This window comes from Kocuria dechangensis, assembly GCF_014636775.1.
GTDB classification, from domain to species: domain Bacteria; phylum Actinomycetota; class Actinomycetes; order Actinomycetales; family Micrococcaceae; genus Kocuria; species Kocuria dechangensis.
This window is the reverse complement of record NZ_BMEQ01000013.1, coordinates 56,314-113,984: the sequence shown is the minus strand read 5'-3', so window position 1 is coordinate 113,984 and position 57,671 is coordinate 56,314. Positions and strand designations below refer to the sequence as shown.

Below are 57,671 nucleotides of genomic sequence, written 5' to 3'. Positions count from 1 at the left end.
GCGCACGTAGTTGTGCGTGCCCCACTTCCAGGAGTCGCCGGTGAGCAGGTCGTCGACCCAGAAGCTGCCGTCCTCGTTGAAGTCGGCGTCGTCCAGGTCCAGCGACGCGAGGTCCAGCCAGACGGTGCCCTCCCGGACCGCGTGCGTGTCCACGTTGACGACCACGATGACCGTGTCCTTGCGGGTCCCGTCCCCGTCGCGGACCGTCTTCGTCTTCGAGTACGCGACGAGCGCGTCGTCGGACGTGGACTGCACCGTGAGGTTCTGCAGGTCGCCCAGGGCCGCGTGGGTGCGGCGGATCTCGTTGAGCCGCGTCAGGTACGGGGCCAGGGACGCGCCGCGGGCCTCGGCCCCGGCGAAGTCGCGCGGGCGGTACTCGTACTTCTCGTTGTCGAGGTACTCCTCGGCGCCGGGCCGCGCCACGTGCTCGTAGAGCTCGTAGCCCGCGTAGACGCCCCACAGCGGGGAGCCGGTCGCCGCGAGCACGGCGCGCACCTTGAACGCCGCCGGTCCCCCGAACTGGAGGTACTCGGTGAGGATGTCCGGGGTGTTGACGAAGAAGTTCGGCCGGTAGACTGCGCTGGTCTCGTGGCTGACCTCGTGCAGGTACTCCTCGATCTCCAGCTTGGTGTTGCGCCAGGTGAAGTAGGAGTAGGACTGCTGGAAGCCCACGCGGGCGAGGCCCTGCATCATGGCGGGGCGGGTGAACGCCTCGGCGAGGAACACGACCTCGGGGTGCTTGGCGTTGACCGTCCCGATCAGCCACTCCCAGAACCACAGGGGCTTGGTGTGCGGGTTGTCCACGCGGAAGATCTTGACCCCGTGGGAGATCCACAGCTCGACGATCCGCAGCACCTCCAGGGACAGGCCCTCGGGGTCGTTGTCGAAGTTGAGCGGGTAGATGTCCTGGTACTTCTTCGGGGGGTTCTCCGCGTACGCGATGGAGCCGTCGGCGCGGGTGGTGAACCACTCGGGGTGCGCGGTGACCCAGGGGTGGTCCGGGGACGCCTGCAGCGCGAGGTCCAGGGCCACCTCGAGCCCGAGGCCCTGCGCCCGGGCCACGAACGCGTCGAAGTCCTCGAACGAGCCCAGGTCCGGGTGGATGGCGTCGTGCCCGCCCTCGGGGGCGCCGATGGCCCACGGGGAGCCGGGGTCATGCGGACCGGCCACGAGGGTGTTGTTGGGCCCCTTGCGGTGGGCCCGGCCGATCGGGTGGATCGGCGGCAGGTAGATGACGTCGAAGCCCATGGCGGCGACGCCCTCGAGGCGCTCGGCGGCGGTCCGGAAGGTGCCGGAGGTCCAGGTCCCGGTCTCGGCGTCGCGGACGGCGCCCTCGGAGCGCGGGAAGAACTCGTACCAGGACCCGCGGCCGGCGGCGGCGCGCTCGACCTTCAGCGGGTAGCGGCGGCTCTCGCTCACGAGGTCGCGCACCGGGCGCTCGGCCACGGCGGCCAGGACCTCGGCGGAGACCCCGGCCTCGAGCCGGTGGTCGGCGGGCAGGTCGCGGTTGCCGAGGGTGCGGGAGACGCTGCGGAACAGCTCGACGTCGGACTCCGGGCGCCCCTCCTCGGCGGCGGCCCGGTCGAAGAGCAGCACGCCCTCGTCCATCATCAGCTCGACGTCCTGGCCCACGCCGACCTTGATCTCGGCGGCGTGCCGCCAGGTCTCGTAGAGGTCTCCCCAGCCCTCGACGGCGAACGTCCAGGCGCCCTCCGAGGTCGGGGTCAGCCACGCCTCGTACCGGTCCGTGCCGGGCGTGAGCAGCCGCATGGGGACGCGCTCGGCCTCGGCGCCCTGCGGGTCGTAGAGCACCGCGGTCACGCCCAGGGCGTCGTGGCCCTCGCGGAACACGGTGGCGCCCGCGCGGATCGACTCGCCCGGGAGGGCCTTGGCGGGGAAGCGCCCGTCCTCGACGACCGGGCTCACGTCCACGATCGGGATCCGGCCGTAGACCAGCCCCTCGCGGGAGAACGCGGCGCCGGTCTTCTTGCGGGCGGGGGCCCTGCGCGTCCCGGTGGTCTTCCGGGCGGTGCTCGCCGCCGGGGAGGCCTTCGGGGCGGCTGCCTTCGCGGTCGAGGTCCTCGTGGTGGTCTTCGGGGCGGGCGTGGAGGCGGTCTTCGTGGTGGCGGCCGAGGCCCGGCGCGTCGTGGCCCGCTTGGCGGGGGCCTTCCCGGCGGGGGCCGCGCCGGCGTCCGCCGCGCCTGCGTCCGCCGCGGCGGCGAGGGCGCTCTCGGCGGCCGTGCCGGTCTCGGCGGCCACGGCCTCGGCGGCGGTCTTCCGCGTGCTGGAGGACCTGCGCCGGGCGGGTGCCTTGGGCGCGGGCTGCCCGGCGGGAGCCGCGGCGGCCTCGGCCTCCGGGCCGGGCACGACAGGCTCGGCGGTGGGCTTCGTCGAACGGGTACGGGACGGCGGTCCGGCCGGGCTCGAGGCCGGGTCGGTCGGGGGCGTGGTGTTGGCTTGGCTCACCTGCCCCACGTTAGCGACAAACACCCGGATCGTTAAGCCGACTGTCCAACCGTGTTCCACGGATTCCGCGGGCGCGTCGACCCCCTTCCCACCGCCGCCCGCACCGGTAGTCTGACGGCGTGAAGGCAATCCGTAGATTCACCGTGCGCACCGTGCTGCCGGAGTCCATCGCCCCTCTGAGCCGGCTGGCGAAGAACCTCCGCTGGTCCTGGCACCGACCCACCGAACAGCTGTTCGCCGATCTCAACCCGCAGGCCTGGGAGACGGTCCACGGGGACCCGGTGAAGCTGCTCGGCTCCCTCACCCGCGAGGAGATCCAGCAGATCGCCGACGACCCGGACATGGTCCGGCGCATCGAGGAGCTCGACGCGGACCTCGACCACTACCTCGGCGACGCCCTGTGGTACCAGCAGACGCAGTCCCCGGACGGGCCGCGGAGCATCGCCTACTTCTCCGCCGAGTACGGCATCACCTCGGTCCTGCCCCAGTACTCCGGCGGTCTCGGCATCCTCGCCGGGGACCACCTGAAGAGCGCCTCGGACCTGGGCGTGCCCGTGGTCGGCGTCGGCCTGTTCTACCAGCACGGGTACTTCAAGCAGTCCCTCTCCCGCGACGCGTGGCAGCAGGAGACCTACCCGGTCCTCGACCCGGACGGGATGCCGCTGACCCTCCTGCGGGAGGAGGACGGCACCCCGGCCCGGGTGACCCTGCCCCTGCCCAACGGCCGGTCCCTGTCCGCGCAGATCTGGCGGGCCGACGTCGGGCGCGTCCCCCTCCTGCTCCTCGACTCGGACATCGCGGACAACGACGACCACGCCCGCAACGTCACCGACCGGCTCTACGGCGGCGGCGGGGACCACCGGCTCCAGCAGGAGCTGCTGCTCGGGATGGGCGGGGTCCGCGCGCTGCGCGTGTTCTCCCGGCTGACCGGCACGCCCGACCCCGAGGTCTTCCACTGCAACGAGGGCCACGCCGGTTTCCTGGGCATCGAGCGGATCGCCGAGCTCATGGAGCCGGTCGACGGCACGGAGCCCATGACGTGGGAGGAGGCCCTCACCGCCGTGCGCTCCGCGACGGTGTTCACGACCCACACCCCGGTGCCGGCCGGCATCGACCGCTTCGAGCGCTCCCAGATCGAGCACTTCTTCAACGCCGGGCTCGCCCCGTCCGTGCCGACGGCCAACATCCTGGCCCTGGGAACGGAGGACTACGACGGCGGCGACCGCGCGAAGTTCAACATGGCGGTCATGGGCCTGCGCCTCGCCCAGCGCGCCAACGGGGTGGCCAAGCTGCACGGCAAGGTCTCCCGTGACATGTTCCAGGGCCTGTGGTGCGGTTTCGACAACGACGAGGTGCCGATCGGGTCCATCACCAACGGCGTGCACGTCATGACCTGGATCGATCCCCTCGTCGCCGAGCTGGCCCTCGACCCGCAGGGCAGCGACCTGAACCGGGCCGCGCGCTGGCGGAAGGTCTACGACGCCGACGACGCCCAGCTCTGGGCGGTGCGCCGCGAGCTGCGCGCCCGGCTGGTCCGGGACGTCCGCGCCCGCCTGCGCGCGTCCTGGAAGAAGCGCGGGGCGGCCGACGCCGAGCTCGGCTGGACGGACACCGTCCTCGACCCGGACGTGCTCACGATCGGCTTCGCCCGCCGCGTGCCCACCTACAAGCGCCTGACCCTCATGCTGCGCGACCCGCAGCGGCTCAAGAAGATCCTGCTGGACCCCGAGCGGCCCGTGCAGCTCGTGGTGGCGGGCAAGTCCCACCCCGCCGACGAGCAGGGCAAGCGGATGATCCAGGACCTCGTCCGTTTCACGGACGACCCGGAGGTCCGCCACCGGATCGTCTTCCTGCCCAACTACGACATCGCCATGGCCCGGACCCTGTTCCCCGGCTGCGACGTCTGGCTCAACAACCCGCTGCGTCCCCTCGAGGCCTGCGGGACCTCGGGCATGAAGGCGGCGCTCAACGGCGGGCTGAACCTGTCGGTGCTCGACGGCTGGTGGGACGAGATGTACGACGGCCAGAACGGCTGGGCGATCCCCACCGCGGACGAGGGCGCGCACCCGGACGAGCGCGACGACATCGAGGCCTCCGCGCTCTACGAGCTGATCGAGAACCACGTCGCCCCCCGCTTCTACGGCGAGGCCGCGGACGGCTCCGATCCGAGCACGGACGGGATCCCCCACCAGTGGCTGGCCATGGTCAAGCACACCCTGGCCACCCTGGGACCGCGCGTCTCGGCCAAGCGCATGGTCGAGGACTACGTGCGGGCGCTCTACGTCCCCGCCGCCGTCTCCGGGCGCCGGGCAGCCCGGGACGGCTACACCGGGGCCCGCACCAAGTCCCGCTGGGTGGGGCGCGTCCGCCAGGGGTGGGGGCAGGTGGCCGTGGAGCACGTCGACGCCGAGGGCGTGGAGCAGGAGCCGCAGATCGGCGACGAGATCACCGTGTGCGCCTACGTCTCCCTGGGCTCGCTGACGCCCGAGGACGTCGAGGCGCAGGTCGGCTACGGCCGGGTGTCCGAGACCGACCACATCCACGAGCGCAAGTACGCGGGGCTGACCGCCACCGAGGACCTGGGCGGAGGCCGCTACAAGTTCTGCGGCGCGATCACGATCGACCGCTCCGGCCCCTTCGGCTACACGGTCCGCGTGCTCCCGCACCACCCGCTGCTCGCGGACAAGGCCGAGCTGGGACTCGTGGTCAACGCCTGAGCCCCGGACGGCGCAGGAGGGGCCGCACCCGTCGACACGGGTGCGGCCCCTCCTGCGCTGCGCGCCGGCCCCGGGAGGGCCCGGCGCGCCAGGTGTCAGAACGCCCGGTGTCGGAGCACCCGGGATCAGAGCACCCGGTGTCAGAGCACCCGGAAGAGGCTCACCGAGTTGGCCGGGACGCCCTGCGCCTGGCCGGAGCGGAACCGGGCGCCGTAGCGGCCGTGCAGCACCGACGCGGTGCTGTGCACCAGGGAGAAGATCCCGCCCACCTTCTCGAGGACGTGGCCGTCCTCGTCCGGGGGGACCAGCCCGGTGAGGGACGGGAAGGTGATCGCCATGTCCCCGCTCGCCCCGTTGACGACCATCAGCCCGGCGATCCGCCCGCCGCGGGAGCCGAGCAGCACCTGGATGGTGCGGGACCCGGCGGCCTGCCAGTCGGCGGCCGTCATGGGCGTCCCCCCGGGGCCGAACCAGTGCATGAGCACCTCGTCCGGGCGGGTCGGGAAGTGCGAGGGCTGCCCGGCGAGGAACTCCCGGCGCACGCCGATCAGCTCCTGCGTGGCGGAGAGCATGGCCCGGGCGGCCGGGGCGAGGTGCCAGTCCACCCAGGACAGCTCGTTGTCCTGGCAGTAGGCGTTGTTGTTGCCCTGCTGGGTGCGGCCGATCTCGTCGCCGGCCGTGATCATGGGCACGCCCTGGGAGAAGAGCAGCGTGGCCATGAGGTTGCGGGCCGTCTGCGCCCGGTCGGCGCGGATCCGGGCGTCCCGCGCCCGGCCCTCGAGACCGTGGTTCCAGGAGTGGTTGTCGCTGGTGCCGTCCCGGTTCCGCTCCCGGTTCGCCTGGTTGTGCTTGTTGTCGTAGGACACGAGGTCGGCCAGGGTGAAGCCGTCGTGGGCGGTCACGAAGTTCACGGACGCGAGCGCAGTGCGCCCCGAGTGCGCGAACATGTCCGCGGAGCCGGCGAGCGCCCCGGCGATGCGGGACGCGTTGCCGCCGTCCCCGCCCAGGCTCATGCTGCGGGGGCCCGTGAGCCAGAAGTCGCGCACCGTGTCCCGGAAGCGGTCGTTCCAGTCGGCCCAGCCCTCGGGGAAGTGCCCGGTCTGCCACCCGCCCATGCCCACGTCCCAGGGCTCGGCGATGAGCTTCACGCCGAAGAGGTCCCGGTCCGCGTTGGCGGCCACGAGGAAGGGGTGGTTGCGGGTGAAGCGGTGGCGCTCGTCCCGGGCCAGCTCGGGGGCGAGGTCGAAGCGGAAGCCGTCCACGTGGCAGCGCTCGACCCAGTAGCGCAGGGAGTCGAGGGCCATCTGCACCACGCGGGGGTTGCCGAAGTTCACGGAGTTGCCGCACCCGGTGACGTCGACGTAGCGGCCGTCGTCCCCGTGCCGGTAGTACGCCTCGTCCCCGAGGCCGCGCCAGCAGTAGGCGGGCTCGTCCTTGCCGCCCTCGGCCGTGTGGTTGTAGACGACGTCGAGGTAGACCTCGAGCCCGGCCCGGTGCAGCTCCCGCACCATCGTCCTGAACTCGTCCAGGACGGCCTGGGGGCCCTTGGTCCGGGCGGCGGCGGTCGCGTACCCGGTGTGCGGGGCGAAGAAGCCCAGGGTGTTGTAGCCCCAGTAGTTGGTCAGGCCCTTCTCGGTGAGGTGGCGCTCGTCCAGGTGGGCGTGGACGGGGAGCAGCTCGACGGCGGTGACGCCCAGGGACGTGAGGTAGCCGAGCATCACCGGGTGGGCCAGGCCGGCGTAGGTGCCGCGCAGCTCGTGCGGGATGTCCGGGTGCTGGATCGTGAGCCCCTTGACGTGGGCCTCGTAGATGACGGTGTCCCGCCAGGGCGTGGCCGGCGGCCGGTCGTCGTCCCAGTCGAAGTCCTGCTGGACGACGACGGAGACGTAGCGGCCCCCGTAGGCGTCCGGGCCGGGGTCCACGACGTCGTCGGGCGGGGCCACGCGGCGCAGGCCCTTGCCGTAGGGGTCCAGCAGGATCTGCCGGTCGGTGGGGTCCGGGGAGCGCCGGCGCGCCGCCACGGACGAGTCGGCCGGCACGAACCCGTACTCGGTGCCCACGGGCAGCGCGGGGGCCTCGTCCCGGTGGAGCAGGTACCGGTAGCCGGTCTCCGAGAGCAGCTGCTGCTCGGCCGGGGGGATCGTCCCGTGGTGGACGCCGCCGGTGCGCCCGGTCAGCCGGCGGCGCTGCCACGTCCCCCCGGGCCGGCGGAAGACGATGTCCAGGTCCGGCACGCCGGGAGCGTAGACCGCCACGTTCGCGCTGCCGTCCCGCTCCGTCGAGGGGTGCACGCCGAGCGGGTACGGGTTGGACACGTACGGACGGCCGGTGTCCTGGCGCCGGGGCTCAGGAACCAGCACGGCGTCGGGAGACCTCGTACAGCGTGATGCCGACCGCCATGGAGGCGTTGAGGGACTCCATGGTGGAGTCGATGGGGATGGAGACGATCTGGTCGCAGTTCTCCATGACGAGGCGGGACAGGCCCTTGCCCTCAGAGCCCACCACGATCACGAGCGGCTCGGTGGCGAGCTCGAGGCCGGGGAGGCTGACCTCCCCGCCGCCGTCGAGGCCCACCACGAAGTACCCCATGCCCTTGAGCTCCTCGAGCGTGCGGTTGAGGTTCGCGGCCTTCGTCACGGGCACGCGGGCGGCCGCGCCGGCGCTGGTCTTCCAGGCGGAGGCCGTCACGCCCACGGAGCGGCGCTCGGGGACGATCACGGCGTTGCCGCTGAACGCGGAGACGCTGCGGATGATGGCGCCGAGGTTGCGCGGGTCGGTGATCCCGTCGAGGGCGACCAGCAGGGGCGGGCGGGTGATGTGCCGCTTCTCCCACTGGACCATGAGCTTGCGGGCGGTGTCGACGGAGTCCCGGTACTCGTAGGGCGGGACCTGCAAGGCCACGCCCTGGTGCACGGCGTCGCTCGTGAGCCGGTCCAGCTCGCCCTTCGAGGCCTCCAGGACCGTGATCCCCTGCTGGGCGCACAGCTGCAGGATCTCCCGCACGCGGTCGTCGACGTCGATCCGGCTGGCGGCGTAGAGCGCCTTCGCGGGGATCTCCGAGCGCAGGGCCTCGAGCACGGAGTTGCGCCCGGTCACGAGGTCCTCGTGCACCCGGCTGTGGCCGCGGGAGCGCCCGCTCTGGGTGGTCTGCCGGCGCTCGGCGGCCTTCTTCATCTTGTGCGCCTTGTGGTACGGGCGGTCCTCGGCCTTCGGCGTGGGGCCCTTGCCCTCGAGCGCCTTGCGGCCGTGCCCGCCGGTGCCGACGAGGGGGCCCTTCTTGTTCTTGCGGATCGCGCCGGGACGCTTGGGGGCTGCCATGGGAACCTCTGTTCGGTGGTGGTGGATGTCGTTCGGGGGTGCCGGGCTCAGGCGACGGACCAGGCGGAGCCGTCCGCGCCGTCCCGGACCACGACGCCGGCGGCCGCCAGCTCGTCGCGGAGGGCGTCGGCCCGGGCCCAGTTCTTGGCCGCGCGCGCCTGCTCGCGCTGGGCCAGCAGGGAGCGCACGAGCGCGTCGAGGGCCGCGTGCTCCGCGGCGTTGCCGCTCGCGCCGCCCAGGTCCATCAGCCCGGCCAGGCCCAGCACCTCGGTCATGGCCCGCACGGCGCGGGCGGGGGCGGAGGCGTCCTCGCCGGCCGCGAGCGCGGTGTTGCCGGCGCGGACGGTCTCGTGCAGGACAGCCAGCGCCTGGGGCACGTTGAGGTCGTCGTCCATGGCGTCCTGGAAGCCCTGCGGCACGTCCCCGGCGGTCCAGACGAGGTCGAGGCCGGACTCCGCCGCGGCGCGGAGGAAGGACTCGACCCGCTCGACGGCCGCGGTGGCCTCGGCCAGGGACGTGGGCCGGTAGTCCAGGACCGAGCGGTAGTGGGCCTGGCCCAGGTAGTAGCGCACGGCGAGCGGGCGGGCCTGCTCGAGCATCTGCGCCGGGGAGACGGTGTTGCCCACGGACTTGGACATCTTCTCGCCCTCGTAGGTGACCAGCCCGTTGTGCAGCCAGAAGCCGGCGAACCCCTGCCCGGCCGCCGCGGACTGCGCGAGCTCGTTCTCGTGGTGCGGGAACCGCAGGTCCAGTCCGCCGCCGTGGATGTCGAAGCGGTCCCCGAGGTACTTCCCGGCCATCGCCGAGCACTCGAGGTGCCAGCCCGGGCGGCCGGCGCCCCACGGCGACTCCCAGCGGGCGGTCTCGGGCTCCCCCTCCTTGTGGCCCTTCCAGAGGGCGAAGTCCCGGGGGTCGCGCTTGCCGCGCGGGTCGGCGTCGGGGGCGGCCTGCATGTCCTCGACCGCCTGGTGGGTGAGCTCGCCGTAGCGCTCCCAGGAGCGGACGTCGAAGTAGACGTCCCCCGACCCGTCGAGGGCGGGGTAGGCGTGGCCGGCGTCGACCAGGGTGCGGATGAGGGCGTGCATCTCGGGCACGTGGCCCGTGGCGCGCGGCTCGTAGGTGGGGCGGTCGATGCCGATGGCGTCGTAGGCGGCGTTGAAGGCCTGCTCGAACCGGTAGGCGAGCGCCCACCACTCCTCCCGCGGGTGGTCCCCGCGGTAGTCGGGGGCGAAGGAGTCCGCGGAGTTGGCGAGGATCTTGTCGTCGATGTCGGTGACGTTGCGCACCGTGGTGACCCTGAGGCCCCGGAAGGCCAGCCACCGCGAGAGCTGGTCGAAGACGAGGGCCGAGCGCACGTGCCCGATGTGGGGCATCCCCTGGACGGTGGCGCCGCAGTAGTACAGCCGGGCCTCACCGGGGTGGACGGGTTCGAAGTCCCGGACGGAGGCGGTCGCGGTGTCGTAGAAGCGCAGAGTCACACGTCCCATCATAGGGGCGGGCCGTGCCCGCCCCCGGGGCGCGCGGCTCAGGCCCGGGGCACCACCAGGGCGGTGGCGACCGCCGCGAGGCCCTCGCCGCGGCCGGGGAAGCCCAGGTGGTCGGTGGTGGTGGCGCTGACCGTCACGGGGGCCCCGGCCGCGGCGGTGAGCACGGCCTCGGCCTCCGCCCGGCGCGGCGCGAAGCGCGGGCGCTGCCCGATCAGCTGGACCGCGACGTTGCCGATCTCGAAGCCGGCCTCCCGCACGATCCGGGCCGCCTCGGCGAGGATCCGCACCCCGGAGGCGCCGGCCATCTCGGGCCGGTCGACGCCGAAGTTGGAGCCGAGGTCGCCGGTGCCGGCGGCGGAGAACAGGGCGTCGGCGGCGGCGTGGGCCACGACGTCCCCGTCGGAGTGCCCGGCGAGGCCGGTCTCCCCCGGCCACTCCAGCCCGGCCACCCACAGGGGTGTGCCCTCGGGCCCGAAGGCGTGGACATCCACGGCGATGCCGGTGCGGGGCAGGATCACGGGTGCGGCGCTCCTCGGGGGTCGGGGGCAGGGCGGTCGGGGTCGGGACCTGCGGTGGCAGGAGTTCCGGCGGCGCGCTCGCGCAGCACCGCCTCGGCGAGGACGAGGTCGAGGGGACGGGTGACCTTGAACGCGTGCTCGTGGCCGGGGACCGTGAGCACGGCGACCTCCGGGGCGTGGGCCTCCACGAGCGAGGCGTCGTCGGTGACCGTCTCCGGGTCGGTGCCGGCGGCCTGCGCGGCGGCGTCCACGGCACGGAGCAGAGCGAGGTCGAAGCCCTGCGGGGTCTGCACCGCACGCAGCGCGGTGCGGTCGACGGTCCCGAGCGAGCGCCCGGCGTCGTCGACCCGGCGGACGGTGTCCACCACGGGCAGCACGGGCACGACGGCGCGGGCGCCGCCGCGGACGTGCTCGGCCACGGTGCGGAAGACCGCGGGCGGGGTGAGGCAGCGCGCGGCGTCGTGGACGAGCACCCCGGCGGGGGCGGGACCGTCGTCCCCCAGGGCTGCCAGCGCCCGGCGCACGGACTCCGCGCGGGAGGCGCCGCCCACGACGGGCCGGGCGCCGTGGGCGCGGGCGATCGCGGCCAGCGCCGTGTCCCCGGCGGGGACGGTGACGAGGACGAGGTCGGCGACGCCGGAGTCCCCGATGCCCCGCAGCGCGTGCTCGAGCAGCGGGCGCCCGGCGAGCGGGACGAGAGCCTTGGGGATCCCGTGCCCCAGCCGCGTGCCGGACCCCGCGGCCACGACGACGACGGCGAACCCACCCCTGGGGGGTGGGTTCGCCGTCGTGGTGGACCGTCGTCCGCTGCGGGTCACCGGAGCGTCAGGACGCCAGGATGTCGTCGAGGCGCTTCTCGGCCTCTTCCTCGTCGATCTTCTTGGCGAGCGCGAGCTCGGAGGTGAGGATCTGGCGGGCCTTGGTGAGCATCCGCTTCTCCCCCGCCGAGAGCCCGCGGTCCCGGTCGCGGCGCCAGAGGTCGCGCACGACCTCCGCGACCTTCAGGACGTCGCCCGAGGCGAGCTTCTCCAGGTTGGCCTTGTAGCGCCGGGACCAGTTGCTGGCCTCCTCGGTGTCCTTCGCCTGCAGGACCGAGATGACCTTCTTGAGTCCGTCCTCGTCGACGACGTCGCGCACGCCCACGAGATCGACGTTCTCAGCGGGGACCTCGATCACCAGATCGCCCTGGGTCACCTTGAGCTTGAGATACATCTTCTCCTCGCCCTTGATGGTGCGGGTCTTGATCTCCTCGATGGTCGCCGCGCCGTGGTGCGGGTAGACAACCGTCTCGCCAACCTCAAAAACCATATGGAAATACCCCTTTCAGAACTCCCATTCTAACATGGTGTAGGGTTCGCCCGGCCGCGCCCACGGGACCCCCGGCCCGTCGATGCGGACGATCCGTCGGCAAACGGATAAGCTGGCCGGGACATCACCCTGAGCTCCCGAGGAGTACGCGCCGTGAAGAATGCCGCCCGCACCAAGCTGAAGCGCGCAGGCCTGACTGCCGCCGCCGTGGCCGCCCTGTTGTCCGCCACCGGCTGCGGGTACATCAACGACCAGGCCACGACCACGGCCTACTCGCCGGCGGACGGCATCGTGGAGCAGCTCGGCGACGTGGACCTGCGCAACGTGCTCATCGTGGCCACCGGCGCCGAGGAGCAGGGCCGCGTGCTCGGCACCGTCGTCAACAACGGCGACCAGGAGGTCACGGTGACCGTGGACGCCGACGGCGCGACCGCCGAGGTGCAGGTCCCCGCCAACGGCTCCGTGGAGCTGGAGGAGGCCGAGCCCGTGGTCCTGGACCGCGCCGGCGCCGAGCCGGGCCTGATGGTCGAGACCGAGTTCACCGCCGCGGGCGAGTCCGTGCGCTCCTCGGTGCCCGTGATGGACCACACCTACCCGCGCTACGCCGAGTTCGTGCCCGGCGGCGCCCCCACGACCCCGGCCAACCCGTCCAACACCCCCAAGCCCGTCGAGGAGCACGTGGGGCAGGAGAGCGGCCACTGACCGCCGGACCGAACGCGGGCCGGGCCCGGAACCCCTCGGGGTTCCGGGCCCGGCCCGTCTCCGGGACACCGTCGGCTCAGGGCTCGAACTTGTAGCCCAGCCCCCGCACCGTCACCAGGTGGCGCGGGGAGGAGGGGTCCGGCTCGATCTTGGAGCGCAGGCGCTTGACGTGGACGTCGAGGGTCTTCGTGTCCCCCACGTAGTCCGAGCCCCACACCCGGTCGATGAGCTGGCCGCGGGTCAGCACGCGCCCGGCGTTGCGCAGGAGCATCTCGAGGAGCTCGAACTCCTTCAGGGGCATGGCCACCTGCTCGCCGTTGACGCTCACCACGTGGCGCTCGATGTCCATCCGCACCGGCCCGGCCTGCACGGTGGCCGAGACGAGCTCCTCGGGCTCTCCCTGCCGGCGCAGCACCGCGCGGATGCGGGCCACCAGCTCGCGGGAGGAGTAGGGCTTGGTGACGTAGTCGTCCGCGCCGAGCTCGAGGCCGACGACCTTGTCGATCTCCGCGTCCTTGGCGGTGAGCATGATGATCGGCACGGAGGATCGCTGCCGCACCTGCCGGCACACCTCCGTGCCGGACTGGCCGGGCAGCATGAGGTCCAGCAGCAGCAGGTCGGCCCCCGTCCGGTCGAACTCCGTCACCGCGTCGAGACCGTTGTCCACGACGTCGACCTCGAAACCCTCCTTCCCGAGCAGATAGGCCAGGGGGTCGCTGAGGGACTCCTCGTCCTCGACGATCAGGATGCGGGTCACTGTGGGTCCTCCGTGGTCCGGGCCCGCGCCGCGAGGGCGGGCCGTGGGGTCGTGGTCTGCTCCGCGGAGGCCGGCTCCGCGGGGGTCGTGGACGCCGGGCCGGGCAGGCCGGGGGTCCGCGAGGTCCCCTCGGCACCGGGCTCGGCGACGTCGTCGGGGTCCTCGAGCTGGGGGATGCTGAGGGTGAAGGTGGAGCCGCGGCCCGGCTGGGACCAGACGGAGACCTCGCCGCCGTGCTGGGACATGACGTGCTTGACGATGCTCAGGCCCAGGCCGGTGCCGCCCGTCTGCCGGGAGCGGGCGGTGTCCACCCGGTAGAAGCGCTCGAAGATCCGGTCCTGCTCGTCCTCGGGGATGCCCGGGCCCTGGTCGGTGACCGAGATCTGGGCCATGCCGTCCCGCTCCCGGACGCCGACGCCCACGCGGGTGCCCTCCGGGGAGTAGCGCACGGCGTTGTCGACCAGGTTGCGCAGCGCGGTGATCAGCAGGTCGGCGTCGCCGAAGACGGGGCGGGTGACGCGCCCGCCCACCACGATGTCGATGCCCTTGCTCTCCGCGGGGAAGCGGTTGCGGTCCACCGCGTCGCTGATCACCCGGTTCAGGTCCACGGCCCGGCCCTCGGTCACGACGTCGGCGCCCTGGAGCCGGGAGAGCTCGATGATGTCCTGGACCAGCGCCGTCAGCCGGGCGGACTCCTTGTGCAGGCGGGCCGCGAAGTGGCGCACCGCGTCCTCGTCCTCCGCGGCGCCCTCGATGGCCTCGGCGAGCAGGCCGATCGCGCCCACGGGGGTCTTGAGCTCGTGCGAGACGTTGGCCACGAAGTCGTTGCGGATCGACTGGGCCCGCACGATCTCCGTCTGGTCGTCGGCGAGCAGCAGGATGTACTCCTCGGCGATGGGTGCCACCCGGACGTCGAGCACCACGGTGCCCGTCTGGAACGGGCCGCGGCTCAGCTCCACCCGCCGCTCCTCGATCACGCCGCTGCGGCGGGCCCGGTGGATCATCTCCAGCATCTGCTCGTGCGCCACGGTGTGCCCCCGGACCAGGCCGAACGCGTAGGCCGCGGGAGAGGCGCGGACCACGCCGTCGACGCCGTCGACCACCACGTAGGCGCGCCCGATCACGGAGAGCACGTCGGCGGCGCCGTCGGGCAGGGTGGGCTCCTCGATGTCGGCGCGGGCGCTGCGCCGGCGCCCGCTGAGCCCCAGGGCGAACAGTCCGCTCAGGCCCAGGGCGAAGCCGATCAGACCCGCGATGACCGCGATGGCAGTTGCACTCACGGACCAAGCTTAGGCACACCGCGGGGCGCCGGGACCCGCACGGGGCGTCACGGTCTACGGGTTCGGCCAACGTTCACCCTAGGATGATCGAAAGTTCATCCCCGGCTGTGACGGTGGTGGCAGGCGCCCCCGCGTCCGTCCCTCTCGTCACCCGTCCCCCTCCGTGGGCCGCCCGGGCCGCGGGCGCCGAGGACGTCGCCGCATCTCGAAAGGACCCATCCGTGCGCAAGGTATTCCAGGCAGAGCTCCACCAGGTCGGCGAGGAGCTCATCCAGATCGCGACCCTCGTGCGCGAGGCCCTCGAGAAGTCGAAGGACGCCCTGTTCAACGCCGACATCCAGCTCGCCGAGGAGGTCATCTCCAACGACGCCCGGATCGACTTCCTGCAGAACGACCTCGACGAACGCTCCATCGACATCCTGGCCCTGCAGAGCCCGGTGGCCTCGGACCTGCGCATGATCGTGGGCGCCCTGCGGATGAGCGCCTCGCTCGAGCGCATGGGCGACCTGGCGCGCCACCTGGCCCAGCTGGTCCGGCTGCGCTACCCGGAGCCGGTCATCCCCGAGCCCCTCGTGGAGACCTTCACCCGGATGATCGACCTGGACCTGCAGATCGTGGAGCGGGTCATCCAGGTCCTCGCGACCCGGGACCTGTCCCTGGCCGAGGACATCTACGCGCTCAAGAGCGAGATCAACACCCTGCACCAGTCGGTCTTCGACGCCCTCGCCGCCCCCGACTGGAGCTCCTCGGTGCCCACAGCCGTGGACGTCACCCTGTGCTCCCGCTACCTGGAGCGGATCGGCGACCACGGCGTCTCCGTGACCCGCAAGGTCTCCTACCTGGTGACCGGGGACTGGGTCGCCGCGAGCAGCGACCACCCGACCGGCCACGGGCACATCGGCACCGACGCCTGAGCGTCCCGGGACTCTCCCGGGACCTCCCCGGCAGCGACGACGGCGGGCCGGCACCTCCTCGGTGCCGGCCCGCCGTCGTCCGTGTCGCGGGGTGCGGGCTACTTCTTGCCCTGGTTGGCGACGGCCCGGATGGAGCTGGCCGCGGCCTCGGGGTCGAGGTAGGTGCCGCCCTCGACCACGGGGCGGAAGTTCCGGTCCAGCTCGTAGTAGAGCGGGATGCCGGTGGGGATGTTGAGGGCGGCGATGTCGTCGTCCGAGATCCGGTCCAGGTGCTTCACGAGCGCGCGCAGCGAGTTGCCGTGCGCCGCGATCAGCACGGTCTTCCCGGCCCGCAGGTCGGGCAGGATCTCGTACTCCCAGTAGGGCATGAACCGCTCGAGCACGTCCTTGAGGCACTCCGTGCGCGGGGGGTGCTGCACGTCCGCGTAGCGGGGGTCGCCGGCCTGCGAGAACTCGGACGAGTCCTCCAGCGCGGGCGGCGGGACGTCGTAGGAGCGCCGCCACACCATGAACTGGTCGTCCCCGTACTCGTCGCGGACCTGGGTCTTGTCCTTGCCCTGCAGCGCGCCGTAGTGGCGCTCGTTGAGCCGCCACGACCGCTTCACGGGGATCCAGTGCCGGTCCGCCCGGTCGAGGGCCAGGTGCGCGGTGGTGATCGCCCGGCGCAGCAGGGAGGTGTGCAGGACGTCCGGGGCGATCCCCTTCTCCACGAGCAGCTCGCCGCCGCGGACGGCCTCCTCCCGGCCCTTCTCGGTGAGGTCGACGTCCACCCACCCGGTGAACAGGTTCTTCTCGTTCCAGTCGGACTGCCCGTGGCGGAGCAGGACGAGCTTGTACGGTGCTTCTTCGGTAGCCATGGGGCCATTCTTCCATCCGGCCGCGGGGCCGGGGGCAGCGGCGCGCACCGGACGGGCACGTGTCGCGGCCGTTTCGGTACAGTGGTGCCCCGTGCCCAGCCTGCTCCTGACCCGCCCCGCCCGCCCCGTGGGCGTCGTCACCCGCGGCACCACCAACCCGAACCGGCTGCGCCGGGTGGACCGCTACCTCACCGGCCCGCTGGGCCCGCTCCTGCGCGGGGCCGACGACCCGTTCGTCGTGGACCTCGGCTTCGGGGCCTCCCCCACCACCGCGGTCGAGCTGCGGGACCGGCTGCGCGCCGTGCGCCCGGACGTCCGCGTGCTGGGCATCGAGATCGACCCGCAGCGGGTCGCCGCCGCCCGCCCCCTGGCGGGTCCGGGGCTGGACTTCCGGGTGGGCGGCTTCGAGCTGCCGACGGGCGGGCGCGCCCCCGTGCTCGTGCGCGCGTTCAACGTGCTGCGCCAGTACCCGGCGGAGGAGGTCGTGGGCGTGTGGGACATGGTGCGGCCCCGCCTGGCGCCGGGCGGCGCGCTCGTGGACGGGACGTGCGACGAGATCGGGCGCCGGGCGACCTGGGTGGACGTGGGCCGGGACGGCCCGCGCACCCTCACGATCTCCCTCCGCCTGGGCGCGTTCGAGCGCCCCTCGGACGTGGCGGAGCGGCTGCCCAAGGTGCTGATCCACCGCAACGTGCGGGGGGAGCGGGTGCACGCGTGGCTGGCGGCGCTCGACGCCGCCTGGCTGGCCGCCGCGCCCCTGGCCTCCTTCGGTCACCGCCAGCGCTGGATCGCGGCGTGCCGGGCGGTGCGGGAGCAGGGCTGGCCGGTGCTGCACGGGCCCGCCCGGTGGCGGCTCGGGGAGGTCACGGTGCGGTGGGAGGCCGTGGCCCCCTGACCGCCCGGGTCACCAGCTGCTGGACCCCTTGGACTCCAGGCCCACGGCCGGCCGGACGTCCGCGAGGTAGACCCCCACGGCGGTGCCCGCCACGAGCAGGATGATCAGGCTGGGGCTGCCCAGCAGCAGGGTGAGGGCCGTGACCACGAGCGAACCCCCCGTCAGGGCGAGCCAGAAGCCCTTCGTGCGCTTGAAGGCGCGCTGGAACTGGACCGGCGCCTTGGTCAGGCAGTCGACGAAGGCCCATGCCGCGAGGCCCGTGACGACCAGGGCCAGCGCGAGGTCGATCCAGTACACGAGGTAGAACACCAGGGGAGGATTCACGGTGCCAGCCTACCGGTCGATCCCGGACAGGGCGCGGTCCAGGTCCGCCCACAGGTCCTCGACGTTCTCGATCCCCACCGACAGCCGCAGCAGCGTCTCGGGGACGGTGCGCGGCTCCTCGTGGTGGCGGCGCCGCCGCTCCACGAGCGACTCCACGCCGCCCAGGGAGGTCGCCGGCGTCCACAGCCGCAGGGCGTCCACCGCGGCCTCCACCGCGGCGACGTCCCCGGACGGGACGACCGCGACGATGGAGCCGAACCCGTCCATCTGCGCGGCGGCCCGCGCGTGGCCGGGGTCCCCGGGCAGACCCGGGTAGCGGACCTCCCGCACGGCCGGGTGCTCCTGCAGGCGGCGGGCGAGCTCCGCGGCCGAGGCCATGGAGCGCTCGACCCGCAGCGCCAGCGTGCGCATCCCGCGCAGCGCCAGCCACGCCTCGAAGGGCCCGGGGACCGCCCCGTGCAGGGAGCGGTGCTGCTGGAGCCGGCCCCGCAGGGCGGCGTCCGAGGTCACGGCCGCGCCCAGCACGACGTCGGAGTGGCCCGCCAGGTACTTGGTCACGGAGTGCACGACGACGTCCGCGCCGAGCTCGAGCGGGCGCTGGACGAGCGGGGTCGCGAACGTGTTGTCCACGCAGGCGAGCACGCCGCGCTCACGGGCCGCGGCCAGGAGGACGGGCAGGTCCGCGACCTCGAGCATGGGGTTGGTCGGGCTCTCCAGCCACAGGACGTCCGCCGCGTCGAGGGCCGCGACGACCTCGTCGGTGTCGGCGACGTCCACTGTGACCACGCTGATCAGGCCCCGCGCCTCGAGGTCGGCGGCCAGCTGCAGGGAGCCCTGGTAGCTGTGCCGGGGCATCACCAGCCGCCCGCCGGCCGGGACGAGGGAGAGGACGGAGGCGATCGCCGCGAGCCCCGACGCGTAGAGCAGCGCGGGCAGCCGGGCGCACTCCAGCCGCGCCAGGACGCCCTCGACGTCCTCCCAGGTGGGGTTGCTGAAGCGGCCGTAGGCGCGGTCCGAGTCGCGCGGCTCGCCGGAGCCCCGGTAGGTGGAGGTCAGCACGATCGAGGGCCCGACCGGGGCGTCGTGCTCGGGGGCGGGCCGCCCGCCGGCCACCACCACGGTGTCCGGGCGCAGCCCGTCGGAGCCGTGGGCCGGGGCGTGGGCGGAGAGGTCCTCGGATCGCGCAGTCATGGCCCCAGGGTAGCGGCCCGCGGGCGGGTCGCCGGTGCTCCCCGCGTCCGCCCGGGTCGATAGTCTGGTGGGGTGACTCCCCCAGCGGACCCCGCACGCACTCCCGGCGCCGCCGCGCCGCCCTCCCCCGCCCCCTCCGGGCGCGGGGTCTTCGTGGTCTTCGAGGGCGGGGACGGCGCCGGGAAGTCCACCCAGGTGCGGGCCCTCGTCGACGCGCTGCGCGCCGAGGGCCACGACGTCGTGCGCACCCGCGAGCCGGGCGGGACCCCTCTGGGCGAGACGCTGCGCGCCCTCGTCCTGGACCCCGCCCACGGGCCCGTGGACGCCCGCACCGAGGCCCTGCTGTTCGCCGCCGCCCGCGCCGCCCACGTGGAGCAGCTCATCCGCCCCGCGCTCGCCGCCGGGCAGGTCGTCGTCTCGGACCGGTTCGCCGACTCCTCCGCCGCCTACCAGGGCGCCGGGCGGGGGCTGGGCGTGGACCGGGTCGCCGAGCTCAACGCGTGGGCAACGGACCGGCTCGTCCCCGACCTCACGGTCCTGCTCGACGTCCCCGCCACGACCGGCCGCACCCGCCGCGAGGCCCGCGACGGCGCTCCCGGGGACCGGCTGGAGACCGAGCCGGACGCCTTCCATGACGCGAACCGGGAGGCCTTCCTCGCCCTCGCCCGCCGGGATCCCGGGCGCTACCTCGTGCTCGACGCCGCCCGGCCCGCGGGGGAGATCGCCGCCGCCGTGCGCGCCCGCCTGGCGGCGCTCCCGCTGCTCGCACCTGCCGCGGAGGTGGGCGCGTGAGCGTGTGGGACCAGCTGCTGGGCCAGGACGCCGTGGTGCGGCAGCTGCGCCGCGCGGCCCGGGAGGACCGACCCACCCACGCGTGGCTCTTCACCGGCCCGCCGGGCTCGGGCCGCTCCAACGCGGCGCTCGCCTTCGCCGCGGCCCTGCTGTGCGAGCAGGCGGACCCCGCCGAGCGCGGCTGCGGGCACTGCCACGCCTGCCGCACGGTGCTCGCCAGCTCCCACGCGGACCTGACGCACTTCGTCACCGAGAACCCGCAGATCACCATCGAGGAGGCCCGCGAGCTCGTCGTGCGCGCGCAGGACAAGCCCTCGGTGGGCCGCTGGCGGGTCATGGTGGTCGAGGACGCCGACCGCATGGTGGAGCGCACCTCCAACGTGATGCTCAAGGCCATCGAGGAGCCGCCCCCGAACACCATCTGGCTGCTGTGCGCCCCGAGCCCCATGGACGTGCTCGTGACCATCCGCTCCCGCTGCCGCCCCGCGACCCTGAAGGTCCCCGCCGTCGAGGACGTCGCCGAGCTGCTGATCCGCCGGCACGGGGTGCCCCGGGCCCGGGCGGAGGAGAGCGCGCGGCTGGCCCAGTCCCACGTGGGGATCGCCAAGCGCCTGGCCCTCTACGACGACGCCCGCACGCGCCGCCAGGAGGTCGTGTCCATGCCCCTGAAGCTCTCCGGCGTCCCCGACGCCGTGCGCGCCGCGGACCGGCTGCACAAGATCGCCGTCGAGGAGTCCCAGGCGGACGCCGAGGCCCGCAACGAGTCGGAGAAGAAGCAGCTCCTCGTGGCCCTCGGCGCCCCGGACACCGGGCGGGTCCCCCCGGCGATCCGCGGTGCGCTGAACCGGCTCGAGGCGGACCAGAAGCGCCGGTCGCGGCGGATCCAGACGGACACGCTGGACCGCTTCCTCATCGACCTCACCACGTTCTACCGCGACGTCCTGACCCTCCAGCTGCGCACCGGGTCCGGCCTGGTCAACGAGCACCTGGCCCAGCAGCTGCAGGACCACGCCTCCAACTCCACGCCCGAGCAGACCCTGCACCGCATCGACGTGATCAGCCGGACCCGGGACCGGATCCGCACCAACGTCAGCGCGCAGCTGGCCTTCGAGGCGATGGCCGTCTCCCTCCTCTGACCCCCGCCCCCTCCCCCAAGGAGCCCCCATGAGCCGCTGCCCCGCTCGCCTCCGCCATGCCCCCTCCCGCGCCGCGGCCCTGCTGGCGGCGGCCGCGCTGCTCCTGACGGGCTGCTCGTCGCCGGGCTCCGGGGCCACGGCGGAGGCCCCCTCCGGAGGCGCGAGCGGCGCCGTCGTCGACGGGGTCCCCGCGGAGCTGGAGGGCTACTACACGCAGACCGTGGCGTGGGAGGACTGCGAGTTCGAGCGGGCGGCCGCCGGCGCGGACGAGGACCTGCAGTGCGCCGAGGTGGAGGTGCCCCTGGACTACGACGACCCGGCCGGGGAGTCCACCACCGTGGTGATGGCGCGGCTGCCCGCGGGCGGCGAGTCCCGCGGGAGCCTGCTGCTGAACCCGGGAGGTCCCGGCGCCTCCGGCGTGGACGCGATGCTCGACGCCGAGTACATGGTCACCGGCGACGTGCGAGACGCCTACGACGTCGTGGGCTTCGACCCCCGCGGCGTCGGCCGCTCCGCCGGGATCGAGTGCCTCGACGACGCCGAGCTGGACGCCTGGCGCGCGGAGCCCGCGTTCGACCCGGACGCCCAGCCCGTCGACGACGTGCGGGAGCAGTACCAGGAGATCGGCGAGCGCTGCGTGCAGAACTCCGGCGGGATCGTGGCCGAGATGGACACCGCGAGCGCCGCCCGGGACATGGACGTGCTGCGCGCGGTGCTGGGCGAGGAGAAGACCCACTACCTCGGCTTCTCCTACGGCACCCACCTCGGCGCCGCGTACGCGGAGCTGTTCCCGCAGCGCGCGGGGCGGCTCGTGCTCGACGGCGGCGTGGACCCGACCCTGAGCAACATGGACGCCACCACGGACCAGGCGGCGGGCTTCGAGGACAACCTGCGGCACTGGGTGGAGGTCTGCCAGCGGGAGTACCGCGACTGCGCGGTCGGCGACGGGACCGTGGACCAGGGCGTGGCCCGGGTCCAGGAGCTCATCGGCTCCGTGGAGGAGCAGGACGTGACCGGCCCGGACGGCCGCCCGGTGACCGCGACCAACGTGGTGGAGGGGATCCTCTCCCCGCTGTACTCGACCTCGACCTACCCGGCGCTCGACGAGGCGCTGAAGAAAGCCGGCGAGGGCGACTACTCCATGCTGATGTCCCTGTCCGACGCCACCCACGGGCGCGGCCCGGGCGGGGAGTACGCGAACAACACCACCCTGGCGTTCACCGCCGTCACCTGCCTCGACCGCAGCGCCGAGGGCGTCACCGACGAGCAGATGGACCGGCACCAGGAGGAGCTCGAGGAGGTCGCCCCGACCTTCGGCCCCTACCTGGGCTACGGCGAGGCCGCCTGCCAGGGCTGGCCCGTGGACCCGCCCGCGGAGCAGGCCCCGATCGACGCCGAGGGCTCCGACCCCCTCCTCGTCATCGGCACGACCCACGACCCGGCGACGCCCTACGAGTGGTCGCGGGCGCTCGTCGACCAGCTCGACAGCGCGGCCCTGCTCACCCACGACAGCTACGGCCACACCGCCTACACCTCGGGCAACCGGTGCGTGCAGGACGCCGTGGAGGCCTACCTGCTCGACGGCGAGCTGCCCGCCGAGGGCACCACGTGCTCGTGACCGGTCCCCCGACCGACCGATCCCCCGACCGATCCCCCGCCAGGAGGCTCCCATGACCGGCTCACCGGCGTCCCCCGCTCCCGCGGTGCTGCGGGCCGCCGACCTGCGCGCCACCCCATGGGGTGGCGGCACCGTCCGCGAGATCGCCACCGGCGGCGGGGACCCCGGGGGTGGCGCCGGCTGGCGGCTGGGCCTGGCCGACGTCGAGGGCCCCGGCGAGCTGTCTCCTGTCCCCGGGACGGAGCGCGTCCTGACGGTGGTCGACGGCGAGCTGCTCGTGCTCGACGTCGACGGCCGGGAGCAGGGCCTGGAGCGGCACCGGCCCTTCCGCCTCCCCGGGGACGTCCCCGTGGCCGCCGCCCTGCCGACCGGACCGGTCCGGGTGCTCGACGTCGTCGCCCGCCGCGAGGCCGTGCGCGCGCACGTCGTGGTCCTGGAGCTGTCGAAGAAGCGGCCGCACCCCGTCTTCGCCGGCCAGTTCGCCGTCCTGCTCGCCGGTCGCGCCGTGGTGACCGCGGACGGGGCGGAGACCGGGCTGGCCGTCTACGACACCGTCCGCGGCGCCGAGCCGGAGAGCCCGGAGATCACGGGCCGGGGCTTCCTGGCGGTCGTGTCCCTGGACCCCGTCACGCCGTCCTGACGCCGCCCTCCCGGCGCACGGCGCCGAGCAGGGCCGGGACGTCCCGGATCGAGTCGACCACCACGTGCGCACCGGCCTCGCGCAGTGACCCCGCGTCGTGCGCGCCGGTGCGCACGCCGACGACGGCCGCGGAGCCGGCGCGCAGGCCCGCCTGCACGTCCGCGGCGGTGTCGCCGACGACCATGACCTCCCGCACGTCGCCCAGGTCCAGGGCGAGCACCGCCGTGAGGATCATGTCCGGCCAGGGCCGGCCCCGGCCGGCGTCCGAGGGGCACAGGCTCAGGTCCGCCAGGCCCATCCAGCCCAGCTTCTCGAGGATGGTGTTCTGGCTGTGCCGGTTGTACCCGGTGGCCAGGCAGACCATCAGGCCCGCCTCGCGCAGCTCCGTGACGGCCTGCTCCGCGCCCTCGACGGGACGGACGCCCTCCGTGGCGAGCAGCTCGTCGAGGTGCTGCTCGAAGGCGCGCACCGCCTGCGCCACCCGGTCGGGCTCCCCCGCGAACAGCTGCTCGAGCACCCCCGCCTTGGACTGGCCCAGGGTGTCCCGGACGTACCCGAGCATCTGCTGGAAGCGCTCCGAGGCAGGGTCGACGCCGAGCCCCGCCACGGTCCGCTCGAAGGCCCGCTCCATGATCCCGTTGTCGTGGAACGTGGTCCCGGACATGTCGATGAAGGCCAGGCGCAGCCCCCGCGCGGTCTCGGCCGGAATGCTCACTTGAGGTCCTCTCGTCCGGGGGCGCCCGGGCGGCGGACCCCATCGTCGTGTCCGTCCATCCTGCGCCCCGGGCGGGACGGCGGCCAGGCTCGCGGACTGAAGGTCCGGTGAACAGGCGGCGAACTCCGCCGCGAGGGCGCGCCGATCTCCGATTACGGGCGGCGCGGCCGCCTCTGCTACAGTTTCACGTGCACTGATCCCGTCCCGGACGGCACGGTGCAGGCCTCCTTAGCTCAGTCGGTAGAGCGTTTCACTCGTAATGAAAAGGTCGTCGGTTCGATTCCGACAGGAGGCTCCGCGAGCCCGAAGGCCCCGACCGCACGGTCGGGGCCTTCGTCGTTCCCGCGGTGTTCCGCCGCTCAGGCGTCCTGCCGCGCGCGGCCGGCCCCGTCCGCGAGGTCCCCCGCCCGGGCGTCGGCCGGCAGGAGCACGGTGAAGACCGTCCCCTCCCCGAGCTCGCTGTCGCACCGGATGCTCCCGCCGTGCAGCCGCACGATCTCGCGCGCGACCGCCAGCCCGAGGCCCAGCCCCGGGATCGCGGACATCCTGGCGTTCTGGCTGCGGAAGAACCGGCTGAACACCTTGTCGGCGTCCTGCGGGCGCATCCCCATGCCGCGGTCCGCCACCTGCACCTGCACGGCGTCCCCCGCGGGGGCCACGCGCACGGTCACGGGCCCGCCGGCGGGCGAGTACTTGATGGCGTTGGAGAGCAGGTTGTCGAGGACCTGCCCGATGCGCACCGAGTCGCAGACGAGAGGCAGCCGGGGCGGGGCCTCGACGCGCAGCTCGACGCCGGACTCCGCGGCCCGCAGCTCGGCCGCCGCGACGGACTGCTGGACGACCTGGACGACGTCCGCGCGCTGCAGCTGCAGCTCCAGCGCGGAGCCGGCCGTGCCCAGCAGGTCCTCGACCAGCACCAGCAGCTGGTCCGCGTTGCGCTCGATCACCTCGAGCCCGGCGTGGGCGCGCCCGGGCAGCTGGTCGTCCATGGCCAGCAGCTCGGTGTAGCCGCGGATCGAGGTCAGGGGCGTGCGCAGCTCGTGGGAGACCCCGGCCAGGAAGTCGTCCTTCGCCTGCAGCGCGGCCACGAGGTCGGTGACGTCGGTGAAGGTCAGCACGGAGCCCTCGCTGCGCCCCTCCTGGTCCCGCATGGTCCGCGCCGAGACGGAGTAGACCCGCTGCCGGGGAGGCACCCCGATGTGGATCAGCCGGTCCGAGAAGGACTCCCCCGCGACCGCCCGCGCCGCCGGGCGGTCCGCCGGCGGGACGGGGGTCACGCCGTCGTCGTCGAAGACCAGCAGCTCCGCCTCCGCCGCGTCCGCGGCCCCTGCGGGGACGCCGACGCGGTGCATCGTCCGCTGCTTCTGGTTGCCCAGGACGTCGTGGCCGTCGGCGTCGATCGCCAGCACGCCCACGTCGACGGTGTCCAGGATGGTGTCGAGCAGCCGCTCCCGGCGCGCCGTGGCAGTCAGGAGCCGGCGCAGCTCGGCGTCCTTGGCCTCCAGCTCGGCCTTCTGCCGGTCCATGCTGTTCGAGAGCACCTGCACGGTGAACCCGATCCCCAGCAGCACGAACGGGATCAGCAGCGGGGCGGCGAGCTCCGTGGCCGTCGGCCGGCCCGGGCGGACCAGGAGCGGGACCCAGACCATGGCGAGGGTCAGCAGGAAGCCCAGCGGCGCCGCGGCCCGCGGGAGCCGGCCCGAGGCGGCGAACCAGATCATGGGGAAGGCCGCCATGATGCCGATGCCGGTGACGTAGCTGCTCGAGGCCTCCCGGAGGAGGGCCAGCGGCACGAAGTCCAGCACCGGGACCACGAGGAACCATCCGTCGGGCAGCCGGTCCCAGGGCACGACGACGCACAGGATCGTCAGGGCCACGGTGAGCGCCAGGACGGTCCGGAGCTGCGGGTCCTGGCGCAGGGGCTCGTGCACGACCCACAGCCCGGCGAGGAGGACCACCGTGGTGACGAAGAACGGCAGCTGGGTCAGGAGCACCCGCACGCGCATCGACAGCTCGTGGAAGCGGATCCGGTTGAGGGAGAGCAGGCTGAGAACGCGGTCCACGGGCACTCTTCCGTCGCAAGCTTCGTCATCCCCGGGGGGTCGGGATGACATCTGCAAAGATTACCGGCTTAATTGGGTCATGACCCCCTCCCCCCAGGGTCGCCGTGCCGTCGTCATCGAGGATCACGACGACATCCGCAACCTCCTCGCCCAGACCATCGGCATGCGCGGTTTCACGGTGACGACCGCCGCGACCGGCCTCGACGGGCTCGAGGCGGTGCGCCGCGACGGCGCCGACCTCATCACGCTCGACCTCAACCTCCCGGACCTCGACGGCATGGAGATCTGCCGCCGGGTCCGCGAGTTCTCGGACGCCTACCTGCTCATGGTCACGGCCCGGCCGGGCGAGATCGACCGGCTCAGGGGCCTCGAGCTCGGGGCGGACGACTACATCAGCAAGCCCTTCAGCCCCCGCGAGCTCCAGGCCCGGATCGAGGCCATGTTCCGCCGGCCGCGCGCCCGGGCCGAGCAGGCCGACGCCGAGGAGCTGCGCCGCGCCGCCGAGGTGCAGCGCAGCCTGCTGCCCGCCACCGCACCGGCCGTCCCCGGCTACGACGTCGGGGGCCTGTGCCGGCCCTCGCGCAGCGTCGGCGGGGACTTCTTCGACTGGTACGCGACCGGGGACGGGCTCCAGGTCTCGCTGGCGGATGCCATGGGCAAGGGGATGGGGGCGGCGCTGATCGCCGCCACCGTCCGCGCCGTGCTGCGCTCCGCGGCCGGGCAGCCGGACATGGCGCAGGCCTTCCGGGACACCTGCCGGCACCTCGAGAACGACCTGGTCCACTCCGGGTCCTTCGTGACGCTCTTCCACGCCCGGCTGGACACCGCCCGGGGGACTGTCGACTACGTCGACGCCGGCCACGGCCTGGGCCTGCACGTCCACGCCGGCGGCGCCGACCGCCTCCCCTCCGGGGGTCCGCCCGTGGGCGCCGTCCCCGACACCGAGTGGGCCTCCGGCTCGCTGCGACTGGCCCCGGGCGACGCGCTCGTCGTCGTCAGCGACGGCCTGCTGGACGCGTTCGAGGACGTCGAGGAGGCGGTGCGGGCGGTCGCCGCCGTGGTCGCGGAGCACCCCGGCAGCCGGGAGGCCTGCCAGGCGATCCTCGACCTGGTGCCCTCCGACGCCGCGGCCGACGACGTGACCGCCGTGCTCGTCCGCCGCCGGCCCACCGCCCCGGGAGGCGCGCTGTGAACCGCTTCCTCGTGCGGCTGACGGTCGTGCTGACCGTGCTGCTGGGCGTCAACTACATCGCGTGGCGCTGGCTGGAGTCGCTGAACTGGTCCGCGTGGTGGATCGCGGTGCCGCTCGTGCTGGCCGAGACCTACAGCCTCATCGACGTGACCCTGTTCGGGCTCACCGTGTGGCGGCTCAAGCGCCGCGGCGAGCCCGGCCCCCCGCCCCCGGGCGCCACGGTGGACGTCTTCGTCACCACCTACGACGAGCCCGTGGACCTGGTGATGCGCACCGCCCTGGCGGCGCAGGCGATCCGCCACCCGCACAGCACCTGGATCCTCGACGACGGCGCCCGGCCCGAGCTCGAGGCGCTCGCCGGCGAGCACGGGCTGGGCTACCTCACCCGCGGCGAGGACTGGGACGACCGCCCCCGCCACGCGAAGGCGGGCAACCTCAACAACGCGCTGATGCTGACCCAGGGCGAGTTCCTGCTCATCCTGGACGCCGACCAGGTCCCGGCCCCCGAGATCCTCGACCGGACCCTGGGCTGGTTCAACGACCGCAAGGTCGCCCTCGTGCAGACCCCCCAGTGGTTCGTCAACGTCCCGGCCCACGACCCGCTGGGCAGCCAGGCCCCCCTGTTCTACGGCCCCATCCAGCAGGGCAAGGACGGCTGGAACGCCGCCTTCTTCTGCGGCTCCAACGCCGTGCTGCGCCGCGAGGCGCTCATGCAGCTGGGACTGTCCGGCTACGTCCGGGAGGTCGAGCGGGACGTCAAGGAGTCCCTGGCGCGCGCCCGGACGGCCCTGCGCAGGGCGCGCCGGTCCCCGGAGGCCGCGGATCCCGTCATCGCGGGGATGCTCGACGACGTCGAGGCCGCCACCGACCGCGCCCGCGCCGAGCTGAAGGCCGGCGCCCCGCTGACCGAGCTGACCTACCGGCTCCAGCGGGAGGTCGACGCCGCGGCGCGCCGGATGGTCACGCAGGACTTCTCCGGCATCCAGGCCGACCTCGCCGAGATCGCCGCCCTCGACCTGCCGCCCGAGAACGGCATGGTGTGGCCGGAGGAGCTCGAGTCCGCCGTGGAGCGGATGTCCCGCCGGGACCTCTCCCCGCTGGCCTCCCTCGAGCCCGTCCGGGAGGTGCTCGAGGCCGTGTCCGTGGACCGGCCCGGCGAGGCCCAGCCCGTCATGCCGCTGGCCACGATCTCCGTCACCGAGGACATGGCGACCGCCATGCGGCTGCACGGCCTGGGCTGGCGCAGCGTCTACCACCACGAGGTGCTCGCCCACGGCCTGGCCCCCGAGGACCTCAAGACCATGCTCACCCAGCGGCTGCGCTGGGCGCAGGGCACGGTCCAGGTCATGCTCAGGGAGAACCCGCTGCTCGAGCGGCGCCTGAGCCCGGGCCAGCGGCTGATGTACTTCGCCACGATGTGGAGCTACCTGAGCGGCTTCGCGGCCGTCGTCTACTTCGCGGCGCCCATCGTCTACCTGGTCCTGGGCGTCCTGCCCGTCACGAGCCTCAGCGCCGACTTCTTCCTCCGGTTCATCCCCTTCATGGTGGTGAACCAGCTGCTGTTCCTGGTGGTGGGCCGGGGCATCCCGACGTGGCGGGGCCAGCAGTACAGCCTCGCGCTGTTCCCCACATGGATCAGGGCGTGCACCACGGCCGCCCGCAACGTGTGGTTCGGGCGCCCCCTGGACTTCGCCGTGACCCCCAAGGTCCGGCAGGACTCCGGCCCGGCCTGGCACCTGATCCGGCCGCAGCTCGTCGTGATGGCCCTGCTCTCGGCGGCGCTCGTGGTGGGCGCGGTGCGCCTGTGGCTGGGCCTGAACGAACCGGTGGGCACCCTGGTCAACGTGGCCTGGGTCGCCTTCGACCTGGTGGTGCTGAGCGTGCTCGTCACCGCCGCGAGATACACGGGACATGTCCCGGAGGAGAGGAATGCCGATGCAGTTCACGGTTGAGCACAAGCCGACGTTCGCCCATATCACCGGCACGGGCCGGCTGAACATGGTGGGCGCCCCGAAGCTGCGGGAGGTCGTGGCCGAGGTGGTCTCCGGCGGCAGCAACCACGTGGTGGTCGACCTGGGGGGCACCGAGTTCATGGACTCCTCCGGCCTGGGCGCCCTCATCGGCTGCCTGAAGCTGGCCCGCCAGGCGGGCGGGGACCTGCGGATCGCCAACGTGCGGCCGCAGGTGCAGATGGTCCTGGAGCTCACGAGCATGAACCGGGTGCTGACCCCCTACGACACCGCCGACGAAGCGTTCCGCGATGCCTGAGCCGAGCGTGCACCGGGCTCGCCGGGGACCCGCCACCGCCGAGACCGTCGACGCCGTGCACAACGACCTCGACGGGCTCTGGGCCGAGGCGGACTTCGTGCCCGAGCCGGACCGGATGGCCTTCACGCTCGCGGTCGTGGAGGCGGCCACCAACGTCGTGGTGCACGCGGTGCCCGCGGCCGAGGACCCGCTCGAGCTCGAGGTGGACATCACCGCCGAGGCCTCCCGGCTCGAGGCGCGGATCTACGAGATCGGCGCCGCCCCCGCCGAGGTGGAGGTCGACGGCGGCATGCCCGCCGCGGAGAGCGCGGCCGAGTCCGGCCGCGGCATGGCCCTGATCCAGGCCCTGGTCAGCGCGGTGGTCTTCGAACGGCGCGACGACACCAACGTCTGGGTGCTGTGCCGGGAGTACCGGGGCTCCTGATCCCGGCGCCCCCACTCCTCCGAGAGGCCCTGCGCGACCTGGACGGATGTCCCCCCATTTGCGTATGGGAACCGTCGGTGCTGAGGCCTAGAGTGGTGGTCAGGAAGTCCGGTCGGGGGACCGGACGCGCTCCCGCCCCCGGCACCGCCGGGCGGGAGCGGGGGGAGGAACCGGTCATGATCACCGCGATCATTCCAGCGCACAACGAGGGGTCGAGGGTCGGCCGGGCTGTGGCCGCCCTGCGGCGCCAGACCAGACCGCCGGAGCGCGTCCTCGTGATGTCCGACGCGTCCACAGACCGCACCGTGGAGGCGGCGCTGCTCGCCGGCGCCGAGGTCCTGCTCACCGTCGACAACGCCCACCGCACCTCCGGCGCCCTCAACCAGGCCCTGGCCACGGTGCGCCTGTGCCCCCAGGACCTGGTCCTGGCCGTGGACCCCGCGGCCGAGCTCCCGCCGCTGTTCCTCGAGTCCGCCGTCGCGGCGCTCGCGGACCGCAACGTGGGTGCCGTCGCGGCGCCGCCCGCCCTGGTCCGCGGGGGCGCCGTGCTGATCCGCTGGTGCGCGCTGGCGGACGTGCACGCGGCCTACGGCCACTACTATGACGAGGACCCCGTGCTCGGCCACGCGCGCCTGGCGACGGAGCTCGGCGCCGTCGGCTGGCAGCTCGCCGTCCCCGGGGCCCCGGCACCGGCCTCTCCGGCCGCCCTGCCCGGGGAGGCCGGCCGGGCCCGGCCCGCCGTGGTGGGCCCGGCGGTGGTCGGCGTCGCGTCCTGACCGGGGACGGTCGCGGTCGGCAGGCCCCGCGCCCGCGCTCAGGAGCGGACCGCGCGGCCCACGAGGACGGCGGCCGAGCCGGCCAGGACCGTGGTGGTCAGGCACCCGATGGGGATGGGCAGGCAGCACCCGCCCACCGAGACGTTGGTGCCGCGCCGGGTCCGGGTGGAGTAGCTGGGGAACGGCAGCACGCGGAACCCCGAGCGACCGCCCCGGTGGCCGCGGCCGTACGGTCCGCCGCGGTAGCCCGGCAGGTCGTAGCCGGGTGCGCCGTGCCCCGGCCGCCACGGGCCGGGCCGGCCGAGCGGCGAGCGGGCCCGGCGGAGGTCGGAGTCGTCGTCGGCGGCACGGTAGTCGTATCCGGGAGTGCGCATGGGGTCCGTCCGATCATCAGCAGGCTGTCGGGTCCAGCCTGGCAGAGCCGCGGCGTCCCCACAAGCCTTCCCCGGGCCCACGAGCTCTCCGCGGGCACCGGAGCCGCTCAGCCGCGCTCGAGCAGCTCCCGCGCCCGGCGCACGTGGTCCCGCACGGCCTCCGCGCGCCGGGCGACGATCTCGAGGCGGTGCGCCTCGTCGTCGCGCACGAACCGCGCCATGGTGAGGGCCTCCGCCGCCTGGGCCATCGCGTTGCCCGCACGGGAGAGCTCCCGGTGGACGTCGTTGAGGTACCCGCCGGCGGAGGCGGGGATGTCGGTGCTGGTGCTCGGGGCGGTGCGCTGGGCCTCGGCGCACACGGCCCGCACCTCCGGCAGCAGGTCGGCCAGCGCGTTGGCGGTCGGCACCACCGCCTGGGCGAACGCCTTGTCCGGCATGGTCTCCAGGATCTGGTGGAAGCGGTCCAGGCCCCGGCGGAACCGGTCGTGGGCGCGACGCCACACGCCCAGACCGAGTTCGGCCTCGTCACGGCGAGCGGCGCGGTAGTCGCGCAGGAATCCCACGGGCGGTCCTTTCTCGAGCAGACGTCTCATCCTATGCGGCCGGGCCGCGCTCCTCCGCCTCGGCCGGGACGCGGGCACAGGCGCGGACGGCACCCGGACGGCACGGGGACGGCACGGGGACGGCACGGGGACGGCACGGGGACGGCCCCGGACCGGTCGGTCCGGGGCCGTCGACGGGGGACGGTGCCGCTTCAGCAGCAGCGGCCCTGCGGGTTGTCGTCCTGCCAGGCGTGGTAGTCGCGCCAGTACTCGGCCTCGGTCATCGGGGGGTGCTCGCAGCCGGTGGAGGCGTGGTACCTGAGGTAGTGCTCGTACCGGTCCCCCGTGAGCACGCCGCGGCCCAGGCGCCCGAGCACGCCCGCGGCCCGGCGCAGGCCCTGGGCGAGGCCGGAGCCCGGGGCGGAGGGGTCAGCCATGGCTGCGCCTCCGGGGCTGCGGGTGCGCCCGGCGGTACTCCGCCCACTGCCGCTCGAGATCCTTCTCCGCGGCCGAGGGCACGAGCCCGGCCGGAGCGAAGATCTCCGCCGGCCGGTAGGGGTCCTCGGTGTTGTGCCGGGAGGGGTGCTCGGGGTCGTCGCGGTGGGCCCAGGCCTGGGCGGTGCGGACGAGCGCGGTGATGATGACGATCACCGCGAGCACCACGAACAGGATGGACAGCGACCCCTGGATGAAGGTGTTGCGGATCACCGCGTCGATCGCCTCCGGGGTCCTGGCCGTGCCGAAGGACTCGGCGCCGGAGGCCTTCGCGGCGCGGAACGCGCTGTTCTGCGCCCAGTAGCCGACGGCCGGGACGGAGGAGAAGATCTTCAGGATCGACCCGTAGACCGTGATCACCGTGACGAACGCCAGGGGCAGCGCGATGATCCAGAGGTACTTGAAGGATCCGCGCTTGGCCGCGATGGTCAGGCACACGGCCAGGGCGATCGCGGCGAGCAGCTGGTTGGCGATGCCGAACAGCGGGAAGAGGGTGTTGATGCCGCCCAGGGGGTCGGTCACGCCCATGTAGAGGATCGCGCCCCAGCCGGCCACCATGATCGCCGTGGTGAGCCACGCGCCCACCCGCCACGAGGTGTCCTTGAAGCGGGGGAACACGTTGCCCAGGGAGTCGGAGAGCATGAACCGGGCCACGCGGGTCCCGGCGTCCACGGCGGTGAGGATGAACAGCGCCTCGAACATGATCGCGAAGTGATACCAGAAGCTCATCATCCCGCCCCCGCCGAACATCTGCGCCAGGATGTTCGCCAGGCCCACGGCCAGCGTCGGCGCACCGCCGGTGCGGGAGACCACGGACTCCTCGCCCACGGCCTGGGCCGTGGACTCCAGCATGGCCGGGTCCACGTTCACGCCGGTGAGGCCCAGCGAGTTCACGAACGCGGCCGCACCCTCGACGGTGCCCTGCGTGACGGCGGCCGAGGAGTTCATGGCGAAGTACAGGCCGCGGTCGATGGTCACGGCGGCCACGAGGGCCATGATCGCCACGAAGGACTCCATGAGCATCCCGCCGTAGCCGATGAAACGGGCCTGCCGCTCCTTCTCGAGCAGCTTCGGGGTGGTGCCGGAGGAGATCAGCGCGTGGAACCCGGACAGGGCGCCGCAGGCGATGGTGACGAACAGGAACGGGAACAGCGAGCCGGGGAACACCGGGCCGTCCGAGCGGGACGCGAAGACGTCCACGGCGGGGGCGGTGACCTCGGGACGGACGACGACGATCGCGATCGCCAGCAGCCCGATCACGCCGATCTTCATGAAGGTGGAGAGGTAGTCGCGCGGCGCGAGCAGCAGCCACACCGGCAGGATCGCGGCGACGAAGCCGTAGATGATGATGCCCCACGCGATGGTGGTGCGCTCCAGCGTGAAGACCTCGGCCCAGGCCGGGCTCTCGGCCACCCAGCCGCCGGCGACGATCGCGAGCATCAGCAGCACGAACCCGATCACGGAGACCTCCATGACCTGGCCCGGGCGCAGGTAGCGCAGGTAGACGCCCATGAACAGCGCGATGGGGATGGTCATGGCCACGGAGAACACGCCCCACGGGGACTCGCCGAGGGCGTTGACGACCACCAGGGCGAGGATCGCGGTGATGATGATCATGATGGCGAGGGTCGCGACGATGGCCGCGGTCCCGCCGACGGTGCCCAGGTCCTCGCGGGCCATCTGGCCCAGCGAGCGGCCGCCGCGGCGCATGGAAAAGAACAGGACGAGGTAGTCCTGGACCGCGCCGGCGAGGATCACGCCCACGATGATCCAGATGGTCCCCGGCAGGTAGCCCATCTGCGCGGCCAGCACGGGGCCCACCAGGGGCCCGGCCCCGGCGATCGCCGCGAAGTGGTGCCCGTAGAGCACCCGGCGGTCGGTCGGCATGAAGTCCTTGCCGTTGGCCTTGTACTCGGCCGGGGTGGCCCGGGTGTCGTCGGGGCGGACCAGCTTGTCCTCGATGAACTTCGAGTAGAAGCGGTAGGCGATCAGGTACGTGGCCACGGCCGCGAAGACGAACCAGATGGCGTTGACGGCCTCGCCGCGGGCGATCGCGAGCATGAACCAGCCCAGGGCCCCGACCAGGGCGATCCCGACCCAGAGGGCGATCTTCGCCGGGGTCCAGCGGCGGTTCTCCTGCTCCACGGTCTCCGGGTCGAGGGCGGCCGGCGGCCGCTCGTCCAGGGCGGTGGGGGCGCCCCCGGCGGGGCCCGGTGGCGTGGTGTCGTCTGGCCCCTCAGGGGGCCGGTGGGAAGAGCTCATCGCAGGTCTCCAGTCGTGGGAAGGGAAGCTGTGGATCTCCTGGGAAATCAGCTCCGAGTGTAGACCCGCCGTGAGCACCGACACAGCACGCGCGGGGCCGCGCCGCCCGCGCTCAGGGGACGAGCAGCACCTTGCCGATGTGCGCGCCGGAGTCGAAGTACTCGTGGGCCGCGGCGGCCTCCTCGAGCGGGAAGGTGCGGTTGATCACCGGCACGATCCGCCCGGCCTCGACGTGCGGCCACACGTGCTCGCGCACGGCGGCCATGATCTGCGCCTTCTCCTCGGCGGGGCGGGAGCGCAGCGTCGTCCCGATGACCGCCCCGCGCTTGGCCATGAGCTTGCCGAGGTCCAGCTCCCCCTTGCGCCCGCCCTGCAGCCCGATGACGACGACCCGGCCGTTGACGGCGAGCGCGTCGACGTTCCGCTCGAGGTACATGGCGCCCACGACGTCCAGGACGATGTCCGCGCCGCGGCCGTCGGTCAGCTCCTTGACCCGCTCGACGAAGTCCTCCTCGCGGTAGTTGACGGTCTCCGCGCCGAGATCCCGGGCGGCGGCGGCCTTCTCCGGGCTGCCGACCGTGGTGAGCACGCGCAGCCCGAGCGCCCGGCACATCTGGATGGCGTTGGTGCCGATCCCGCCGGTGCCCCCGTGGATGAGGACCGTCTCCCCCTCGCGGGCGGCGGCGGTCATGAAGACGTTGGAGAACACGGTGGCGCACACCTCGGGCAGCCCGGCGGCCGCCACGGGGTCCACGCCGGCGGGGACGGGCAGGACCTGGGCGGCCGGGGCCACGACCTCCTCGGCGTACCCGCCGGAGTCGAGGAGCGCGACGACGTCGTCCCCCACCGCGAGCCCGGCGTCGCCGGAGACCTCGGGTCCGAGCTCCAGGACCGTGCCCGAGACCTCGAGCCCGAAGATGTTCGAGGCTCCCGGCGGGACGGGGTACCGGCCGAGGCGCTGCATGACGTCCGCCCGGTTGATCCCGGCGGCGCGGACGCGGATCCGCACGCCGTCGGGGGTGAGCTCGGGGGCCGGGACCTCCGTGACGGTCAGGACCTCGGGGCCGCCGGGGGTCGTCTCGAGCACTGCGCGCATGGTGGTGCCTTCCTGTCGGGGGCGCGGTTCGCTCCCCATTGTGGCCCGCGCCGCTGCCCGGGTCACCCGGCGGTCACCTGGTGGAGGCGTAGGCGTCGAGCGCGCGCTCCCGGCTGGCCCGGAGGTCCACGATCGGCTCGGGGTAGCCCAGGGCGGGGCCCAGGGGTCCGGGCTCGAAGGGGTCCACGCCCTCGTCCCCCGCCAGCTCGGGGAGCCAGCGGCGGACGTAGCGGGCGTCGGGGTCGAACTTCCGCGCCTGCGTCACCGGGTTGAAGATCCGGAACCACGGACTCGCGTCCGCCCCGGAGCCGGCGACCCACTGCCAGTTGCCCGGCCCGCACGCGGGGTCCGCGTCCACGAGCCGGTCCCAGAACCACTGCTCCCCCGCCCGCCAGTCGACGAGCAGGTTCTTGGTGAGCAGGGACGCCGTCACCATCCGGACGCGGTTGTGCATCCAGCCGGTCTGCTCGAGCTGGCGCATCCCGGCGTCGACGAGCGGGATGCCGGTGCGGCCCTGCTGCCAGGCGCGCAGGTCGGCGGCGGCCTCGGCCGGGTCCCGCCAGGGGAACGCGTCGAAGCGGGGGCGGACGTGGCGCACGTGCAGGTCGGGCACGTGGTGGAGCTGGTGCCAGTTGAACTCCCGCCAGCCCAGCTCGGTCAGGAACTTCTCGAGCCCGGGGCTGCTCCCCCGCTCCGCGCGGTGCCGGACGGCGGCGTCCCACACGGCGTACGGGCTGATCTCCCCCCACCGCAGGTGCGGGGAGAGCCGGCTCGTGCCGTCGCGGTCCGGGCGGTCGTGGCCCTCGGCGTAGTCCTCGACGCGGTCGAGGAACGCGTCCAGCCGCTCCCACGCGGCGGCCTCCCCGACCGTCCAGGCCCGGGCGAGGCCCTCCGCCCGCTCCGGAGGGGGCAGCAGGTCCCACCCGCCGGGGTCCTCGCCGCCCCCGGCGTCCGCCGCGCGCGGGAGCGCGCCCCGGCCCGCGCGGGGGGCCGGCAGCGGCTGGCGCACCTCCCGGCTCCGCAGCGCCTTCCAGAACGGGGTGAACACCCGGTACGGCCCGCCCGCCCCCGTGCGCAGCTCCGAGGGCTCGTGCAGGAGGCCGGCCCGGAAGGAGCGCGCCGCGACCCCGCGCCCGGCGCACCACTGCTCCACCGCGGCGTCGACCGCCCGCTCCGGGGCGCCGTAGCGGCGGTTCCACGTGATCCCGCCGGCACCGGTGCGCTCGAGGACGTCGGGCACCACCTGTCCCGCCGGGCCGCGGCGCAGCAGGAGGGGAACGCCCAGCTCCTCGAGCGAGGCGCGCAGGGAGCGCAGCGACCCGTCCAGCCACCACCTCGCCGCGGCGCCCAGGGGGCGGACGCCCTCCGACGCCTCGTCGAGGACGTAGAGGGCCAGCGCCTCGCCCCGCCGGCACGCGGCATCGAGCGCGGGGTGGTCCGTGACCCGCAGGTCGTCCCGGAACCACACGATCGTCGTCGTCCCGCGGTCGGGGCTCTCCGGTGCGCTCACCCGCCCCACCCTAGCCGGGGGCTTTGGCGGGCCTCCACGGCTCGTGGAACAATGGGCGACGCGCTCCGCGGGACCCGACGGGCCGGGCGGGGCGCGGGGAAGGTTGTCCGAGCGGCCTAAGGAGCCGGTCTTGAAAACCGGTGTGCGGTGACCCCGCACCAAGGGTTCAAATCCCTTACCTTCCGCGACCCGAGGCTCCCACCGGTCCGACCGGTGGGAGCCTCCTCGCATCCGGGCACGTCACCCGGGGGTCGAGCTCTTGTTACCGGCCGGAAAGAAATGTCGTCGGGGCGTGTTCCGCCGTTCACGTCTGCGTGCTCAAATGGGGACACCGATCTCCCTCCCTCACCCCTCGGAGAGCCCGCCATGGTCCCCAAGAAGCACAGCCCCGCCCTTCTCGCCGCGCTGGCCGCCGGCGTCGCCACCTCGTCCGTCCTGGTCCTGCCGGGCGCCCACGCCGACAGCACGACGGCCCCGGCCGCACCGGCCACGAGCGCCACCGCCCCGGCCCCCACCGCGGCACCCGCCGAGGACCCTGCCGGGGAGGCCACGGCGGGGACCGCCGGGGACATCGACCTCCTGTACTTCAACGACTACCACGGCCGCCTCGCCTCCGACCCCGTCCTCTTCGCCGGCGCGATCGAGCAGCTGCGCGCCGAGAACCCCGACGGGACGCTCCTGCTCTCCGGCGGGGACAACGTGGGCGCCTCCGAGTACGTCTCGGCCGTCCAGGAGGACAACCCGACCCTCGACGTCCTCAACGCCCTCGACCTGGACGCCTCCGCGGTGGGCAACCACGAGTTCGACCGCGGCGTCGACGACCTCACCGGCCGCATCGTCGAGCGCGCCGACTTCCCGTACCTCGCCGCGAACGCCACCCGCGCGGACGGCGAGCTCGTCACCGAGGCCTCCACCGTCCTGGAGGTGGACGGCGTGAGCGTGGGCGTGGTCGGCGCCGTCACCCAGCAGACCGCCACGCTCGTCGCCCCCGGCGGGATCGAGGGCATCACCTTCGGGGACCCCGTCGCCGCCGTCAACGCGGAGGCGGAGCGGCTCGTGGCCGAGGGGGCCGACGTCGTGGTCGCGCTCTACCACGAGGGCGCCGGCAGCGCCGCGACGGCCCTCAGCGACCGCCTCGCCACCGAGACCTCCGCGACCGTGGACGTGGTCCTCAACGGCCACACCCACCAGGTCTACGACGAGGGCGTCGACACCGACGGCGACGGCGACCTCGACCGCGCCGTGCTCCAGGCCGGCTCCTACGGCGGCAACCTCGGCCGGATCTCCCTCGACTACGACGAGGCCGCCGACGACGTCGACCTCAGCACCGCCGTCCTGCCCGTCGACGAGGTCGCCACCGCCACCGAGGACGAGCTCGTCGCCGCCCACCCGCGCGTCGCGGAGGTCGCCTCGATCGTGGCCGACGCCGAGGCCGTGGCGGTCGAGCAGGGCAGGACCCCGGTCGGCGAGATCTCCGGGGACATCACCACCGCCTACTCCGGGGAGGGCGCCGCCCGGAGGCGCGACGACCGCGGCGCCGAGTCCAGCCTCGGCAACCTGGTCGCCGAGTCCCTCCGCGACGCGCTCCAGGAGAGCAACGGGGTCCGGATCGGCGTCATCAACCCCGGCGGGCTGCGCGCCGAGCTGTTCTGGGCGGACGACCCGGCCCAGGTCATCGACGGCGACCGCGACGGCGTGGTGACGGAGGCGGAGGCCAACCAGGTGATGCCCTTCGCCAACAACCTCAACACCGTCACCCTGACCGGCGAGCAGTTCAAGCAGGTGCTCGAGCAGCAGTGGCAGCCCGCGGGCGCCTCCCGCCCCTACCTGCAGCTGGGCCTGTCCGAGAACGTGTCCTACACCTTCGACGCGTCCCGTCCGGCCGGCGACCGGATCACCTCGATCACCGTCGACGGGCAGCCGTACGACCCCGCCGCGCAGTACGTGGTGGGCTCGGTGTCCTTCCTCGTCGAGGGCGGCGACAACTTCACCGCCTTCACCGAGGGCACCGCCGTCACCGACACCGGCCGGATCGACCGCGACGCCTGGATGGAGTACCTCGCCGCCCGCTCCGCCGAGGCCCCGATCGCCCCGAAGTTCGACCGCCGCTCCGTCTCCCTGGCCGGCGCGGCCGCCGACGCCTGCACCGTGCGCTTCGAGGTCTCGTCGCTCGACATGACCTCCCTGGGCGCCCCGGACAACACCTCCCTCACCGTGCGCGAGGGCGGTCCGGAGGGGGCCGAGATCGGCGCCGCGGCCGTCGCCGGCGGCGCGGCCACGGTCTCCGTGGACACCTCCGGCCTGGCCGAGGGCGCCGCGGTGTGGCTCGTCGCCGAGCCCTCCGGCACGCAGGTGCGCGTCCCCGAGCAGGTGCTGGCCCGGGCCGAGGGCTGCGCCCCGGTGGACGGGCCGACCGAGGAGCCGGCCCCGTCGCAGAAGCCCGGCGTGGGCAACGGCGCCGAGCACCCCGGACGGGGAGTGCAGGAGCACGCCGGCGACCGCGCCCGCGCCGTCCTCGGGCAGCTCTTCGGCTGATCCCCGGACACCCCCGTCCCCTTCACCTCCCTTCACCTCCCCCTTCACCTCCCCCGAACGAAGGAACCCTCCAGCCGTGAAGAAGATCCTCTCCCTGCCCCTGAGCGCGGCGACCGCCGCGCTCCTGCTGGCCGCGCCCCTGACGGTCCCCGTCCACGCCGCCCCGGACGGCGCGAACGTGGTGATCAACGAGGCCTACACCAACGGCGGCTCCGGCGGGGCCGTGTACACCCACAAGTTCGTGGAGCTCTACAACCCGACCGACCAGCCCGTGGACCTCACCGGCTGGACCCTGCAGTACCGCTCGGCGTCCGGGACCACCGCGGCCTCGGCCGTGGCCCTGTCCGGGACCGTCCCGCCGGGCGGGTACTTCCTGGTGCGGGGCGGGTCCAACGGCTCCACCGGCGCGGCGCTGCCGGAGGCGGACCTGAGCACGTCGTTCAACCCCGCCGGCGTCTCCGGGACCATCCTGCTCTCCGACGGCACGGACCGCCTCGCCCCGGCCGCGGGCTCCGTCACGGGCGTCGACGGCGTCGTGGACCTGCTCGGCTACGGCGCCTCCAACACCTACGAGACCGCCGCGGCCACCGGCCCGTCCGCCAACACCGACCCGAGGTCCATGACCCGCGCCGGCGGCGCGGACACGGACGACAACTCCGCCGACTTCACGGCCACCGGCACCGTCACCCCGCAGAGCTCCGCGGGCACCGGCGGCAGCACGCCGGCGCCCGAGCCGGTCGAGGAGCCCTCGCCCGGACCGTCCACCCCGCCGCGCACGCTCCCCATCCGGGACGTCCAGGGCACCGGGGACGTGTCCCCGGTGAACAGGCAGGCCGTGACCACCCGCGGCGTGGTCACCGCGGTGTACGCCACCGGCGGGCTGAACGGCTACCACATCCAGACCCCCGGCACCGGCGGCGACCTGGACAGCTCCGCGCACGACGCCTCCGACGGCGTGTTCGTGCACTCCCCGGACACCGCCGGGACCGTGCAGCCGGGCCGGCACGTCGAGCTCACGGGCACGGTCGCCGAGTACTACGGCCAGACCCAGATCAGCGTGCGCGCCGACGGCCTCCGGGTCCTCGACGAGCCCGCCGAGGCCGTCAAGCCCGCCGCCGTCGGCTGGCCCGCCGACGAGGCGGAGCGCGAGGACCTCGAGGGCATGCTGCTCGACCCCGCGGGCGGGTTCGTCATCACCGACAACTACGACCTCAACCGCTACGGCGAGATCGGCCTGGCCGCCGGCGACGCCCCGCTGGTGCAGCCCACGGCCGTGGGCGCGCCGGGCTCGCCCGAGGCGGCCGCGCAGGCCGCCGACAACGAGGCCCGGGGCGTCCTGCTCGACGACGGCGCCACGACCAACTACGGCAACTTCGCCAACGCCTCGGTCCCCCTGCCCTACCTCTCCCCCACGACCCCGATGCGGATCGGCGCGGGCGTGGACTTCGTCCGGCCGGTGGTGCTCTCCTACTCCTTCGACGAGTGGCGCCTCCAGCCCACGACCCACCTCACCGGCGGCAGTGCCGGGGACGTGCCCGTCGTCGTGGAGAACACCCGCACCCCCGCCCCGGAGGCCGTCGGCGGCGACGTCCAGCTGGCCACGTTCAACGTCCTGAACTACTTCACCACCACGGGCGACGAGCTGGCCGGCTGCACCTACTACACGGACCGCGCCGGCGACCCGATCTCGGTGCGCGGGGGCTGCGACGCCCGCGGCGCGGCCGAGCAGGAGGACCTGGAGCGCCAGCAGGCCAAGATCGTCGCCGCGGTCAACGCCCTGGACGCCGAGGTCGTCTCCCTGGAGGAGATCGAGAACTCCGCGAAGTTCGGCAAGGACCGGGACCAGGCGCTGTCCGAGCTGGTGGACGCCCTCAACGCCGCGGCGGGCTCCGAGCTCTGGGCGTTCGTGCCGTCCCCGGCCGAGCGGCCGGCCCCCGAGGCCGAGGACGTCATCCGGACCGCGTTCATCTACAAGCCGGCCGCGCTCGGGACCGTGGGCGAGTCCGTGATCCTGCAGGACGAGGTCAACTTCGACAACGCCCGCGAGCCGCTGGCCCAGACGTTCCGCCCCGTGGGCGGGACCGGGGCCGACGACTTCACCGTGGTCGTGAACCACTTCAAGTCCAAGGGCTCCGCCCCCTCCACCGGCCCCAACGCGGACGCGGGCGACGGCGCGGGGGGCTGGAACGCCGACCGCACCGCGCAGGCACAGGCGCTCGTGGCGTTCGCCGAGGAGCTGAAGACCTCCCGGGGCACCGACAAGGTCCTCCTCGCGGGCGACTTCAACTCCTACGACCAGGAGGACCCGATGCGGGTCCTGCACGACGCCGGCTACGTGAACCTGGCCCCCGAGGGCGAGCACTCCTACGCGTTCGGCGGCATGGTCGGCTCGCTGGACCACGTCCTCGCCTCGCCCGCCGCCGCGGAGACGGTGACCGGCTCGGACATCTGGGAGATCAACGCCCACGAGTCGGTGGGGCTGGAGTACAGCCGGCACAACCACAACGTGGTCGACCTCTACGCGGCCGACCCGTACCGGGCCTCCGACCACAACCCGGAGCTCGTGGGCCTGCAGTTCGGCTCGGCCGAGCCGTCGCCGGAGCCGGCGCCGGAGCCGACCGAGGCACCCGGTGAGGAGCCCACCGAGGAGCCCTCGGAGGCGCCCACCGACGGGCCGCAGCGGCCGGGCAGGGGCGGCTCCGGGGAGCTCCCCGGTCAGGGCGAGCCCGGCCGGGGCGCCTGGGAGCAGGGCAGCGCCCGCGCGCAGGAGGTGCTGGAGGGCCTCTTCGCCTGACCGACCCCGCTGACCCACCACAACCTCGGACCGAGTCCCCACGCACTCGCGCCCCACCACCTCGAGTCCCCTCCGCTGCGGCAATCCCCCATGTCATCGCATGGGGGATTGCCGCGTTCGTGGGGACTCGGCGCCGGGCTAGGACAGGCGGGAGGGGACTCGGCGCCGGGCTAGGACAGGCGGGAGGGGACTCGGCGCCGGGCTAGGACAGGCGGGAGGGGACTCGGCGCAGGGCGGGGTCAGGCGGCAGAGCCGCCGGGCCGCAGCACCTCCTCCGCGACGCGGTCGGCGTCGGCGAGCGTCCGCGCGCCCAGCTCCGCGGGGGCGCCGCCCTCGGCCGCGATCGCCACGCCCCACTGCACGGCCGACAGCTGCAGGCCGAGCACGAAGACGCCGGGCTCGACGTCGTCGTCGACCCGCACCGCCCGGTACGGGGGCCCGCTGACGTCCAGGCCCGTCGAGGGGACGGTGGCGACGCCGTCGGCGGTGCTGAGGGAGCGGACCCGCACGAGGCCCTCGCGGTGCATCGCCGTCAGCAGGGGCGAGATGTTGCGGCGGACGTCGTTGGGCGGGGACATCGCCTCGACCAGGTGGTCGGCGTGGACGGGCTCGTCCTGCACCCACGGCGAGGTGCCCACGAAGCAGCCCAGCTCCTGGTCCACGAGGAACTGGGGGTCCGGGCCGAGGAACCGGACGATCCCGGCGCGCGCGAGCGCCGCCAGCTGCTGGATCCGCAGCAGCGGCGGCCCGGACACGACGCCCTCGACGAAGGGCTCGAAGCGGCGGCGCAGCTCGACGGTCCACGAGGCGTCGTCGATGCCGATGTCCGCGAGCACCGCCTTGAGGACCGTGCGGGAGGCGTTGAGGGAGGCGACGGCCATGCGCAGGGGGTCGTCCTCGCCGGCGAGCGCGCCGTGGACGTCCCGGTCGAGGTGGTGGACCACCGCGGCGGCGTAGGCGTCGTGGGAGTCGAAGCTGACGCCCTCGAAGGGCCGGGCCAGGCGGACGGCGTTGAGGTTGCGCCCGGGGACCACCGCCGTGGCGATGAGCCGCTCGGCGCGGGAGGACCACGGGCCCTCCGGGTGGTCGTCGCCGGAGACCAGCACCGCGTCCAGGTCCCGCAGGAACTGCCGCGGGTCGCTCTCGAAGGCGTCGGGGGCCGTGCGCGCCAGGACCGTGTAGTAGTTCCACAGCGCGTCCTTGCGGATCAGGGGCCAGAGGTCGGCGTCGAAGGACAGCTCCCGGGCGTCCGCCGGGGCGAGGTCCCGGGCCCTCTCGAGCGTGAAGAAGCGGGACTCGAGGGCGGACGGGCCCCCGGCCGCGAACTCGCCCTTGGCGCGGTAGGGGACCCCGCGGCGGGAGCCGGCCACGACGTTGGGCTCCCGGCCCGAGGGGTGGTAGCGCAGCCGCTCCCCCTCCGGCACGAAGATCCCGCCGCGCCCCTCGGTGACCTGGGCGAGGACGTCGCAGAAGTTCAGGCCCAGGCCGCGCACGAGCACCGTCCGTCCGGCGGGCAGCTCGTCCCAGTGCACGTCGGCGGGCACCGCGGGCGGCCAGTATGTGAGCCCGAACTCGGCGGCGCCGTCCACCAGCTCCTTCTGGTCGGGGCGCAGGTCGGCGTCCAGGTGGCCCAGGGCGAGCACCACGGCGTCGGCGGGGAGGTTCTGCCCGCCGCTGATCTCCACGTCGTAGCGGTGCCGCGCCTCCTCGCGCACGTGCACCCCGACGGCCTCCGCCCGGTGCACGGTCAGCTCCACCGACGCGGGCAGCGCGTCCCGCAGGGTGCGGAACACCCAGTCGAGGTACACCCCGTACATGCGCCGGGAGGGATACGACTGCGGGGTCATGCGCGTCAGCTGCGCGGCGTCGTCGGGGTCCACGGAGATCTCGCAGGCCACGGCCGCGAGCCGCCACCGCTCGAAGCTCATGCCGCGCAGCGGCCCGAGGGGGTCGACGGGCAGCACGCCGTCGTCGGGGACCACTGTGGGGAACTCGGAGGGGGTGTTCATCAGGTACAGCGGCGACTGGTTGGTCCGCCACACGTGCCCGGGGCCGGGCGGGAAGGGGTCGACGACGTCGATCCGCACCCGGGTGCCCGACGCCGCCGACCGCGCCGCCAGCCGCTCCACCGCCGACAGACCGCGGGGGCCCGCGCCGATCACCGTGACCCGCCGCTCCGTTCCTGTCCTGCCCGATGCACTCATGGCGACCAGCGTATCGGCCGGGGATCGGCCACTGACTCGGCCTCTGACTCGGCCACGGCCTCGGCCCGTGCGCACGGGCCTGCGCCTACGATGGCGGACATGACCGAGACCGCACGGACCGCCGACCGCCCGACCGCCGAGGAGCCCCACGACGAGCACCTGTGGCTCGAGGACATCACCGGGGCCGCTCCGCTGGACTGGGTGGCCCAGCAGAACGCCCGCACCCTCGCGATGCTGGACACCCCCGCCCTGCGCGCGCTGGAGGCGGACGTCCTCGAGGTCATGGACTCGACCGAGCGCATCCCCATGGTCTCCAAGCACGGACCGCACTACTACAACTTCTGGAGGGACGCCGAGCACCCCCGCGGGCTCTTCCGCCGCACCACGTGGGAGTCCTGGGTGGGCGAGGACACGCAGTGGGAGGTCCTGCTCGACGTCGACGCGCTGGCCGCCGAGGAGGGCGTCGAGTGGGTCTGGGGCGGCGCGCGCCTGCTGCGCCCGCAGTACACCGGCGGGGAGCACCGCCGGGCGCTGTTCAACCTCTCCCCCGACGGCGGCGACGCCAAGCGGGTGCGGGAGTTCGACCTGGTGGAGAAGCGCTTCGTGCCCGGCGGCTTCGACGTCCCCACGGCCAAGTCCTCGGTCACCTGGGTGGACGCGGACACGCTGCACGTGGGCACCGACTTCGGCCCCGGCTCGATGACGACGTCTTCGTACCCCCGCACCGTGCGCGTGCTGCGCCGCGGGCAGGAGCTCACTGCGGCCGAGCAGCGCTTCGAGGTGACCGAGGACCACATCCAGGCCGTCCTCGTGCGGGACCACACCCCGGGGTGGGTGCGGGACGTGGCCGTGGACGTGGTGGACTTCTTCTCCTCCCGCACCTACCTGGTGCGCGACGGCGGGCTCGTGCACGTCGACGTCCCGGACTCGGTGACCGTGGACCTGCACCGGCAGTGGCTGCTGCTGCGCCCCCAGGAGGAGCTCGAGCTCGACGGCACGGCCCACCCCGGAGGGTCCCTGCTCGTGGCGGACCTGGAGGCGTTCCTGGCCGGGGACCGCTCCGTGACGCCCGTGTTCGTGCCGGACGCCCGCACCTCCCTGCAGTCCTGGTCCTGGACGGCCGACCGGCTGGTGCTCAACCTCCTGCAGGACGTCTCCTCGGTGGTCCGTGTCGCCGAGCCCGGCCCGTGGACCGTGACCGAGCTGCCCGGGGCGCCGGCGCTGCACAGCGTGGACGCCTACGCCGTCGACGACGAGGACCCCGAGGCCGGCAACGACCTCTGGCTCGTGTCCACCGGCTTCCTCACCCCGACCACCGTGTCCCGGGGCACGCTGCCGGTCGGTGAGCACCCGGGGTCCCCGCCGCAGGTCGCCAAGACCGCGCCGGAGTTCTTCGACGCGTCCGGGCTCTCGGTCGAGCAGCACTTCGCGGTCTCGGCGGACGGCACCCGTGTCCCCTACTTCCAGATCGGCCCCGCCGAGCCGGTGCTCGACGGCCGCAACCCCACCCTGCTCTCCGGCTACGGCGGCTTCGAGGTCTCCCGCACGCCCGCCTACTCCGGGGCGCTCGGCCGCTCCTGGCTCACCCGCACCGACGACGCCGGCCGGAGCGGGATCTACGTCCTGGCCAACATCCGCGGCGGCGGGGAGTACGGGCCCGCCTGGCACCAGGCGGCGCTCAAGCAGCACCGGCACCGCGCGTACGAGGACTTCGCGGCCGTCGCCGCGGACCTGCACGCCCGCGGCGTGTGCTCACGCGAGACGCTGGCGTGCTCCGGGGGGTCCAACGGCGGGCTGCTCGTGGGCAACATGCTCACCCGGTACCCGGAGCTGTTCGGGGCGGTCTCGTGCGGGGTGCCGCTGCTGGACATGCGCCGCTACACCAAGCTCTCCGCGGGCTTCTCCTGGGTCGCGGAGTACGGCGACCCGGACGACCCCGAGCAGTGGGAGTTCATCCGCACGTTCTCCCCGTACCACCTGCTGCGCGAGGAGCAGGACTACCCGCCGGTGCTGTTCTGGACGGCCACGAGCGACGACCGCGTGGGGCCCGTCCAGGCCCGCAAGGCGGCGGCCCGGATGCTCGACATGGGCCACGAGGACGTGTGGTTCTACGAGGCCACGGAGGGCGGGCACGCGGGCGCCGGGGACAACAGGCAGGCCGCCCGGCTGCACGCGCTCTCCCACGAGTTCCTCTGGCGGATGCTGCACCGGGGCTGAGCGGTCAGCGCCGGTCCCGGCGTTCCCCCCGGTCGGGCACGACCCACCCGATCAGGAGCGAGACGACGCCGATGACGAGGGTCGCCAGGACCGCGGTCCAGAAGAACGAGTCGATCTCCAGCCGGATCGGGGTGAAGGAGCTCAGCCAGGAGGTCAGCCACAGCATGGCCGCGTTCACGACGATCGCGAAGAGCCCCAGCGTCAGGCACGTGATCGGCAGGGACAGCAGGGCCAGCACCGGCCGGACGACCGCGTTGACCGCGCCGAAGACCAGGCCCAGGAAGAGGTAGGCGACGACGTCGGCCGCCGTCCCGCTCCCCACGGCGGAGACCACCGACGGGTCAGCGGTGATCTGCATCCCCGGCAGCAGCCAGGCGGCGACCCAGAGGGCGACGGCGTTGACGAGGACCCGGAGCAGGAAGGACACGGCGCCGGCCCGCCCGGCCTCAGGACCGGCGGGCGACGGCGGCCCACCCCACGGCGGCGGCCGCGGCGACGACCGCGAGGCCCAGGGTGAGGGCGATCCGCTCCGCGTCGACGGCGGGCTGCCAGACGGCGCGGTCCCCCGTCACGACGTAGACCCCGGCGGGCTCGGCGCGGACGCCGTAGCCCAGGCCGGAGCCGCTGCCCGAGCTGCCCTTGTCCTCCCCGCCTCCCCCGCCGCCGGCTCCCCCACCGCGGACGCGGGCCACGGGGATGACGGTGGTGCCGTTGACGGAGTAGGCCTCCCCGAAGACCCGGCGCACGGTCACCGCGTCGATGGCCTGCTCGAGGACGGAGCGGTCGGGGAGCCCCGCGCGCCAGTCGGTGGTCCTGCTCGGGCCGCCGGGGGCACCGGGGTCGGCGGGCGTGGTCTCGGGACGGTCGTGGTCGGCCATGCTGTTCCCCCTGGGTGCGGTCGGAGCGCGACACCGCCAGTCTAGGAAGCCGCCGGGGCCGGGGTCACGGGTCCGGGCGCACATGACGCAGGGCCCGGGGCACGAAAAAGCACCCCGGACCTGTGGGTCCGGGGTGCTGCCGATGTCCTGGGACACCGCTCACGCGGAGACGGGGGGATTTGAACCCCCGGTCGAGTTTAACCCCGACCCTTCATTAGCAGTGAAGTCCATTCGGCCGCTCTGGCACGTCTCCTCCGTCGCCCGGCACCGGTCGGGTGCGGACAACACAGGCCAGCTTAACGGGAGGACGGGCGGCGGGTCAAAGCAGGCGCGCCGCGCCGCCCGGAGACGACCGACCGGTAGAGCCGGTCGAACTCCTCCGCCACCTCCTCGGCGCCGTACCGGGAGCGGATCGCGGCCGCCATCTCCTCGGGATCCTGCATGCCGGGGCCGCCGACGACGTCGAGCACCGCCCGGCCGAACGCGGCGGGGGTGCGCTCCTCCACCAGCCGCCCGTTGGCCGGGTGCACGAAGTCCCGCTGCCCGCCCACGGCCCCCATGACGACCGGCCGGCCCGCGGCGAGCGCCTCGGCCGCGGCCACGCAGAAGGTCTCGGAGCGGCTCGGCAGCAGGAACACGTCGGAGGCCGCGAGCAGCTCCTGGACCCCCTCGGCGCCGAGGGTGCCGGTGAGCACGACCCGGTCGGCCACGCCCCGCTCCTGCGCGCGGCGCCGCACGTCCTCGGCGAGCTCGCCGGTGCCGCACCAGGTCAGGCGGACGTCGTGACCGGCCTCCGCCAGCCAGGCCACGGTGTCGACGGCCAGCAGCGGGTCCTTGAGGGCGCGCAGTGCCCCGACGGCCACGATCTGCAGGGTGTCCCCGCGCGGCGGCGGCACGACGCCGGGGGCGTGGTCCACGACGTTGCCGATCCGCTCGACCTTCGCCGGCGGGGCGAAGCGGCGCAGCACGTCGCACATCATCGAGCTCACCCCGGTGACGCGGTCGGGGACGCGGAGGATCCGGCGCAGCCACGCGAAGCGCTGCCAGAGGGCCCCGTTCTGCTCGGGCGTCAGCACGCCGTTCCAGTGCTCGGTGTGCACCCAGGGGCGGCGCCCGGCGAAGGGCAGGCAGACCAGCGCGGCGGAGAACGGCATGGTGTGCAGGACGTCGGCGCCGGCCAGGTGGCGGCCGATCGCGGCGTACGCCCGCGCCACCGTGGCGGGCCGCAGCGGGTGGAAGGGCAGGCGCACCACGGGGATCCCGTCCCGCTGCTCCTCGAGCACGGGCCCGGTGCGGAGCAGGCGCACGTGCAGCACCCGGACGTCGTGGTGACGGGCGATCGCCCGCACGTGCCGGGGCACGAAGGGCGTCTCCTCCGGCCGTTCCGCCGAGGGGTACCAGGTGGTGACGACGAGCACGCGCACCGCGGTCAGCCCCGCCCGGTCGTGCGGCAGGGGTGGAGAGCGGAGAGGGTGCGGTGGCTCGTGGTCATGGGTCCAGCCTAGCGACGGCGCCGGCCCCGCTCGCCCGGGGGTGCACGGGCGCCGAGTAGACTCGCGCCGATGACCATCCCTGCCCCCGGATCGGCGGTCTGAATGTCCCGGCTGCGCGCGATCCTCTTCCCCGCCCCCAACCACGAGAACACGGACAACCCGCTCGGCTCGGCGTTCGCGCTGACCGTGCTCGCCGTGTTCGTCCAGGGCCTGTCCCGGTTCGGCTACAGCATCCTGGTGGGGCGCCTGCTGGGCAAGGAGGTGCTGGCCGAGGTCAACCTGGCCATCTCCCTGGCCATGCTCCTGGTGCTGCTGTGGCCTCAGGCCTCCGGGACCGCGGCTGCGAAGTTCATCGCCATGGCCCGCGGGCGCCAGGACCGCGAGGGGCAGGCCGCCACGGCGGCCTTCACCGCCGCGAGCGCCTCGGCCGCCATGGCGGTCCTGGGGGCGTCGGCGGGGCTCTACGCGGCGTTCGTCCTCGGCCTGTCCTGGCCCCACGCGGTGTCCGCCGGCCTGCTCGTCCTCTCCCTCTCGGCCTACAACTTCGTGCGGGGCGTGCGGACCGGCAACAACCAGTTCGTGACCACGACGATGTGGGACACCATCAGCTCCTTCCTGTCCCTCACCCTGCTGCTGCTCGTGCTCCTGGCCGGCTGGCACTGGGCGCTGCTGCTGCCGATGGTCCTCGGCTACGCCGTGTACGCCCTGCCGGCGTGGCCGCGGCGCACCGGGGCCCGGCTGGACCCGGCGCTGCGCCGGGAGATCCTCGTGTTCACGGCCTGGGGCTCCGCGCACACCCTGGCGGCGGGCGGTCTGATGCAGCTGTCCGTGGTGCTCGGCGAGGGGATGGGCTCGCGCGCGGAGCTGGGCCTGTACTCGGCCGCGGTCTCCCTGGCGACGCCGGCGAGCATGCTCTCGGGGGCCATGCTCACGGCGCTCTCCCCCAGCGTCGCCCGGATGTTCGCGGCCGGGGACACGGCCGGGCTCACCCGGCAGGTCGACCTCATCCTGCGGACGATGGTCACGGTGTTCCTGCCGGTGTTCGGCGTGGGCGTCCTGTGGGCCGAGCCGGTGCTGCACGTGGTCTACGGCCAGGGCTTCCTGGCCGCGGAGCCGCTGCTGGTGATCCTCTTCTTCGCCGTGTCCGCCACCAGCTTCAACGCGGCCAACGCACGGCTCAACGGCACCGAGCCGTGGGGCATCCGGGTGCTCGCGGTCTCGAACGGGGTGGGCCTGGTGCTGGGGGTCGCCGCCATGTTCGCGCTCGGCCCCCGGCTGGGCATCACCGCGGCCGCGATCGGCTACCTTGTGGGCTCGCTGGTGAGCGCGCTGCTGCCCCTGCTGGTCGTGTGGCGGATCGACCGGATGCCGTGGGGAGGCGTCCTGCTGCGCATCGTCCTGGGCTACGCCATGGTCCTCGGCGGCCTCGCACTGCTCGGCGACGACTTCCGGGTGCTCCCGGCCCTCGGGGTGACGGTGGCGTTCCTGGCGGCCTGGGCGGCGCTCAACGCCCGGGACCTGCGCCCCATGCTGCGCACGGTCACCGCCCGGCTGCGCGGCTGAACCACCCCGGTCCCGCGCGCCGCCCTGCCCGGGCGTCCGCGACCGCCCGGCCCGGGACGGCTCGGCACTGGACGGCTCAGCCCTGGACGGCTCGGCCCTGGACGGCTCGGCCCTGGACCTCCCGGCGCCGGGGGCTCAGCCCTGCGCCGCGAGCACGAACGGCAGCACGGGCCCCGACCCGGCCCGGCGCAGCGCCCGGGCGGCGACGGTGAGCGTCCAGCGGCTGTCCACGAGGTCGTCGACGAGCAGCACGGGCCGCCCGTCCAGCTGCTCGAGCCCGGCCGCGACCTGCTCGGGGACCACGAACTTGTCCCACACGGCCGCGAGCCGGTAGGCGCTGTTGCCGCCGTGCTCGCCGGAGGGGAAGCCCTCGGGCACCGCGAGCTCCCCCAGGTACGGCAGGTGGCCCACGGAGGCCATGCCCTGCGCCAGGGAGCGCACGAGCTGCGGGCGCGAGCGGGACGGCAGGGACACCACCGCGGCCGGGCGCCCCGCCCAGCTCCACTCGGCGAGCACCTGCACGCAGGCGTTGCCGAGCGCGGGGTCCACGGGCTGGTCGACCGGCTTCCCGTCCTCGCCGGCCCGGAAGATCTCCCGGAGCCGGTTGCCCCACCCCAGGTCGGTGAGGCGGGCCAGGGCGCGGCCCTCCTCGAAGCGCTCGTCCTCGGGGATGCGGCCCTTGGCGTCCACGCCGAGCCGGGGCATCCCGGTGGGCCACTGCGCTCTGGGCTCCACGACCGCGCCCACCCGGGTGAGGGCGGCGCCGGCGGAGGCGCTCGCGGCCTCGTCCACGGAGGTGGGGTACCAGGCGCCGGCGCAGGTGTCGCAGCGGCCGCAGGCCTCGGCGGTGATGTCGTCCAGCTGGCGGGCGAGGAACTGCATGCGGCACCCGGTGGTGCGCTCGTACTCGAGCATGGCGTTCTGCTCGGCGACGCGGGCCGCGCTGATCCGGCCGTAGCGCTCGGCGTCGTAGTGCCACGGCACACCCGTGGACTGCCAGCCGCCCTGGACGCGCTCGACGGCGCCCTCCACGGCGAGGACCTTGAGGAGCAGCTCGAGAGGGGTGCGGCGGATGTCCACGCGGGACTCGAGCACCGCCACGGACAGCGGCCCGCCGGCGGCGCCGAGCTCACCCAGGACGGCGGAGGCCTTCTGCTCCGTGGGCATCGAGGCGGTGGCGAAGTACTCCCAGATCTGCCGGTCCTCCGTCCCGGGCAGGAGCAGCACGTCGGCGTTGTCGGTGGCGCGCCCGGCGCGGCCCACCTGCTGGTAGTAGGCCACGGGCGAGGAGGGCGCGCCCAGGTGCACGACGAAACCGAGGTCCGGCTTGTCGAAGCCCATGCCCAGCGCGGAGGTCGCCACGAGCGCCTTGACCCGGTTCTCCTTGAGCGCGGCCTCCAGCTCCTCGCGCTCCGCCTGGTCGGTGCGGCCCGTGTAGGCACGGACCGGGATGCCGGCGTCGGCCAGTGCCTGCGCGGTGTCCTCGGCGGCGCCGATGGTCAGGGCGTAGACGATGCCGCTGCCGGGCAGGGACTCCAGGTGCTCGAGAAGCCAGGCGAGACGGGCCGTGGCCGACGGCAGCCGCAGCACGCCCAGCCGCAGGGACGCGCGCGAGAGCGGGCCGCGCAGGGTGAACACCTCACCGGTGCCGGCGCCGCCGGGGCGCACGTCCAGCTGCTCCTCGATGTCGGCGACCACGCGCTCGTTCGCGGTGGCCGTGGTGGCCAGGACGGGCACCTGCTCGGGAAGACGGGCGATGAGGTCACGGATCCGCCGGTAGTCCGGACGGAAGTCGTGGCCCCAGTCGGAGATGCAGTGGGCCTCGTCCACCACGAGCAGCCCCATCCGGGCCACGAGCTGCGGGAGCTGCTGCTCGCGGAACACCGGGTTGTTGAGCCGCTCCGGGGAGACGAGCAGCACGTCGAGCTCGTCGGCCTGGAGCTGGGCCGCGATCCGGCCCCACTCGGTGGCGTTGGCGGAGTTGATGGCGGCGGCGCGGACGCCGGCGCGCTCGGCCGCGGCGACCTGGTCCCGCATGAGCGCCAGGAGCGGGGAGACGATGAGGGTGGGGCCGAGGCCCCGGGCGCGCAGCAGGAGGGCGGAGAGGAAGTAGACGGCGGACTTCCCCCATCCCGTCCGCTGCACCACGAGAGCCCGCCGGCCCTGGCCCACGAGGGACTCGATCGCCTCGAACTGGCCCGGGTGGAACGCGGCGTCCTCCCGGCCGGTGAGGGCCCGGAGCAGCCCGAGCGCGTCCTCGTGGAGGGCGGCGCGGCCGGGGGCGAGGTCCGGGGCGGTGGACTGCGGAGCGGGTGTCGTCATGGTCCCAGTCTGCCAATCCCCACCGACGCCGGACGCCGGCGGGCCGGCCGGTGCAGTGCGGGAGGGCTCGGACAGAACGATGCGCCCGCTGCCTCATCCGTTTCCGGATGACCCCCGCAACGGGCGCATCGGCCGGCCTCTCGGCCGGTGGCGAGCAGAGACTCGCCTTCGGGAGTACCGCCCCCCAGCGGTGCTCCCATGTCGGTCCACCCCCCGATGAACCGAGCTGCACCGGCGCCCCCCGACGCCTGTGGTGCAAGCGGCCCATCCCCCGATGAACCGCGGTCGATCCGCCCCCCGGCGGATCGGTTGGCTCGTCCCCATCGGGTGAACCAATTGCCTCAATAGTGGCACCGTTTCCGGAGCCTGTCACTGGGGTCACCAGGGGTTCCAGAATGGTGGACACCGTTGAAAAATCATGTGTTTGCGCTTGTCAAACCATGGTTTCGCGGGGCCTGGCACTTACTGCTCGGTAGATAAGGGCCTCGAACCGTGGCACGAAGTGGGGACATCCCCCCACGGCAACGTCCCCCCTTGCGCTTACGGGGACCCCGCTCCGTTACGCAAGGTTTCGTGCCGGTAGGGAAAACGGCGGCGCCCCGGCACGGAGAGCGGGGCGCCGCCGTCGGTCCGGGTCGGGACTCTGGTAGGGGCTGCCGCTCAGTCGCGCAGACCGGGGAAGTCCGCCTCCGTGTACTCCACCCCGAGCCCACCGGCGGCGAGCGCCCCGGGATCCGCCGGACGGGAGCGGTCCGCGGCCTCCTCCCGCTCGCGCAGCGCCACCCGCCGGATCTTCCCGGAGATCGTCTTGGGCAGGTCCGTGAACTCGACCTTGCGCACCCGCTTGTACGGGGCGAGGTTCTCGCGGGCGAAGCGCAGGATCTCGCCGGCGAGCTCCCGGGTGGGCTCGGCGCCCGCCGCGAGCACCAGGTAGGCCTTGGGCACGGCGTGCCGGACGGGGTCCGGGGCGGGGACGACGGCGGCCTCCGCCACGGCGGGGTGCTCGATGAGCACCGACTCCAGCTCGAACGGGGAGATCCGGTAGTCGGACGCCTTGAAGACGTCGTCGGTGCGGCCCACGTAGGTGTAGACGCCGTGCTCGTCCCGGGAGGCGATGTCCCGGGTGTGGTACCAGCCGTCCTTGACCACCTCCGCGGTCCGCTCGGGCTCGTCGATGTAGCCCGCCATGATCCCGGGCGGGTCGTCGTCCACCCGCAGGCAGATCTCCCCCTCCTGGGCGGGCTCGCCCGTGCGCGTGTCGAGGAGCTCGACGACGAAGCCCGGCAGCGGCCGGCCCATGGCGCCGGGCACGACCGGCTGCCCGGGGGTGTTGGCGATCTGCAGGGTGGTCTCGGTCTGGCCGTAGCCGTCGCGGATCGTCACGCCCCAGGCGTCCTGCACGCGCCGGATGACCTCCGGGTTGAGGGGCTCCCCGGCGGAGACCACGGAGAGGGGCGGGTTCTGCACGCGGTGCAGGTCCGCCTGGATGAGCATCCGCCACACGGTGGGCGGGGCGCAGAAGCTCGTGACCCCGGCACGGCTCATCTGCTCCATGAGACCCGGGGCGTCGAACCGGTCCTGGTTGTAGATGAAGACGGTCGCCTCGGCGATCCACGGGGCGAAGAAGTTCGACCACGAGTGCTTGCCCCAGCCCGGGGAGGCGATGTTGAGGTGGACGTCGCCGGGGCGCAGCCCGATCCAGTACACCGTGGAGAGGTGCCCGAAGGAGTACGAGTAGTGGGTGTGCTCGACGAGCTTGGCCTGGGAGGTGGTGCCCGAGGTGAAGTACAGCAGCAGCGGGTCGTGGGAGCTCGTGGGCGCGTCCGGGACGAACTGCTCGGGGGCCGCCGCGGCCTCCTCGTAGTGGTGCACGGCGCGGCCCGGCAGCTGCTCCTGCACGGCGGCGACCTCGTCCGGGGAGCCCACGACGACCAGCCCGTAGTCGCCGTCCACGGACGCGAACTTCGGCGCGTTGGCGGCGTCCGTGACCACCCAGGAGACCCTGCCCCGCCGGACCCGGTCCAGCAGGTCCGCCGGGGGCATCATCACGGCGGTGGGGATCAGCGGCGCCCCGAGTTTCATGCCCGCGAGCTGGGTCTCCCACAGCTCGAGCTGGTTGCCGAGCATCAGCAGGATCCGGTGCCCGCGGCGCACGCCCAGGGCGCGCAGCCAGTTGGCGGTGCGGGCGGAGGAGACGGAGAGCTCCCGGAACGTGCGGCGCAGCTCGGTGCCGTCCTGGCCCACGATCCACAGCGCGTCCCGGGCGCCGCGCCGCGGGTCGCGGGCCACGTGGTCGAACCAGTCCAGGGCGTAGTTGAACCGCTCCATCCGGGGCCAGCGGAACTCCTCGCGCGCCTGGTCGTAGTCCTCGCGCAGCTCCAGGAGCCGGTCCCGGACCGCCTCGTACTGCCGGGACACGTCCTGCTCGGGAGCGCCGGGGGCGCCGGACGGGGCGTTCTGGGGGACCGGTTCGACCATGCGGAATCCTCTTCTCGTTCCCGGCCGGGCGGGCGCGGACGGCCGTCCGAGCAGTCTAGTGGGGCCCCGGGGAACTCCCCCCGGGCTGGCCGGCCGGGTGGACCTGAGAGGATGGGCCCGCACCCCGCCGCCGCCCGAGGAGTCCCCGCCCCGCCATGACCGCCCGAACCACCGACCGCCCCGGCCGCGCCGGCGCCCGCGAGTGGGGGGCGCTGGTGGTCCTCATGCTCCCGGTGCTGCTGATCTCGGTGGACAACACCGTCCTGAACTTCGCGCTGCCCCAGATCTCCCAGGAGCTGCGCCCCACCGGCCGGCAGCTGCTGTGGATCGTCGACTCCTACCCCCTGGTCCTCGCCGGCCTGCTCGTGCCCATGGGCTCGCTCGGGGACCGCGTGGGCCGCCGGCGACTGCTGCTCCTGGGCAGCACGGGGTTCGCGGTGGTCTCCGCGCTCGCCGCGTTCGCCCCGTCCGGGACGGCCCTCGTGGCGGCCCGAGCCCTGCTCGGGGTCTTCGGGGCGATGCTGATGCCCGCGACCCTGTCCCTGATCCGCAACATCTTCCGGGAGCCCGTCCAGCGGCGCACGGCCATCGCGGTGTGGGCCACCGGCTTCTCGGCGGGCGGCGCGCTCGGCCCGATCGTGGGCGGGGTGCTGCTGGAGCACTTCTGGTGGGGCTCGGTGTTCCTGATCGCCGTGCCCGTCCTGGTGCCGCTGCTGCTGCTGGCCCCCGTGCTGGTGCCCGAGTCCCGCAACCCCTCCCCCGGGCCCGTCGACGCGGTGAGCGCCGCCCTGATCATGACCGCCATGGCCGGGCTGCTGTGGACCGTCAAGTCCCTCGGCGCCGCCGGCCCGTCCGCCGGCACCGCGGCGGCGGGGGCCCTGGCCGCCGGGGCCGGCGCGCTGTTCGTGCGCCGGCAGCTGCGGCGCGCCGAGCCGATGCTGGACCTGCGGCTGTTCCGGCTCCCCGTCTTCACCGGCGGGCTGCTCAACAACCTCGTGGCCTCCACCGTCTTCATCGGGTTCCTGTTCTTCGTGTCCCAGTACCTGCAGCTCGTCGAGGGCCTGTCGCCGCTGCGCGCCGGCCTGCTCCTGCTCCCCGGGGCGGTCGTGACGATCGTCTCGGGCCTGCTGGTGGTGCGGGTGGTCGAGCACGTGCGCCCGGCCGTGGTGGTCGGCGCCGGGCTGCTGGTGATGGCCTGCGGCTTCCTCCTGGTGCTGCTCGGGGACCTGGACGGCGGGACGCTGCTCGTGGTGGCGCTGATGGTGATCGGCCTCGGCTCGGGCGCCGGGCAGACCATCGCGGGCGACCTGGTCCTCGCCGAGGTGGAGCCGGAGCAGGCCGGGGCGGCCTCGGCGATCTCGGAGACCGCCTACCAGCTCGGCGCCGCGCTCGGCGTGGCCGTCCTCGGCACGGCGGTCACAGCCACCTACACCCGGACGCTGGCCGTGCCGCCCGGGCTGGATCCGGAGCAGGCCACCACCGCGTCCGGGACGCTCGGCGGGGCGGTCGCCGTGGCGGACTCCCTCGACCCGGCCGTGGCGCAGGAGCTCGTGGGCGCGGCGGTGGCGGCCTTCACGTCCGGGGTCCACCTGGCCGCAGGGATCGCCGCGGCGGTACTGGGCGCGACGTCCGTCGTCGTCGCCCTCCTGCTGCGCCGCGTGCCGCGCGGGCCCGGGCGCCGGTGACGCACGCGACGCGTTACGCGAACCGGACGGAGCCCCGTTTCCATCCGACCGGAGCAGATGCATCATGATGTAACCAGCTCAGCTCCCGAACGGCCAGAGGACGTGAGGACATGATCGATCCGGACCGCAGGGACGGCACGACGCCGCCGAGACGGGGTCCCGACCAGCCGCCCGAGACCACGGGCCGGTACGTGGTCGTCTTCGCGCAGGAGGTCCCCGACCTCGCGACCGTGCTGCGCTCGGCCGGGATGACGGAGGTGGTCACCGCCCGGGAGGCCCGCGAGGCGGGGGACGCGCTGGGAGCGGACGCCCTCGTGTTCCCGACGCTCCACGTGGCCGTGGTCTCGGGCGACGCGAACCGGATGGCCGCGCTGCGGACACCCTCGGAGGGACCGAACACGGTCCTGTCGGTCTCCCCCGAGCTCGTCCACCACATCCGTCCCGACGTCCCCGCCGACTACGTCACGGGCTACCGGGACGGCGTCGTGGACCTCAGCGAGCGCCTGCTCGCACGGCCGGCGCCGGGCGCGGAGCCGGGCCAGCCCGCTCCGCCGCCGCCGTACTACCGGGACGACGACAAGTTCACCTGGGGCCTGAACGCGGTCCAGGCCTCCACCTCGCCGTACTCCGGCAAGGGCGTCCGGGTGGCCGTCCTGGACACCGGCTTCGACCTCCAGCACCCCGACTTCGCCGGCCGCACCGTGAGCTCGCAGTCCTTCATCCCGGGCGAGACGGCCCAGGACGGCCACGGGCACGGGACCCACTGCGTCGGCACCTCCTGCGGGCCCCGCACGCCGGCCGAGGGCCGCGGCTACGGGGTCGCGCACGAGGCCGAGATCTACGCGGGGAAGGTCCTGAGCAACGA

Annotated in this window: 45 protein-coding genes and 3 tRNA genes (2 of these 48 only partly in view); 21 read left to right on the top strand and 27 right to left on the bottom strand. The window is 74.0% G+C overall.

The features are described from left to right. Positions 1–1,932, bottom strand: partial view of an alpha-1,4-glucan--maltose-1-phosphate maltosyltransferase gene (locus tag IEW07_RS12670; protein WP_371870230.1) — the 5' portion only. It extends 57 nt beyond the left edge of the window; the window shows 1,932 of its 1,989 coding nt (coding positions 1–1,932); its start codon is at positions 1,930–1,932; its stop codon lies off the left edge, out of view. Between the two features lie 653 nt (positions 1,933–2,585). Here IEW07_RS12670 and glgP point away from each other — a divergent pair. Next, entirely contained in the window at positions 2,586–5,183 is a 2,598-nt protein-coding gene (gene glgP, locus IEW07_RS12665; RefSeq protein WP_188537769.1) for an alpha-glucan family phosphorylase, read from the top strand. 140 nt (positions 5,184–5,323) lie between these two features. On the opposite strand, the gene glgX is transcribed toward glgP, so the two are convergent. Genes glgX through IEW07_RS12635 form a run of 6 tightly spaced genes read right to left on the bottom strand, consistent with a single transcriptional unit; the run spans position 5,324 to position 11,814 of the window. After that, the gene (gene glgX / locus IEW07_RS12660; RefSeq protein WP_188537767.1) at positions 5,324–7,543 is read right to left on the bottom strand and encodes a glycogen debranching protein GlgX; all 2,220 of its coding nucleotides are present in this window, start codon (positions 7,541–7,543) and stop codon (positions 5,324–5,326) included. Further along, positions 7,530–8,501, bottom strand: a complete 972-nt coding sequence (rlmB, locus tag IEW07_RS12655) for a 23S rRNA (guanosine(2251)-2'-O)-methyltransferase RlmB (RefSeq protein ID WP_188537765.1) — start codon at positions 8,499–8,501, stop codon at positions 7,530–7,532. Before rlmB ends, glgX begins: the two co-directional genes overlap by 14 nt. Before the next feature lie 47 nt (positions 8,502–8,548). Further along, a complete protein-coding gene (gene cysS / locus IEW07_RS12650) occupies positions 8,549–9,979 on the bottom strand; it encodes a cysteine--tRNA ligase (protein ID WP_188537763.1) in 1,431 nt (476 codons plus the stop codon). A 47-nt stretch (positions 9,980–10,026) separates the two neighbouring features. Further along, positions 10,027–10,506: a 2-C-methyl-D-erythritol 2,4-cyclodiphosphate synthase gene (ispF, locus tag IEW07_RS12645; RefSeq protein ID WP_188537762.1), complete on the bottom strand. Its 480-nt coding sequence runs from the start codon at positions 10,504–10,506 to the stop codon at positions 10,027–10,029. Next, positions 10,503–11,324 carry a 2-C-methyl-D-erythritol 4-phosphate cytidylyltransferase gene (gene ispD, locus IEW07_RS12640; protein WP_188537760.1) on the bottom strand — a complete coding sequence of 274 codons (822 nt, stop codon included), beginning with the start codon at positions 11,322–11,324 and terminating at the stop codon, positions 10,503–10,505. Before ispD ends, ispF begins: the two co-directional genes overlap by 4 nt. A 7-nt stretch (positions 11,325–11,331) precedes the next feature. Continuing rightward, positions 11,332–11,814, bottom strand: a complete 483-nt coding sequence (locus IEW07_RS12635) for a CarD family transcriptional regulator (RefSeq protein WP_047803020.1) — start codon at positions 11,812–11,814, stop codon at positions 11,332–11,334. A gap of 153 nt (positions 11,815–11,967) precedes the next feature. On the opposite strand from IEW07_RS12635, the gene IEW07_RS12630 reads away from it, so the two are divergent. After that, positions 11,968–12,516 carry a hypothetical protein gene (locus IEW07_RS12630; RefSeq protein WP_188537757.1) on the top strand — a complete coding sequence of 183 codons (549 nt, stop codon included), beginning with the start codon at positions 11,968–11,970 and terminating at the stop codon, positions 12,514–12,516. A gap of 76 nt (positions 12,517–12,592) precedes the next feature. Here the strand turns inward: IEW07_RS12630 and IEW07_RS12625 are convergent, their stop codons facing one another. After that, positions 12,593–13,273 carry a winged helix-turn-helix domain-containing protein gene (locus IEW07_RS12625; protein ID WP_188537755.1) on the bottom strand — a complete coding sequence of 227 codons (681 nt, stop codon included), beginning with the start codon at positions 13,271–13,273 and terminating at the stop codon, positions 12,593–12,595. Then, positions 13,270–14,553, bottom strand: coding sequence for a sensor histidine kinase (locus tag IEW07_RS12620; protein WP_188537753.1), 1,284 nt, complete (start codon positions 14,551–14,553; stop codon positions 13,270–13,272). The genes IEW07_RS12625 and IEW07_RS12620 overlap by 4 nt, the downstream gene beginning before the upstream one ends. A gap of 221 nt (positions 14,554–14,774) precedes the next feature. Here IEW07_RS12620 and phoU point away from each other — a divergent pair, with 221 nt between their 5' ends. Continuing rightward, positions 14,775–15,467 carry a phosphate signaling complex protein PhoU gene (phoU, locus tag IEW07_RS12615; protein WP_188537751.1) on the top strand — a complete coding sequence of 231 codons (693 nt, stop codon included), beginning with the start codon at positions 14,775–14,777 and terminating at the stop codon, positions 15,465–15,467. A 98-nt stretch (positions 15,468–15,565) separates the two neighbouring features. Here phoU and IEW07_RS12610 read toward each other — a convergent pair whose 3' ends face one another. Next, positions 15,566–16,324: a phosphoglyceromutase gene (locus IEW07_RS12610; protein WP_188537749.1), complete on the bottom strand. Its 759-nt coding sequence runs from the start codon at positions 16,322–16,324 to the stop codon at positions 15,566–15,568. Positions 16,325–16,415: 91 nt separating this feature from the next. Between IEW07_RS12610 and IEW07_RS12605 the strand changes: the two genes are divergently transcribed. Then, entirely contained in the window at positions 16,416–17,219 is an 804-nt protein-coding gene (locus tag IEW07_RS12605; protein WP_188537747.1) for a class I SAM-dependent methyltransferase, read from the top strand. Between the two features lie 9 nt (positions 17,220–17,228). Here IEW07_RS12605 and IEW07_RS12600 read toward each other — a convergent pair whose 3' ends face one another. Both IEW07_RS12600 and IEW07_RS12595 read right to left on the bottom strand, forming a co-directional pair. Further along, complete coding sequence (locus IEW07_RS12600; RefSeq protein ID WP_229741826.1) at positions 17,229–17,543, bottom strand: DUF2516 family protein; 315 nt, start codon at positions 17,541–17,543, stop codon at positions 17,229–17,231. A 9-nt stretch (positions 17,544–17,552) separates the two neighbouring features. After that, positions 17,553–18,734 (bottom strand): trans-sulfuration enzyme family protein, encoded by a 1,182-nt coding sequence (locus IEW07_RS12595; RefSeq protein ID WP_188537745.1) that lies wholly within the window; start codon positions 18,732–18,734, stop codon positions 17,553–17,555. A gap of 153 nt (positions 18,735–18,887) precedes the next feature. On the opposite strand from IEW07_RS12595, the gene tmk reads away from it, so the two are divergent. From tmk to IEW07_RS12575, 4 genes are read left to right on the top strand one after another with little or no spacing between them, the layout of a single operon-like run. Continuing rightward, positions 18,888–19,526: a dTMP kinase gene (tmk, locus tag IEW07_RS12590; protein ID WP_229741829.1), complete on the top strand. Its 639-nt coding sequence runs from the start codon at positions 18,888–18,890 to the stop codon at positions 19,524–19,526. Beyond that, on the top strand, positions 19,523–20,662 hold the full coding sequence (locus IEW07_RS12585; RefSeq protein ID WP_188537742.1) for a DNA polymerase III subunit delta': 1,140 nt from the start codon (positions 19,523–19,525) through the stop codon (positions 20,660–20,662). Before tmk ends, IEW07_RS12585 begins: the two co-directional genes overlap by 4 nt. A 28-nt stretch (positions 20,663–20,690) precedes the next feature. Beyond that, positions 20,691–22,280, top strand: coding sequence for an alpha/beta hydrolase (locus tag IEW07_RS12580; RefSeq protein ID WP_188537740.1), 1,590 nt, complete (start codon positions 20,691–20,693; stop codon positions 22,278–22,280). 52 nt (positions 22,281–22,332) lie between these two features. Continuing rightward, the gene (locus IEW07_RS12575; protein WP_188537738.1) at positions 22,333–22,920 is read left to right on the top strand and encodes a HutD/Ves family protein; all 588 of its coding nucleotides are present in this window, start codon (positions 22,333–22,335) and stop codon (positions 22,918–22,920) included. Here IEW07_RS12575 and IEW07_RS12570 read toward each other — a convergent pair. Then, complete coding sequence (locus tag IEW07_RS12570; RefSeq protein ID WP_229741825.1) at positions 22,907–23,635, bottom strand: HAD-IA family hydrolase; 729 nt, start codon at positions 23,633–23,635, stop codon at positions 22,907–22,909. The genes IEW07_RS12575 and IEW07_RS12570 overlap by 14 nt on opposite strands. Before the next feature lie 222 nt (positions 23,636–23,857). Here IEW07_RS12570 and IEW07_RS12565 point away from each other — a divergent pair. Beyond that, positions 23,858–23,930, top strand: a tRNA-Thr gene (locus IEW07_RS12565). Between the two features lie 64 nt (positions 23,931–23,994). Here IEW07_RS12565 and IEW07_RS12560 read toward each other — a convergent pair. Beyond that, a complete protein-coding gene (locus IEW07_RS12560) occupies positions 23,995–25,698 on the bottom strand; it encodes a sensor histidine kinase (RefSeq protein WP_229741824.1) in 1,704 nt (567 codons plus the stop codon). A 79-nt stretch (positions 25,699–25,777) separates the two neighbouring features. Here IEW07_RS12560 and IEW07_RS12555 point away from each other — a divergent pair, with 79 nt between their 5' ends. From IEW07_RS12555 to IEW07_RS12535, 5 genes are all read left to right on the top strand, one after another. After that, positions 25,778–26,890 carry a PP2C family protein-serine/threonine phosphatase gene (locus IEW07_RS12555; protein ID WP_188537734.1) on the top strand — a complete coding sequence of 371 codons (1,113 nt, stop codon included), beginning with the start codon at positions 25,778–25,780 and terminating at the stop codon, positions 26,888–26,890. Next, positions 26,887–28,842 carry a glycosyltransferase family 2 protein gene (locus tag IEW07_RS12550; protein WP_188537732.1) on the top strand — a complete coding sequence of 652 codons (1,956 nt, stop codon included), beginning with the start codon at positions 26,887–26,889 and terminating at the stop codon, positions 28,840–28,842. Before IEW07_RS12555 ends, IEW07_RS12550 begins: the two co-directional genes overlap by 4 nt. Continuing rightward, complete coding sequence (locus IEW07_RS12545) at positions 28,826–29,158, top strand: STAS domain-containing protein (RefSeq protein ID WP_188537729.1); 333 nt, start codon at positions 28,826–28,828, stop codon at positions 29,156–29,158. The genes IEW07_RS12550 and IEW07_RS12545 overlap by 17 nt, the downstream gene beginning before the upstream one ends. Further along, entirely contained in the window at positions 29,151–29,582 is a 432-nt protein-coding gene (locus IEW07_RS12540) for an ATP-binding protein (RefSeq protein ID WP_188537728.1), read from the top strand. The genes IEW07_RS12545 and IEW07_RS12540 overlap by 8 nt, the downstream gene beginning before the upstream one ends. A 176-nt stretch (positions 29,583–29,758) precedes the next feature. After that, positions 29,759–30,358: a glycosyltransferase gene (locus IEW07_RS12535; RefSeq protein ID WP_188537727.1), complete on the top strand. Its 600-nt coding sequence runs from the start codon at positions 29,759–29,761 to the stop codon at positions 30,356–30,358. Positions 30,359–30,396: 38 nt separating this feature from the next. On the opposite strand, the gene IEW07_RS12530 is transcribed toward IEW07_RS12535, so the two are convergent. The 6 genes from IEW07_RS12530 to IEW07_RS12505 all read right to left on the bottom strand — a co-directional run bounded on the left by IEW07_RS12530 (position 30,397) and on the right by IEW07_RS12505 (position 36,637). Continuing rightward, positions 30,397–30,732, bottom strand: coding sequence for a hypothetical protein (locus IEW07_RS12530; protein WP_188537726.1), 336 nt, complete (start codon positions 30,730–30,732; stop codon positions 30,397–30,399). 107 nt (positions 30,733–30,839) lie between these two features. Further along, entirely contained in the window at positions 30,840–31,295 is a 456-nt protein-coding gene (locus tag IEW07_RS12525; RefSeq protein WP_188537725.1) for a hypothetical protein, read from the bottom strand. A gap of 191 nt (positions 31,296–31,486) precedes the next feature. Continuing rightward, positions 31,487–31,711 (bottom strand): YbdD/YjiX family protein, encoded by a 225-nt coding sequence (locus tag IEW07_RS12520; RefSeq protein WP_188537724.1) that lies wholly within the window; start codon positions 31,709–31,711, stop codon positions 31,487–31,489. Beyond that, positions 31,704–34,031 (bottom strand): carbon starvation CstA family protein, encoded by a 2,328-nt coding sequence (locus IEW07_RS12515; RefSeq protein WP_188537723.1) that lies wholly within the window; start codon positions 34,029–34,031, stop codon positions 31,704–31,706. Before IEW07_RS12515 ends, IEW07_RS12520 begins: the two co-directional genes overlap by 8 nt. 112 nt (positions 34,032–34,143) lie before the next feature. Next, the gene (locus IEW07_RS12510; RefSeq protein ID WP_188537722.1) at positions 34,144–35,127 is read right to left on the bottom strand and encodes an NAD(P)H-quinone oxidoreductase; all 984 of its coding nucleotides are present in this window, start codon (positions 35,125–35,127) and stop codon (positions 34,144–34,146) included. 73 nt (positions 35,128–35,200) lie between these two features. After that, complete coding sequence (locus IEW07_RS12505; RefSeq protein ID WP_188537721.1) at positions 35,201–36,637, bottom strand: cryptochrome/photolyase family protein; 1,437 nt, start codon at positions 36,635–36,637, stop codon at positions 35,201–35,203. A 97-nt stretch (positions 36,638–36,734) separates the two neighbouring features. Between IEW07_RS12505 and IEW07_RS12500 the strand changes: the two genes are divergently transcribed. The 3 genes from IEW07_RS12500 (at position 36,735) to IEW07_RS12490 (ending at position 41,966) form a co-directional block, all read left to right on the top strand. Beyond that, a tRNA-Ser gene (locus IEW07_RS12500) sits at positions 36,735–36,822 on the top strand. A 181-nt stretch (positions 36,823–37,003) separates the two neighbouring features. Beyond that, positions 37,004–39,172, top strand: coding sequence for a bifunctional metallophosphatase/5'-nucleotidase (locus tag IEW07_RS12495; protein WP_188537720.1), 2,169 nt, complete (start codon positions 37,004–37,006; stop codon positions 39,170–39,172). Positions 39,173–39,248: 76 nt separating this feature from the next. Further along, positions 39,249–41,966, top strand: a complete 2,718-nt coding sequence (locus IEW07_RS12490; protein WP_229741823.1) for an ExeM/NucH family extracellular endonuclease — start codon at positions 39,249–39,251, stop codon at positions 41,964–41,966. A 239-nt stretch (positions 41,967–42,205) separates the two neighbouring features. Here IEW07_RS12490 and IEW07_RS12485 read toward each other — a convergent pair whose 3' ends face one another. Beyond that, positions 42,206–44,170, bottom strand: coding sequence for an FAD/NAD(P)-binding protein (locus tag IEW07_RS12485; protein ID WP_188537718.1), 1,965 nt, complete (start codon positions 44,168–44,170; stop codon positions 42,206–42,208). Between the two features lie 99 nt (positions 44,171–44,269). Here IEW07_RS12485 and IEW07_RS12480 point away from each other — a divergent pair, with 99 nt between their 5' ends. Next, positions 44,270–46,387 carry a prolyl oligopeptidase family serine peptidase gene (locus tag IEW07_RS12480; protein ID WP_188537716.1) on the top strand — a complete coding sequence of 706 codons (2,118 nt, stop codon included), beginning with the start codon at positions 44,270–44,272 and terminating at the stop codon, positions 46,385–46,387. Positions 46,388–46,391: 4 nt separating this feature from the next. Here IEW07_RS12480 and IEW07_RS12475 read toward each other — a convergent pair whose 3' ends face one another. The 4 genes from IEW07_RS12475 to IEW07_RS12460 all read right to left on the bottom strand — a co-directional run bounded on the left by IEW07_RS12475 (position 46,392) and on the right by IEW07_RS12460 (position 48,683). Further along, on the bottom strand, positions 46,392–46,814 hold the full coding sequence (locus IEW07_RS12475; protein WP_188537714.1) for a phage holin family protein: 423 nt from the start codon (positions 46,812–46,814) through the stop codon (positions 46,392–46,394). A 19-nt stretch (positions 46,815–46,833) separates the two neighbouring features. Beyond that, positions 46,834–47,265: a spore germination protein GerW family protein gene (locus IEW07_RS12470; RefSeq protein ID WP_188537712.1), complete on the bottom strand. Its 432-nt coding sequence runs from the start codon at positions 47,263–47,265 to the stop codon at positions 46,834–46,836. A gap of 164 nt (positions 47,266–47,429) precedes the next feature. Continuing rightward, positions 47,430–47,518: transfer RNA gene (locus IEW07_RS12465), tRNA-Ser, on the bottom strand. A 43-nt stretch (positions 47,519–47,561) separates the two neighbouring features. Continuing rightward, positions 47,562–48,683 (bottom strand): glycosyltransferase, encoded by a 1,122-nt coding sequence (locus tag IEW07_RS12460; RefSeq protein WP_229741822.1) that lies wholly within the window; start codon positions 48,681–48,683, stop codon positions 47,562–47,564. Positions 48,684–48,860: 177 nt separating this feature from the next. Between IEW07_RS12460 and IEW07_RS12455 the strand changes: the two genes are divergently transcribed. Next, the gene (locus IEW07_RS12455; protein ID WP_188537708.1) at positions 48,861–50,321 is read left to right on the top strand and encodes a lipopolysaccharide biosynthesis protein; all 1,461 of its coding nucleotides are present in this window, start codon (positions 48,861–48,863) and stop codon (positions 50,319–50,321) included. Positions 50,322–50,456: 135 nt separating this feature from the next. Here the strand turns inward: IEW07_RS12455 and IEW07_RS12450 are convergent, their stop codons facing one another. Together IEW07_RS12450 and IEW07_RS12445 are read right to left on the bottom strand one after the other, a co-directional pair. Continuing rightward, a complete protein-coding gene (locus IEW07_RS12450) occupies positions 50,457–52,643 on the bottom strand; it encodes a RecQ family ATP-dependent DNA helicase (protein WP_188537706.1) in 2,187 nt (728 codons plus the stop codon). 660 nt (positions 52,644–53,303) lie between these two features. After that, a complete protein-coding gene (locus IEW07_RS12445; RefSeq protein WP_188537704.1) occupies positions 53,304–55,121 on the bottom strand; it encodes an AMP-binding protein in 1,818 nt (605 codons plus the stop codon). Between the two features lie 155 nt (positions 55,122–55,276). Here IEW07_RS12445 and IEW07_RS12440 point away from each other — a divergent pair, with 155 nt between their 5' ends. Together IEW07_RS12440 and IEW07_RS12435 are read left to right on the top strand one after the other, a co-directional pair. Continuing rightward, a complete protein-coding gene (locus IEW07_RS12440; protein ID WP_188537702.1) occupies positions 55,277–56,806 on the top strand; it encodes an MFS transporter in 1,530 nt (509 codons plus the stop codon). Positions 56,807–56,916: 110 nt separating this feature from the next. After that, positions 56,917–57,671, top strand: the 5' portion of a protein-coding gene (locus IEW07_RS12435) for a S8 family serine peptidase (protein ID WP_188537700.1). 553 nt of this gene lie beyond the right edge of the window; 755 of the gene's 1,308 nt are visible here — the first part of the coding sequence; it begins with the start codon at positions 56,917–56,919; its stop codon lies beyond the right edge, outside the window.

What these genes read in the sequence shown, in the direction of transcription:
- IEW07_RS12440 (WP_188537702.1), top strand. Translation starts at nt 55,277, where the DNA reads ATGACCGCCCGAACCACCGACCGCCCCGGCCGCGCCGGCGCCCGCGAG.
- IEW07_RS12510 (WP_188537722.1), bottom strand. Translation starts at nt 35,127, where the DNA reads ATGCGCGCAGTGCTCGAGACGACCCCCGGCGGCCCCGAGGTCCTGACC.
- IEW07_RS12610 (WP_188537749.1), bottom strand. Translation starts at nt 16,324, where the DNA reads ATGGCTACCGAAGAAGCACCGTACAAGCTCGTCCTGCTCCGCCACGGG.
- IEW07_RS12515 (WP_188537723.1), bottom strand. Translation starts at nt 34,031, where the DNA reads ATGAGCTCTTCCCACCGGCCCCCTGAGGGGCCAGACGACACCACGCCA.
- IEW07_RS12470 (WP_188537712.1), bottom strand. Translation starts at nt 47,265, where the DNA reads ATGGCCGACCACGACCGTCCCGAGACCACGCCCGCCGACCCCGGTGCC.
- rlmB (WP_188537765.1), bottom strand. Translation starts at nt 8,501, where the DNA reads ATGGCAGCCCCCAAGCGTCCCGGCGCGATCCGCAAGAACAAGAAGGGC.
- IEW07_RS12495 (WP_188537720.1), top strand. Translation starts at nt 37,004, where the DNA reads ATGGTCCCCAAGAAGCACAGCCCCGCCCTTCTCGCCGCGCTGGCCGCC.
- IEW07_RS12635 (WP_047803020.1), bottom strand. Translation starts at nt 11,814, where the DNA reads ATGGTTTTTGAGGTTGGCGAGACGGTTGTCTACCCGCACCACGGCGCG.
- IEW07_RS12485 (WP_188537718.1), bottom strand. Translation starts at nt 44,170, where the DNA reads ATGAGTGCATCGGGCAGGACAGGAACGGAGCGGCGGGTCACGGTGATC.
- IEW07_RS12540 (WP_188537728.1), top strand. Translation starts at nt 29,151, where the DNA reads ATGCCTGAGCCGAGCGTGCACCGGGCTCGCCGGGGACCCGCCACCGCC.
- IEW07_RS12595 (WP_188537745.1), bottom strand. Translation starts at nt 18,734, where the DNA reads ATGACTGCGCGATCCGAGGACCTCTCCGCCCACGCCCCGGCCCACGGC.
- IEW07_RS12555 (WP_188537734.1), top strand. Translation starts at nt 25,778, where the DNA reads ATGACCCCCTCCCCCCAGGGTCGCCGTGCCGTCGTCATCGAGGATCAC.
- IEW07_RS12535 (WP_188537727.1), top strand. Translation starts at nt 29,759, where the DNA reads ATGATCACCGCGATCATTCCAGCGCACAACGAGGGGTCGAGGGTCGGC.
- IEW07_RS12480 (WP_188537716.1), top strand. Translation starts at nt 44,270, where the DNA reads ATGACCGAGACCGCACGGACCGCCGACCGCCCGACCGCCGAGGAGCCC.
- IEW07_RS12575 (WP_188537738.1), top strand. Translation starts at nt 22,333, where the DNA reads ATGACCGGCTCACCGGCGTCCCCCGCTCCCGCGGTGCTGCGGGCCGCC.
- IEW07_RS12530 (WP_188537726.1), bottom strand. Translation starts at nt 30,732, where the DNA reads ATGCGCACTCCCGGATACGACTACCGTGCCGCCGACGACGACTCCGAC.
- IEW07_RS12580 (WP_188537740.1), top strand. Translation starts at nt 20,691, where the DNA reads ATGAGCCGCTGCCCCGCTCGCCTCCGCCATGCCCCCTCCCGCGCCGCG.
- IEW07_RS12520 (WP_188537724.1), bottom strand. Translation starts at nt 31,711, where the DNA reads ATGGCTGACCCCTCCGCCCCGGGCTCCGGCCTCGCCCAGGGCCTGCGC.
- IEW07_RS12455 (WP_188537708.1), top strand. Translation starts at nt 48,861, where the DNA reads ATGTCCCGGCTGCGCGCGATCCTCTTCCCCGCCCCCAACCACGAGAAC.
- IEW07_RS12445 (WP_188537704.1), bottom strand. Translation starts at nt 55,121, where the DNA reads ATGGTCGAACCGGTCCCCCAGAACGCCCCGTCCGGCGCCCCCGGCGCT.
- IEW07_RS12545 (WP_188537729.1), top strand. Translation starts at nt 28,826, where the DNA reads ATGCAGTTCACGGTTGAGCACAAGCCGACGTTCGCCCATATCACCGGC.
- IEW07_RS12450 (WP_188537706.1), bottom strand. Translation starts at nt 52,643, where the DNA reads ATGACGACACCCGCTCCGCAGTCCACCGCCCCGGACCTCGCCCCCGGC.